The organism is Pantoea sp. ME81 (assembly GCF_903970985.1).
GTDB lineage: Bacteria > Pseudomonadota > Gammaproteobacteria > Enterobacterales > Enterobacteriaceae > Pantoea > Pantoea communis.
The window spans coordinates 1-48,749 of the sequence record NZ_CAJCKS010000017.1 but is presented as its reverse complement, the minus strand read 5'-3'; the positions used below and the strand labels follow the sequence as shown (position 1 = coordinate 48,749).

48 protein-coding genes and 1 tRNA gene are annotated in these 48,749 nt (G+C 53.9%); 17 read left to right on the top strand and 32 right to left on the bottom strand.

The genetic code is table 11. From position 1 onward, the window contains the following. The coding region (locus H7A81_RS05265; protein ID WP_182056935.1) for a transporter substrate-binding domain-containing protein at positions 1–754 on the bottom strand (754 nt) is incomplete at its 3' end. A gap of 7 nt (positions 755–761) precedes the next feature. Beyond that, positions 762–1,385, bottom strand: coding sequence for a response regulator (locus H7A81_RS05260; protein WP_034828290.1), 624 nt, complete (start codon positions 1,383–1,385; stop codon positions 762–764). Between the two features lie 738 nt (positions 1,386–2,123). Here H7A81_RS05260 and H7A81_RS05255 point away from each other — a divergent pair. Continuing rightward, on the top strand, positions 2,124–4,823 hold the full coding sequence (locus H7A81_RS05255) for a cation-transporting P-type ATPase (RefSeq protein WP_182056934.1): 2,700 nt from the start codon (positions 2,124–2,126) through the stop codon (positions 4,821–4,823). A gap of 1 nt (position 4,824) precedes the next feature. Here the strand turns inward: H7A81_RS05255 and H7A81_RS05250 are convergent, their stop codons facing one another. Then, positions 4,825–5,826, bottom strand: coding sequence for an AI-2E family transporter (locus H7A81_RS05250; protein ID WP_182056933.1), 1,002 nt, complete (start codon positions 5,824–5,826; stop codon positions 4,825–4,827). A 63-nt stretch (positions 5,827–5,889) separates the two neighbouring features. Continuing rightward, entirely contained in the window at positions 5,890–6,993 is a 1,104-nt protein-coding gene (locus H7A81_RS05245; protein ID WP_166932997.1) for an AI-2E family transporter, read from the bottom strand. 182 nt (positions 6,994–7,175) lie between these two features. Between H7A81_RS05245 and H7A81_RS05240 the strand changes: the two genes are divergently transcribed. Then, positions 7,176–7,415 (top strand): DUF1272 domain-containing protein, encoded by a 240-nt coding sequence (locus H7A81_RS05240; RefSeq protein ID WP_182056932.1) that lies wholly within the window; start codon positions 7,176–7,178, stop codon positions 7,413–7,415. On the opposite strand, the gene H7A81_RS05235 is transcribed toward H7A81_RS05240, so the two are convergent. Continuing rightward, positions 7,388–7,879 (bottom strand): DUF523 domain-containing protein, encoded by a 492-nt coding sequence (locus tag H7A81_RS05235; protein ID WP_182056931.1) that lies wholly within the window; start codon positions 7,877–7,879, stop codon positions 7,388–7,390. The genes H7A81_RS05240 and H7A81_RS05235 overlap by 28 nt on opposite strands. A 214-nt stretch (positions 7,880–8,093) precedes the next feature. Between H7A81_RS05235 and H7A81_RS05230 the strand changes: the two genes are divergently transcribed. From H7A81_RS05230 to H7A81_RS05220, 3 genes are all read left to right on the top strand, one after another. Beyond that, positions 8,094–8,582, top strand: a complete 489-nt coding sequence (locus tag H7A81_RS05230) for a hypothetical protein (protein ID WP_160867885.1) — start codon at positions 8,094–8,096, stop codon at positions 8,580–8,582. Between the two features lie 102 nt (positions 8,583–8,684). Beyond that, entirely contained in the window at positions 8,685–9,158 is a 474-nt protein-coding gene (locus H7A81_RS05225; RefSeq protein WP_034828301.1) for an RcnB family protein, read from the top strand. 108 nt (positions 9,159–9,266) lie between these two features. Beyond that, positions 9,267–10,094 carry a Cof-type HAD-IIB family hydrolase gene (locus H7A81_RS05220; RefSeq protein WP_097117446.1) on the top strand — a complete coding sequence of 276 codons (828 nt, stop codon included), beginning with the start codon at positions 9,267–9,269 and terminating at the stop codon, positions 10,092–10,094. A gap of 159 nt (positions 10,095–10,253) precedes the next feature. Here the strand turns inward: H7A81_RS05220 and H7A81_RS05215 are convergent, their stop codons facing one another. Beyond that, positions 10,254–11,399: an iron-containing alcohol dehydrogenase gene (locus H7A81_RS05215; protein ID WP_182056930.1), complete on the bottom strand. Its 1,146-nt coding sequence runs from the start codon at positions 11,397–11,399 to the stop codon at positions 10,254–10,256. A 292-nt stretch (positions 11,400–11,691) separates the two neighbouring features. On the opposite strand from H7A81_RS05215, the gene gntT reads away from it, so the two are divergent. Then, a complete protein-coding gene (gene gntT, locus H7A81_RS05210; protein WP_182056929.1) occupies positions 11,692–13,008 on the top strand; it encodes a gluconate transporter in 1,317 nt (438 codons plus the stop codon). A gap of 47 nt (positions 13,009–13,055) precedes the next feature. On the opposite strand, the gene H7A81_RS05205 is transcribed toward gntT, so the two are convergent. Beyond that, positions 13,056–14,138, bottom strand: a complete 1,083-nt coding sequence (locus H7A81_RS05205) for a malate/lactate/ureidoglycolate dehydrogenase (RefSeq protein ID WP_182056928.1) — start codon at positions 14,136–14,138, stop codon at positions 13,056–13,058. A 108-nt stretch (positions 14,139–14,246) separates the two neighbouring features. Then, the gene (locus H7A81_RS05200) at positions 14,247–14,492 is read right to left on the bottom strand and encodes a hypothetical protein (RefSeq protein ID WP_008103719.1); all 246 of its coding nucleotides are present in this window, start codon (positions 14,490–14,492) and stop codon (positions 14,247–14,249) included. Between the two features lie 948 nt (positions 14,493–15,440). On the opposite strand from H7A81_RS05200, the gene pagP reads away from it, so the two are divergent. The 3 genes from pagP to H7A81_RS05185 all read left to right on the top strand — a co-directional run bounded on the left by pagP (position 15,441) and on the right by H7A81_RS05185 (position 17,162). Next, complete coding sequence (gene pagP, locus H7A81_RS05195) at positions 15,441–16,013, top strand: lipid IV(A) palmitoyltransferase PagP (protein WP_370529937.1); 573 nt, start codon at positions 15,441–15,443, stop codon at positions 16,011–16,013. Positions 16,014–16,163: 150 nt separating this feature from the next. Continuing rightward, positions 16,164–16,373, top strand: a complete 210-nt coding sequence (gene cspE, locus H7A81_RS05190; protein WP_034829024.1) for a transcription antiterminator/RNA stability regulator CspE — start codon at positions 16,164–16,166, stop codon at positions 16,371–16,373. 357 nt (positions 16,374–16,730) lie between these two features. Further along, positions 16,731–17,162, top strand: coding sequence for a GNAT family N-acetyltransferase (locus tag H7A81_RS05185; protein ID WP_034829026.1), 432 nt, complete (start codon positions 16,731–16,733; stop codon positions 17,160–17,162). Here the strand turns inward: H7A81_RS05185 and H7A81_RS05180 are convergent. Continuing rightward, complete coding sequence (locus H7A81_RS05180) at positions 17,140–18,495, bottom strand: PLP-dependent aminotransferase family protein (RefSeq protein ID WP_182056927.1); 1,356 nt, start codon at positions 18,493–18,495, stop codon at positions 17,140–17,142. The genes H7A81_RS05185 and H7A81_RS05180 overlap by 23 nt on opposite strands. Positions 18,496–18,630: 135 nt before the next feature. On the opposite strand from H7A81_RS05180, the gene H7A81_RS05175 reads away from it, so the two are divergent. The 6 genes from H7A81_RS05175 to tatE all read left to right on the top strand — a co-directional run bounded on the left by H7A81_RS05175 (position 18,631) and on the right by tatE (position 23,320). Next, a complete protein-coding gene (locus tag H7A81_RS05175; RefSeq protein ID WP_182056926.1) occupies positions 18,631–19,590 on the top strand; it encodes an ABC transporter substrate-binding protein in 960 nt (319 codons plus the stop codon). 2 nt (positions 19,591–19,592) lie between these two features. Further along, complete coding sequence (locus H7A81_RS05170) at positions 19,593–20,387, top strand: deaminated glutathione amidase (RefSeq protein WP_034829032.1); 795 nt, start codon at positions 19,593–19,595, stop codon at positions 20,385–20,387. A gap of 21 nt (positions 20,388–20,408) precedes the next feature. Beyond that, on the top strand, positions 20,409–21,296 hold the full coding sequence (locus tag H7A81_RS05165) for an ABC transporter substrate-binding protein (protein WP_182056925.1): 888 nt from the start codon (positions 20,409–20,411) through the stop codon (positions 21,294–21,296). Beyond that, the gene (locus H7A81_RS05160; RefSeq protein ID WP_182056924.1) at positions 21,293–22,243 is read left to right on the top strand and encodes an amino acid ABC transporter permease; all 951 of its coding nucleotides are present in this window, start codon (positions 21,293–21,295) and stop codon (positions 22,241–22,243) included. The genes H7A81_RS05165 and H7A81_RS05160 overlap by 4 nt, the downstream gene beginning before the upstream one ends. Next, positions 22,240–23,010 (top strand): amino acid ABC transporter ATP-binding protein, encoded by a 771-nt coding sequence (locus tag H7A81_RS05155; protein ID WP_182056923.1) that lies wholly within the window; start codon positions 22,240–22,242, stop codon positions 23,008–23,010. Before H7A81_RS05160 ends, H7A81_RS05155 begins: the two co-directional genes overlap by 4 nt. A 106-nt stretch (positions 23,011–23,116) precedes the next feature. Next, complete coding sequence (gene tatE, locus H7A81_RS05150) at positions 23,117–23,320, top strand: twin-arginine translocase subunit TatE (RefSeq protein WP_034829040.1); 204 nt, start codon at positions 23,117–23,119, stop codon at positions 23,318–23,320. A 133-nt stretch (positions 23,321–23,453) separates the two neighbouring features. Here tatE and lipA read toward each other — a convergent pair whose 3' ends face one another. The 13 genes from lipA to leuS form a co-directional block, all read right to left on the bottom strand. Next, on the bottom strand, positions 23,454–24,419 hold the full coding sequence (lipA, locus tag H7A81_RS05145; protein ID WP_034829042.1) for a lipoyl synthase: 966 nt from the start codon (positions 24,417–24,419) through the stop codon (positions 23,454–23,456). A gap of 176 nt (positions 24,420–24,595) precedes the next feature. Then, positions 24,596–25,246 (bottom strand): lipoyl(octanoyl) transferase LipB, encoded by a 651-nt coding sequence (lipB, locus tag H7A81_RS05140; protein ID WP_160867877.1) that lies wholly within the window; start codon positions 25,244–25,246, stop codon positions 24,596–24,598. Positions 25,247–25,315: 69 nt separating this feature from the next. Then, entirely contained in the window at positions 25,316–25,579 is a 264-nt protein-coding gene (ybeD, locus tag H7A81_RS05135; protein WP_034829045.1) for a DUF493 family protein YbeD, read from the bottom strand. Between the two features lie 159 nt (positions 25,580–25,738). Then, positions 25,739–26,950, bottom strand: coding sequence for a D-alanyl-D-alanine carboxypeptidase DacA (gene dacA / locus H7A81_RS05130; protein ID WP_034829047.1), 1,212 nt, complete (start codon positions 26,948–26,950; stop codon positions 25,739–25,741). Positions 26,951–27,072: 122 nt separating this feature from the next. Continuing rightward, on the bottom strand, positions 27,073–28,173 hold the full coding sequence (rlpA, locus tag H7A81_RS05125) for an endolytic peptidoglycan transglycosylase RlpA (protein WP_182056922.1): 1,101 nt from the start codon (positions 28,171–28,173) through the stop codon (positions 27,073–27,075). Between the two features lie 10 nt (positions 28,174–28,183). Then, positions 28,184–29,296 carry a peptidoglycan glycosyltransferase MrdB gene (gene mrdB / locus H7A81_RS05120; RefSeq protein WP_160868002.1) on the bottom strand — a complete coding sequence of 371 codons (1,113 nt, stop codon included), beginning with the start codon at positions 29,294–29,296 and terminating at the stop codon, positions 28,184–28,186. Between the two features lie 8 nt (positions 29,297–29,304). Continuing rightward, positions 29,305–31,209 carry a peptidoglycan DD-transpeptidase MrdA gene (mrdA, locus tag H7A81_RS05115; protein ID WP_182056921.1) on the bottom strand — a complete coding sequence of 635 codons (1,905 nt, stop codon included), beginning with the start codon at positions 31,207–31,209 and terminating at the stop codon, positions 29,305–29,307. Between the two features lie 34 nt (positions 31,210–31,243). Continuing rightward, entirely contained in the window at positions 31,244–31,714 is a 471-nt protein-coding gene (gene rlmH / locus H7A81_RS05110; protein WP_038648318.1) for a 23S rRNA (pseudouridine(1915)-N(3))-methyltransferase RlmH, read from the bottom strand. A 3-nt stretch (positions 31,715–31,717) separates the two neighbouring features. Further along, positions 31,718–32,035, bottom strand: a complete 318-nt coding sequence (rsfS, locus tag H7A81_RS05105) for a ribosome silencing factor (RefSeq protein ID WP_038648315.1) — start codon at positions 32,033–32,035, stop codon at positions 31,718–31,720. Between the two features lie 91 nt (positions 32,036–32,126). Further along, positions 32,127–32,771, bottom strand: coding sequence for a nicotinate-nucleotide adenylyltransferase (gene nadD / locus H7A81_RS05100; RefSeq protein ID WP_097117437.1), 645 nt, complete (start codon positions 32,769–32,771; stop codon positions 32,127–32,129). Further along, the gene (holA, locus tag H7A81_RS05095) at positions 32,764–33,795 is read right to left on the bottom strand and encodes a DNA polymerase III subunit delta (protein WP_038648309.1); all 1,032 of its coding nucleotides are present in this window, start codon (positions 33,793–33,795) and stop codon (positions 32,764–32,766) included. Before holA ends, nadD begins: the two co-directional genes overlap by 8 nt. After that, entirely contained in the window at positions 33,792–34,391 is a 600-nt protein-coding gene (lptE, locus tag H7A81_RS05090; protein ID WP_058960800.1) for an LPS assembly lipoprotein LptE, read from the bottom strand. Before lptE ends, holA begins: the two co-directional genes overlap by 4 nt. A 14-nt stretch (positions 34,392–34,405) precedes the next feature. Continuing rightward, entirely contained in the window at positions 34,406–36,988 is a 2,583-nt protein-coding gene (gene leuS, locus H7A81_RS05085) for a leucine--tRNA ligase (protein WP_160867874.1), read from the bottom strand. A gap of 343 nt (positions 36,989–37,331) precedes the next feature. Here leuS and H7A81_RS05080 point away from each other — a divergent pair, with 343 nt between their 5' ends. Further along, complete coding sequence (locus H7A81_RS05080; RefSeq protein ID WP_058960798.1) at positions 37,332–37,814, top strand: zinc ribbon-containing protein; 483 nt, start codon at positions 37,332–37,334, stop codon at positions 37,812–37,814. A gap of 74 nt (positions 37,815–37,888) precedes the next feature. On the opposite strand, the gene H7A81_RS05075 is transcribed toward H7A81_RS05080, so the two are convergent. From H7A81_RS05075 to miaB, 9 genes are all read right to left on the bottom strand, one after another. Continuing rightward, on the bottom strand, positions 37,889–38,614 hold the full coding sequence (locus H7A81_RS05075; RefSeq protein ID WP_034829065.1) for an amino acid ABC transporter ATP-binding protein: 726 nt from the start codon (positions 38,612–38,614) through the stop codon (positions 37,889–37,891). Further along, positions 38,615–39,292: a glutamate/aspartate ABC transporter permease GltK gene (gene gltK / locus H7A81_RS05070; RefSeq protein ID WP_058960797.1), complete on the bottom strand. Its 678-nt coding sequence runs from the start codon at positions 39,290–39,292 to the stop codon at positions 38,615–38,617. Next, entirely contained in the window at positions 39,292–40,032 is a 741-nt protein-coding gene (locus H7A81_RS05065; RefSeq protein ID WP_034829069.1) for an amino acid ABC transporter permease, read from the bottom strand. The genes gltK and H7A81_RS05065 overlap by 1 nt, the downstream gene beginning before the upstream one ends. A 161-nt stretch (positions 40,033–40,193) precedes the next feature. Next, the gene (locus H7A81_RS05060; protein ID WP_058960796.1) at positions 40,194–41,087 is read right to left on the bottom strand and encodes a glutamate/aspartate ABC transporter substrate-binding protein; all 894 of its coding nucleotides are present in this window, start codon (positions 41,085–41,087) and stop codon (positions 40,194–40,196) included. 439 nt (positions 41,088–41,526) lie between these two features. Continuing rightward, the gene (lnt, locus tag H7A81_RS05055) at positions 41,527–43,053 is read right to left on the bottom strand and encodes an apolipoprotein N-acyltransferase (protein WP_058960795.1); all 1,527 of its coding nucleotides are present in this window, start codon (positions 43,051–43,053) and stop codon (positions 41,527–41,529) included. A gap of 4 nt (positions 43,054–43,057) precedes the next feature. After that, positions 43,058–43,939 (bottom strand): CNNM family magnesium/cobalt transport protein CorC, encoded by an 882-nt coding sequence (gene corC / locus H7A81_RS05050; protein WP_034829075.1) that lies wholly within the window; start codon positions 43,937–43,939, stop codon positions 43,058–43,060. A gap of 84 nt (positions 43,940–44,023) precedes the next feature. Beyond that, a complete protein-coding gene (ybeY, locus tag H7A81_RS05045) occupies positions 44,024–44,497 on the bottom strand; it encodes an rRNA maturation RNase YbeY (protein WP_034829084.1) in 474 nt (157 codons plus the stop codon). Beyond that, a complete protein-coding gene (locus H7A81_RS05040; RefSeq protein ID WP_058960793.1) occupies positions 44,494–45,567 on the bottom strand; it encodes a PhoH family protein in 1,074 nt (357 codons plus the stop codon). The genes ybeY and H7A81_RS05040 overlap by 4 nt, the downstream gene beginning before the upstream one ends. Positions 45,568–45,772: 205 nt before the next feature. After that, a complete protein-coding gene (gene miaB, locus H7A81_RS05035) occupies positions 45,773–47,197 on the bottom strand; it encodes a tRNA (N6-isopentenyl adenosine(37)-C2)-methylthiotransferase MiaB (RefSeq protein WP_058960792.1) in 1,425 nt (474 codons plus the stop codon). Positions 47,198–47,366: 169 nt separating this feature from the next. On the opposite strand from miaB, the gene ubiF reads away from it, so the two are divergent. Further along, positions 47,367–48,539, top strand: a complete 1,173-nt coding sequence (gene ubiF / locus H7A81_RS05030; protein WP_182056920.1) for a 3-demethoxyubiquinol 3-hydroxylase — start codon at positions 47,367–47,369, stop codon at positions 48,537–48,539. Positions 48,540–48,625: 86 nt separating this feature from the next. Here ubiF and H7A81_RS05025 read toward each other — a convergent pair. After that, positions 48,626–48,700, bottom strand: a tRNA-Gln gene (locus tag H7A81_RS05025). Positions 48,701–48,749 lie beyond the last annotated feature (49 nt).

The window sequence follows — 48,749 nt, the reverse complement described above, 5'->3', positions numbered from 1 at the left end:
GAAACAGTGGCGCATTGCGGATGGGCAACACAAAGCGCGGTCCGGCATCGGTGGGCTCAAAAATGCGTATCACGGAAAGCGTTGAGGCGTAGTTGCGTTCAATCAGGTAGTTGGCGGTGTTGAGATTGCCAATAAAGTAGTCGTTTTCGCCAAAGGCTAATGACGCCAGCGCGCTGAGCGCAGAAGGATAGCGAGTGATTTTTGCTTCAGGATAGCGCGCCTCGATCCAGGCATCGCTCAGGTAGCCTCGCGGCATGGCGATTTGCATCGGCGAATTATCATCACTCATTTCAGACATGATGTTATCGCGTGACACCATCGCAGGGTAATCAGAGGCAAACGCAGTACTCAATAATAGCTCTGCCGCAGTAGGTTCCGGGCTGCCCGCGCTGTCCACCAGCATATCGACCTTGCCTTGCTGCAGGGCGTCAAGCGCCGCACTGCGACTGCTGTAATAGTGCGTGTTGATGTGCAAACCCAGATAATGCAGAACTAAAGCGGTGTAGTCTGCGGAGATCCCTTCCAGCGTGTTGGCATCGATCACCATATCGAACGGCGGATTTTCAGGCGCGTAAATCGCAACGCTGACTTCGCGCTTTTCGCCCAGCCAGCGCCAGTCGTTGTCGGGGAGATCAAAGGTCAGCAGGACATTTTGTTCACGGCTGACCAACTGCATGATGCGGGGATCTTCAGCCCTGACTGGCTGGCTCATCAGGCAGAGCATCAGGCCAATCAGGAGGAGTAATTTAACCATCACTCTGTCAGGCGATATTATTGCGTTTGGCAAACTCGTAAAGGCCGACCATATTTTGAATGTCGAGCTTTTCCATTAATCGGCGTTTGTAAGTACTTACCGTTTTATCACTGATTTTCATCCGCTGTGCCATTTCCACCACTTTCATTCCTTTGGATAAATACACCAGCACCTGCAATTCTTTACTGGAGAGGCCGGCAATTTTATTTTTGTCTTCCTGAATATCATCCGGTAAACCCTGACGTCGGCGATTTAAAGGAAAGAAGCCATATCCGGCATTAATCGCGCGAATGGCATCGTGCAATTCGGTCATGTTATTGCGCTTGCTAATAAAACCATCGGCACCGGCAGTGGCGCTGCGCTTGATGTAGTGATCAACGTCCTTGCCGGTCAGCACCAGAATGCCGCCGTTAAAGCCGTTGTGGCGCAGCCTCTGTACTAGATCGATACCGTTGTAAGAGGGCATGTCGATATCCACGATGATCAAGTCCGGCGACAGTTTTTTGGTTAGCGCTAATGCTTCAAATCCGTCATCCGTTTCGCCCACCACATTCATGTTGTCCGTTTCAAGCAGCAGTCTTAATGCCATCCGAACCACCGGATGGTCATCAACGATAAGAACTTCCTTCATATGGCTGTCCTGTTTATTGCGGTGAATGGAATATTTATAAGGATTGGTTTCATTGGTTAGCAGATTTTAAGAGTAAAGTTTAAATGGCGCAAATAATTATTTTGTAAGGTTTTCCTGATGCAATAAATATCATGACCTGACGTGTTATTTATATATTCACTATGGTTTTTAATCAGCTTTCTAATTATGCAATGAGTCGTTTAAATTCAGTGATGTCGCTGGGCGTTAAGGTGATGAGTTTGACGTGAAAGCAGTATAAAAGTTATCACTGTGGGTAAATGTTAAGGTGTGCAGCTAGTGGTCTTATCGGCCGAAATGAGAAATAAGAACCTCTCGTCGAAAAGACGAAGTGTAACCTTGTTTAGATAGGGTTTAATTTTACCTGAAGGTAAAGTTATTTATGTGTTCCTAAGAGTAACGTCATAAAATGTCACTGAACTAATAGTCATGCCAGTAAGTAAGCTTGCATAGATAAACAACTTTAGCCGGCTCAACATGCTGTTTTAATTGATTAAATCGATGGATTTATTGTGATTTTTTATCGATAAATAAAGCATCATCACCTCTGGTTTCCAGAGTGTGATTAATTCAACACTGAATGGTTATTAGCGATGTTAATTAACGGTCTAATTAACTAAAACATGACCCCGGTCATCTCGGTAAAGATTAATAATATTAAACTGGGCTTTTGTTTTACTCTCCTTTTTTCATTTTATTGTCAACCGCACGGGGTGAAATATGACCGTTGTTCCTTTCCGTCCAGATCGATCGGATTCATCTGATCGACCCTTATATCAGCTCGACAGTGCCAGCGCTTTTATCCGCTTAAACAGTTCGCCCAGTGGCTTGCAGACCGAAGAGGCGAGGGCGCGTCTGACGGCTAACGGGCGCAACGTGCTGCCACAGAAAGCCGAAAAATCACTGCTGATGCGCTTTCTGGCGCACTTTAAAGATGTGCTGATCTACATCCTGCTGGCGGCAGCGCTGATTACCGCGGTGATGGGCCACTGGGTGGATACCTTTGTCATTCTCGGCGTTGCTGTCATCAATGCACTGATTGGATTTATTCAGGAAAGTAACGCCGAGAAGTCATTGAAAAGCATTCAGAACATGCTGTCGAACGAAGCGATGGTATTGCGCGATGGACGGCAGATGACGGTACCGACCGAAGAGCTGGTGGTCGGTGACGTGGTGTTGCTGCGTCCTGGCGACAAGGTACCTGCCGATCTGCGTTTGTTCGACGTGCACAATTTGCGGGTAGAAGAAGCCATCCTCACCGGGGAATCCACGGTGGTGTCCAAATTAAGCGATGCGCTGGAAGGCGAAAAGTCGCTCGGCGATCGGCTGAATCTGGCTTATTCCGGTACTACGGTGAGTTCTGGCACTGCCGCAGGTGTGGTGATCGCCACTGGCGGTGATACCGAGTTGGGGCACATCAACGCGATGATCTCCTCCATCGAAGAAGCAAAAACGCCGTTGCTGGTGCAGATTGAAAAACTCGGTAAGGCGATTTTCTACATCATTTTGCTGATGATGGCCGCGCTGTTCGTGTTCGGTTATCTGCTGCGCGACATCCCGCTGGCGGAACTGCTGCTGGCGGTGATCAGTCTGGCGGTGGCGGCGGTGCCAGAGGGTTTACCGGCGATTATATCGATCATTCTCTCACTTGGCGTGCAGTCGATGGCGCGCAATCACGCCATTATTCGCAAGCTGCCAACGGTCGAAACCCTCGGTGCCATGTCAGTGATCTGCTCCGATAAAACCGGCACGCTGACCATGAACGAAATGACGGTGAAAGCGCTTGTGCTGGCGAACAGTCACTGGCGCATCAGTGGCAACAGCTATGAGCCGAAAGGGGAGTTCCATCTGGAAAGCGGCCAGCGTGATGAGGCGCTGCTCAACGGCTTTTTACAGACGGTAGATATCTGCAACGAAAGCCAACTGCGCCAGGATACTCAGGGCCATTGGGGGATTGTCGGTGGCCCCACCGAGGGCGCGCTCAAAGTATTGGCGGCGAAAGCGGGCATCAACTCGGAATCCGTGCAGGTGCTGAGTAAGCTGCCGTTTGACTCGGCCTACAAATACATGGCCGTGAGTTGCCTGATTGATGGCAAGGCGTGTCTGCTGCTGACTGGCGCACCGGATGTGCTGCTCGCGCTGTGCCAGCAGCAGCAGGGCGCGCAGGGTGCCGAAGCGCTGGATCGCGATTACTGGAACGCCGCAATCACCACTTATGCCAGCGAAGGGCTGCGCACCGTGGCCGCCGCCTGGCGCTGGCTACCGGAAAGCCGACAGCAGATCGATCACGCCGATCTGCGCGAGGGCATGATGATGCTGGGTCTGGCGTGCATGATGGATCCGCCACGTCCGGAAGCGATTACCGCTATACGTGACTGCCAGCAGGCTGGGATTCGCGTCAAGATGATTACCGGCGATCACCCAGAAACGGCGATGGCCATCGGGCAGATGCTGGGAATCGGCAACAGCGACAGCGCCGTTACCGGCTATCAGCTGGAGCACATGGACGATGCAGAGCTGGGCAAAGCGGCACGCGAGTACGACATTTTCGCACGCACCAGCCCGGAACATAAATTGCGTCTGGTGAAAGCGCTGGCAGAGAGCGGGGAGATCGTCGGGATGACCGGCGATGGTGTGAATGATGCCCCTGCGTTGAAACAGGCCAATGTCGGCATCGCCATGGGCATCAAAGGCACCGAGGTGACCAAAGAGTCGGCGGATATGATTCTGGCGGATGATAACTTCGCGACTATCGCGGCGGCGGTGAAAGAGGGGCGTCGCGTTTACGATAACCTGAAGAAAACCATCCTGTTTGTGATGCCGACCAACCTCGCACAGGGGCTGTTGATCATCATCGCCATTCTGATGGGCAATCTATTACCGCTGACGCCGGTGCAGATTCTCTGGATGAACATGGCGACCTCGGCGACCCTGTCATTTGGGCTGGCATTTGAAGCCGCCGAGCGCAATATCATGCGTCGGCCGCCACGTAACGTGCGCAGCCATGTGATGGATGGTTACGCCATCTGGCGAGTGATTTTCGTCGGGCTGCTGATCTCGATTAGCGCCTTTGTGCTGGAAGCCTGGCTGCAGCCGCGCGGTTACTCGCCGGAGTTTATCCGTACGGTGCTGCTGCAGATGCTGGTGACTGCTCAGTGGGCGTACATGCTCAACTGCCGCAACAGCAATGGCTTCTCACTGGATGCTGGCTTGCTGAAAAATCGCGGTATCTGGCTGGTAACGCTGGTGCTGGTGGCGCTGCAGGCGATGATTATCTATCTGCCGCTGATGAATACGCTGTTTGGCACCGAGCCGCTGCCGATTAAATATTGGTTTATTTCGCTGGCAGTCAGCGCCGGGATATTTGTGCTGGTGGAAATTGAGAAGCATCTGACGCGCGGCTGGCGCGTCGCCCGATAACTCACTCTGGCTGGCGCAGTGCCAGCCAGACTTTTTTCAGCAAGAAGGTGAGAGGAATCGCCAGTATCGCACCGGTCATGCCCAGCAGCGCTTGCCAGAACAGGAAGGCCAGCAGCTGCACGGTCAGGGTGAGATTGAGGCGCTTGCCGAGCATCAGCGGTTCCAGCACCGAACTGAGCAGCAGGTTCAGCACCACAAAGAATCCCACCATCATCAGGCTGGTTTGAGTATCGAACAGGATAAAGGTTTGGATCACCGGCGGAATGGCCGCCAGAAAGGAACCGAGCACCGGAATGTAGTTGAAGATAAACATCAGCACGCCCCACAAAAAGGCGAACTTCAATCCCAGCAGATGTGCCATGCCCCAGACAATCACGCCGCCCAGCAGGCCGGTCAGCGTTTTCACCCGCGCATAAACAATCACACTCTGAATCCCTTCTTCCAAAGCGATAAACAGCGCAGTGTGCTGTTTACTGGCGCGCAGGGTGCGTTTCAGCAGCGGCAGCTCAATCAGCATAAACAGCAGCATCAGGAACACCATCAGCCACCACGACAGCAGGCCGGGGATTAACGACAGTTGATAGGTGACAAAGCGCACCACCGCACCGGCATCGACAAAATTCAGCATCTCATCGGCGGTGAGGGCAATGCCCATCTGGCTCAGAGAGAGCGTCAGGTATTGCAGCTTGGCTGCTACCAGATTGGGTGCCTGACGGCTGAGTTTGATCAGGTCGGGCGCGGAGGCGCTGAGTGACATAATGGTGATGACGATCAGCAACAGCAAAATCACAATCACCAGCAGAGAGGAGAGCGTGCGCGGGATGCCGCGTTGCGCCAGGCGGCTAATCAGCGGATCGAGCATCACGGCAAGAAACATCGCCAGCAGTACCTGGTTGATCAGCGGCGCGCCAAGGCGCAGCCCAAATAGCACGAGGGTCAGACATGCGAGCAGAATGAGTGCCTGCGCCAGCGGCGCGAAAGATTTTAACCAACCCTGGTACATCGATGCAGTTCTCCGGTAAACGGGCGGTTGCCGAGTGCAGCAACCGCCTGACAGGGAAAGGCCTTACTCGCGCGATTTCCCCTCTTCAATCACTTCTTCGTCGATTACCTCGACATTGTCGCGGTTGTCGCGCCCGGAGAGCAGGTTCCAGCAGGCGATAAACAGTGCGGCAATCAACGGGCCGATGACAAAGCCATTGATACCGTAAACTTCCATGCCGCCCAGCGTCGAGATCAGGATCAAGTAGTCAGGCATTTTGGTGTCTTTTCCGACCAGCAGCGGACGTAAAATGTTGTCCACCAGACCGACGATCACCACAAAGAAGCCGACCAGGAACAGACCTTTCCATATCGCGCTGGTGGCGAAGAAGAAGATCGCCGCAGGCACCCAAACGATGGCGGAACCGACCGCCGGGATCAGCGACAGGAACGCCATCAACGCACCCCACAGCAAGCTGCCGTCAATGCCGGTGAACCAGAAGGCAAGACCGCCCAACACGCCCTGAACCACCGCGACCACCACCGTGCCTTTGACGGTAGCGCGTGAGACGGCGGCAAATTTCACCATCAGGTGATGCTTCACATAGGTAGAGAGCGGCAGTGCTTCCAGTATCAGATTCACCAGCCATGGGCCATCCTTCAACAGGAAGAACAGCAGATACAGCATCACGCCGAAGCCAACCGTAAAGGTGAACGTTCCTTTACCGATCATGAACACGCTGCCTGCCATGTATTGGCCGCCTTTGAGGGCAAATTCAGACAGTTTCTGCTGAATCTGGCCGGCATTGTTGAGGTTGTGTTCCGCGAGATAACTCTGCGCCCAGTTCGGTAAGTGCTGCATTAATTCGGCAAACACCGTCGGGAACTGTGACGAGCTGTTCTGCAGTTTGGTGTACACAGTATTGACTTCAACTACCATCGACGAGGTGATAATCGCTAATGGCGTGAACACGATCAGGCAGATGATTGCCAGAGTGGCAAAGGCAGCGAGCCCGTTACGATCGCCCATTTTGCGGCGCAGCAATGACTTCAGCGGATGGAAGATCACCGCCAGAATGGCTGCCCAAAAAATGGCAGAGAAGTATGGTGTCAGCACATCAAAAAAGGCGTAGGTGACTATCGCCAAAATAACAACAAAGAAGCCGAAGTTAAGTCCTTTAATACGCATTCAATTGTCTCGTGAGTAAACGTGGCGATTGAACTATAGAACGTGATTAGCGGAATGTAATGCTTTTAGGCCACGCGTGTGGACATCGGATGTCCCGATTTGTCCTGCTGATGTCTGCAAGCGGGCTGGTGCAAGGATTGAATCGCGGTGATGATGGTGAAAAATCTGACTGGAGATGAACCATGCTGGAACTGCGTCCCAACTGCGAATGCTGTGATAAAGACTTACCGCCGGACTCACCCGATGCGCGCATCTGCTCGTTCGAATGTACCTTTTGTGTCGAGTGCGTGGAAACCACGCTGAATCATCGTTGCCCGAACTGTGAGGGTGAGCTGGTGCGCCGTCCGGTGCGTCCGGCGGCGGCGTTAGCACGCCATCCGGCTTCGACCACGCGTCATTTATCGGATTCCGTGACACGCTGAATGAGTTCGTCAAGCTGCGCTTCGTTGAAGACTTCGATGCCGTGCTGGCGCAGCAGGGAGGCGGCCACCCCATTGCCTGCAATTTTTTCGCCGCTGAAGTGGCCATCATAAATCTGCCGACTGCCACAGGTTGGGCTGCCATCGGTGAGCAGGGCAAAACGACACTGCGCCTCCTGCGCGGCGCGCAACGCCAGCCATGCGGCCAGCACATAGTGCTGAGTGACATCATCGCCGTTTGATTCGAGAATTTTCGCCTCACCCTTGAGAACCTGTTCAGCGCTGCCGCCACGAATTTCAGCGGGCAATCGCGGGGTGTTCAGGCCTGCCGCTAACTCGGGGCAGTGGATCACCAGACGATGTTCGGCGCGCCACCGCGCCAGCGTGCGGGAGATGAGCAACTTATCACTGCCATTATAACGAACCGTCAATCCCATCAGGCAGGCACTGACTAATATTCTTTCCATGACTCCATCCTTCGGAAATAAATCGCAGCGGTAACGTAATATTCTAACGCTGATATCGAAGTTGAAATAAAAATCCATTAAGCGAGGTAAAGCCTGCGCTATATTTAGCGCGATATTAATCACGATTGTGAATTAATCGAGGTGCTGCAGGATTCTAACGTATTAATGCCGGGTAAATTGATGAATAACGCTGAAGTCTGGTTAATGAAAGGGTTTGCCGACGCAGGTTGAAGGGAATGGTATTGATTTAGCAGTGTTTTATCGCCTGGTGGTTGTGTGGTTATCGTTGGGGGCAGGTTCGTTTCTATCACCACGACGGTGCGAAATTTATCAAACCGCTATTCTGGTCAGAGCACAGACCTTATTTGTGCATCAGATCCCTCGCACAGCAGATTATTTTTCTGCGCCATTTTATTTTTACGGTTTTTTCCGAAAAGCAGGGGTTTTTAAAAGAATTTTGCATTTTAAAATGGTATTGTTTATCCGCAATGCTAGTGATGTGGCGTTGTGTGCTTCAGTTTTACCCTCAATTTTAGGGTTTACCCGCTTTATGCAATTTATGGAAATAGCATTCTCCACCCGATCCTCGCGATCGGGTTTCTTTCCTCTCCGCTGTAGTATGAATCCGCTGACTTTAAGACCAGATAATGTCAGAAAAGACACAACCGTTAAGAAATCGATAATTTGTAGTAATTTAATGTAAGTATGCGGTTTTTAAGAGTTTTGGAAATCCTCTTTTGCTTTTGATTGGTGAATAGTGTCTCTCGACGGCGCAGTAACTGCCGTTATCATTGGAGGCAACATCATGAAAAAAACAACATTAAGTCTTATTGCGTCACTTATTGCATGCAGCACACTGTTCTCTTCCGTCTCCTGGGCTGATGGCCCGGGCGACCAGCGCTGGCAGCAGCACGGCGGCGACCAGCATCAGGATCATGGGCGTGGCCCTGACCATGGCGGCGATCGCGGCCCCGATCATGGCTACAACCATGGCCCGGACCGTGGCCCGGATCATCATGACCGTTATGCCGACCATCGTGGCCCAGATGGACACCATGACGGCGATCACTTCGCCTGGAACGGCCATGACTTCCGTCGCGGTCACCCAATGCCGCCTGAATTCCGTGGCCCGCACTATCGCGTAGATGACTGGCGTGAACGCCGTTTACCAGAGCCGCCGCGCGGTGAGTACTGGTCTTACATTGACGGCAATTACGTCCTGATTGCTGCCGCCACTGGCGTGATCACCTCGTTGCTGCTGAACGGCGCATTTAACTAATCTCCCCCACGGATGGCTACGGCCATCCGTGTTTCTCTCTGCTTTCTGCCCTCACCAGGTTATTCTCTATGCGACCCTTTTTTCCCTACAACGCGCTAAGGAGTCATGATGACCGTGGTAAAAATGGTGGCAGTAGACAAGGACGGCACCTTTCTCGACGATAAAAAGCAGTACAACCGGGCTCGTTTTCAGGCTTGTTATGAAGAGATGAAACGGCGCGGCATCAAATTTGTGGTCGCCAGTGGCAATCAATATTACCAACTCAAATCCTTCTTCCCCGATATCTCCAGCGAAATTGCCTTCGTCGCCGAAAACGGTGCATGGATCATCGATCGCGATGAAGAGCTGTTCTGCGGCGCATTCAGCCGTGACGATATCGATGCGGTACTCGACACCCTGCACAACGGGCACTACCCGGAACTGCGTTATATCCTCTGCGGACGTGAAAGTGCTTACTACTTCGAAGGTCTCGACGAGAGCTGGCTGGTGAAGATGCGCCACTACTGCCATCGTCTGAAGCCGATTCGCAGCCTCGATGAGGTCGCGGATGACAAACTCTTCAAGTTCGCCCTCAATCTCTCCGATGATTATGTTGAACCGTTAATGGCCGATATCGAACGCTTGCATCAGGGTTCGGCCGCAGCGACCTCCAGCGGCCACGGCTCAGTGGATCTGATTGTGCCAGGCAATCACAAAGGCCATGGGCTCGATCTGCTCGGCAAACGCTGGGGCATCGACCGCAGCGAGATTTTGGTGTTTGGCGATGGCGGTAACGATCTGGAGATGTTGCAGCAATCGGGCTTTAGCTTCGCCATGGCGAATGCACCGCAAAAAGTGAAAGATGCCGCACGCTATGAAGCGCCCAGCAACAATGAAGAGGGCGTGCTGCAGGTGATCGAACAGATGCTGGCGGGCAAACCGCCGTTTAGCCTCTGAGCGTCATCTGACACTTAATTCATTGTTTGCTTTGACGATGCGCGGGGCGTATGCAGGCGCGGCGAGATGAAGCGGCGCAACATTGCGCTGTAAAGTGGCGGGAAAGTCATGTTGTGCGGGTGTGCTTTGGCGCGCCCGCACCGTCTAAATCAACCGATGTTATGCAACGTGCCAGGCCGCAGTAATCATCTCGGTGAGGGTGGGGGCATCGTAACTGACCCAGCCGTTTTTACTGTTGGCGCGCGCGACAATCCAGTCAACGTCGGTGGCGCTCAAGGTCGGCCCATCCTGCCAGAACGGCACAATCGCATGCGCCTGCAACCAGGCTTTGAGCGCCAGCGCGGGCGGCGCCGGATCGTCCGGTAACAATGCTTGCCCCAGCTGTGTCATCAAACGCTTCTGTTCGGCGTGTTCGGTTTCCGCCAGCACATCGAGGAATGGGAACAGCAAACGTCCACACACTTCTCCGTGATGGAAAGGTTTGATGGCGCCCAGTTCACCGGCAATCCCATGAATCACGCCCAATCCCGCACTGCTCAGGCAGACACCGCCCAGCCAGGAAGCCATCATCATCGCTTCTCGTGCTTCATCACCTTGTGCATCGTCACGATTCAGGTTTGGCCATGCCTGAAAGAACAGCCGCAGCCCATTCAGCGCCGTTTGTTGGGTAAACAGATTGCCTTTGCGCGACAGATACGCCTCAAACAGATGGGTAAAGGCATCAATGGCGCAGGTGGCCAGTACGCTATCTGGTGTGCCCTTGAGCAAATCGGCATCCAGAATTGCCACCTGTGGCACAAACACCGGATGGCGCAACGAGGCTTTCACCTGAATATGCTGCTGATCGGTCACCACGGCGTTTTGCGTCGCCTCACTGCCCGTTCCCGCTGTGGTGGGAATGGCGATCAGCGGCAGAGTGATCGCCTGAACCGGCGTATCACCCACTTTCTCCAGGTAGCGTGCGGTATTCAGCGGATGCTGCATCATGGCGCTGAAAGCTTTAGCGGCATCCAGCACGCTGCCGCCGCCGATCGCCACTACGCGATCCACATGGCCGCGCCAGCGATTCACCCAGGCATCAATTTCATCGGGCGAGGCTTCATGGCTGACAATTTCATAGCCCAAAATCTGGTCATTGAGTGCCGCACCCAGTCTTTGCCAGGCGGGACCGTTAAGGAAAGAGCGGCCACAAAACAGCAACGTCGGTTGGGGATGGGCAGCCAGCAGCGGCAATAAACGGTCAATGCTGCCACGTCCAAACAGGGTTTGTTGATTACTGTACAACTCGATCAGATTCTCACTCACCTGCAGATCCTTTTTTTGAAGGGCATAAAGACCTTAGTGTAACCAAAAGCGGTGACGCCCCCGCTGCAAACATTCTGATAACTGCCTGGCAAAAAGTTGATCACCTTCGCAAAACAGAAATTCCCCCCGCACGGCTGATGCTTTGTGCGCAATGTTACCCTTAACATGATACCCGTAACATTGTGCGACAGACCGCGTGCCTCTCAGCGATGTCACCGAATCGACTGTCCTTTGGGATCAACAAAACAAACCGCTGCCGACATGCTGTCGTGCGCAAAAGTGGAGAAAAATTATGCCATTACTCTATGTGGCGATTGGCGTAGCCTTACTGCTGCTGTTAATGATTCGCTTCAAGCTGAACGGATTTATTGCGCTGATCCTGGTCGCGCTGGCGGTGGGCATGATGCAGGGTATGCCCGTCAACAAAGTGATTGGATCGATCAAAACCGGCGTGGGCGGCACACTTGGTAGTCTGGCGCTGATCATGGGCTTTGGCGCGATGTTGGGAAAACTGCTGGCTGACTGCGGCGGTGCCCAGCGTATTGCCACCACGCTGATTGCTAAATTTGGTCAAAAACACATTCAGTGGGCGCTGGTCTTAACCGGCTTCACGGTGGGCTTCGCGCTGTTCTATGAAGTGGGCTTTGTGTTGATGCTGCCGCTGGTGTTCAGCATCGCGGCGTCGGCGCGTGTGCCGCTGTTGTACGTCGGCGTGCCGATGGCTGCGGCATTGTCGGTGACGCACGGTTTCCTGCCTCCGCATCCAGGTCCAACGGCGATTGCGACACTGTTCAACGCCGATATGGGTAAAACGCTGCTGTATGGCACCCTGCTGGGTATTCCGACCGTGATTCTGGCGGGCCCGGTGTATGCGCGCTTCCTGAAAGGCATCGACAAACCGATTCCTGAAGGTTTGTGGAACCCGAAAACCTTTACCGAAGCGGAAATGCCCGGCTTTGGCGTCAGCGTCTGGACGGCGTTAGTGCCGGTAGTGCTGATGGCCTTGCGTGCCGTGGCGGAGATGGTGTTGCCGAAAGGGCATCTGTTGTTGCCGTATGCGGAGTTCTTTGGTGACCCGATTATGGCAACGCTGATTGCGGTACTGATCGCCATCTTCACCTTTGGTCTGAACCGTGGACGTAGCATGGATGAAGTGATGGGCACCATCACCGACTCGATCAAAATCATCGCCATGATGCTGTTGATCATTGGTGGCGGCGGGGCGTTCAAGCAGGTGCTGGTGGACAGCGGTGTCGATAAATACATCGCGAGTATGATGCACGAGACCAATGTATCGCCGATCTTTATGGCGTGGTCCATCGCGGCGGTGTTGCGTATCGCATTGGGTTCAGCCACCGTGGCGGCGATTACCGCCGGCGGGATCGTTGCACCACTGATTGCCACCAGCGGTGCCAGCCCGGAACTGATGGTGATTGCCGTGGGTTCCGGCAGCGTGATCTTCTCTCACGTCAACGATCCGGGCTTCTGGCTGTTCAAGGAATACTTCAACCTGTCCATCGGTGAAACCATCCGCTCCTGGTCCGCGCTGGAAACCATTATTTCGGTGTGTGGTTTGGTCGGCTGTTTGCTGCTGGCTAACGTGATCTGAAGGAAATTAGCTGAGGCGATGTGCCTCAGCTTTCTTATTACTGGGGTCTACTGCGCCAGCGCGCGGAAGGCCGCCAGCTCTTCATCGGACATGCCCGCTTGTAATGCGGCTGCACAAATCTGTTCCCAACTGTTGCTGTCGAGCGGAATCCCCTCGCGATCGCGTTCGATACGATTCTGTTCTTCCCATTCACCTGGCACCTGAATCGGTGCATCGCCGCTTTGTGGCGAGCGTTTTACCCATTCGAGGAACGATTCTGCTTCTTCATGCATCGCCGGGGCATCAAACGCTTCGGGATTAACGATGATGGTGGTCATGCAGTTGAAAATGGCGTCATGGCTGCTGACCAGCGTGGCATCGTGCGTGGTGCGACCACCGGAAAGCGCACCGCCCAGAATTTCGCACATCGTGGCCAGCGCGTAACCTTTGTGCAGACCGAAGGGCATCAGCGAGCCATAAGGTGCCTGATGCATCACGCCGGGTTCGGTGGTGGGTTGCCCCTGATGATCGATCAGATAACCGGGCGCGACCTGTTGCCCTTTGTTCCATGCCACGCGTGTTTTGCCGTAGGCAATCCCGCTGGTAGCGAAATCGAGCAGCAGCGGTTTGGCATTTTGGCGTGGGAAGATGGCACAGAAGGGGTTGGTGCCAAAACGACGGTCGCTACCGTTAAAGGGCGCAACCATCGGATCACCCATCACGTTGACGAAATGGAAAGAGACGAATCCTGCCGCTGCGCACTGTTCCGCCCAATGACCGATACGACCAATATGGTGGGAATGGTGTAAGCCGACTGCAGCGATACCCAGCTTCGCTGCACGCTCAATACCCAACTGCATCGCCTGATGTGCCGCCACCTGACCAAAGCCGTTATGACCGTGCAGGGTGAGCACCGCACCGGCATCCTTTTCAATGGTGGTGTGCTGGTTCAGTTGCAGGAATCCCTGCTTCAGTGAGCTCATATAGCTCGGGATCATTCCTACACCGTGTGAATCGTGACCGGCCAGATTGGCGGCCACCAGATGGTCAGCCACTAAACGTGACTCTTCGGCGCTGCTGCCGGCATGTAACCAAATGGCCTGAACAAATTGATGTAACTGGGAAGGGGGAAGTCGGTAAAGGGCACTCACGCGGTCAATCTCCTTGTCATGTTCGATAATGCATCCTGCGCTTAAAGCTATCATTACCGCAAGTGAGTGTTATCAAAAGCAAAGGGCCACAATCTGTGGCCCAAAAACTCAATGCGGCTGTTCAAAGCCCGCTTTCACCATCTGATCGCGCAACGCGCGGGTAATTTCACGGTTCCCACCCGTGACCGGATAAATGACATTGTTGACGACATCGTCAAGGTAATGCTCTTCAAACTCTTGCATGGTGAGTTGGGTGCCACCTTCATCATTAATAGCAATGCTGCCACTGATGTGGTTGCCGTAATCCTTTGCCTTCAGGCTGTAACGCCCCATGCTGGTATTAATCGTGCTCATAAGATCTCCTTGTTACGTAGGCAGTGATAACAATTGAGGCCTGCTAGAGGCGCTGTAAGTTTAGACAGCACGAGCCGGCGGTGCGCAGCGGGAGAGAGAGATAAAATCGCGACATGCGACCCGTCTCGCAGAAATAAAACTGAACGGAAGGCAACGCTCATCACCATGCGTGACAGTGCTCGCACTGCACAGCGAACGCAGAATGATCATCTATACTGGATAACAGGCGCGTTATTTTTCATCACTGAAGGAGCGAACAATGAAAATAATTCTGTGGATTATTGCCATCATTTTTATCGTGGGATTACTGACGATTACGGGTGTATTCAAACTGATTTTTTAGCATGAACAGGCACCTGAGGTGCCTGAATTCTTTATTCTGCCCGGGACGCGGCAAATTCGCTCAATGTCAGCATTGCCGGAATCAAGTCCCGCCAGTCAATCGGTTTATCACAACCCGCGCAACACGCACCATGGTGTGGGTTATTTCTATCCTCTTCCACTTTCGGCAATGTGAAATAAAATTTAGCGCAGCCGCAGCGTCGACAGCGAATCGTCATTTCAATGTTCCTCCCTCTCCATCCTGGAAAGATGAGATTTATCTTATTCGCCCTCAGAGTTCAATTCATAAATTTAATTAATTTATTTCCGATGTAAATGATTGTCGTTAACTTGCTGAATACTAAGTTATCTCTATGCGTGACAATGACGCACTAAGTGCATTAAATGTGCATTTTCCTTGCCCTCTCGACCTATCCCTTTCAATAGATAAACCCCAACCTAATTTAAATCATCGGTAAATAATCTGGTAACCCAGACAATACCTGGAGTTTTTAGCCGCTTTTTTAAATACCCTTTTAAGTCGTAGCGCTAATAATCGCCCACTTCCCGAATGACATTCTTAGCGGGGTGGGTTGAATTTAAGAGATGATTTAATAGGACAGTTCTGTGAATCGGCACATTTTTTCCGCGCTTTTAGGCGGTATTTTGACGTTAGCAATGACGTTTTCAGCATCAGCAGTCACGACATCGCAAGCCATTGAATCGGGCTGGAATACCTTTAGCAGCAATGTGGAGCAAACCTGGTCCCAGCCACAGCATGATGATTTTTATCTGCCCGCTATCACCTGGCACAACCGCTGGACCTATGACGACGAGCACATCGAAAAGTATAACGAGCGGCCGTGGGGCGCCGGTGGCGGTGTCTCTCGTTGGGATGAGAAAGGCAACTGGCATGGGCTCTATGCCATGGTGTTCAAAGACTCGTTCAACAAATGGGAGCCTATCGCTGGCTATGGCTGGGAAGCGACCTGGCGGCCATTGAACGATCAGAATTTCCACATCGGTGCAGGCTACACCGCGGGCGTTACCGCGAGAGATAACTGGCGCTATATCCCGGTTCCACTGGTTTTGCCATTAGCATCAATAGGATATGGGCCAGCCACTTTCCAAATGACTTATATTCCAGGGACTTATAATAACGGCAACGTCTATTTTGCCTGGCTGAGATTCCAGTTTTAGCGAGTGAAAAGCGTCAAAAAGTGTGAAGGGGATGCAAAAAATCAATATTTATCACTTTTTCATCAATTCTCACTGGACAAATGTCACCGCAATTGCTGTACTAGATGCCGACACAGTTTAGTGTCCATTTTTCATGTAAAGGTAATATAGATGTCCAAGATCAAAGGTAACGTTAAGTGGTTTAATGAGTCGAAAGGCTTCGGTTTCATTACTCCAGAAGATGGCAGCAAAGATGTATTCGTACACTTCTCTGCAATCATGAGCAATGGTTTCAAAACTCTGGCTGAAGGTCAGCGTGTAGAGTTCGAAATCACTGACGGCGCTAAAGGCCCATCTGCTGCTAACGTTATCGCTCTGTAAGTTAACAGTTAGAATTTTGAAAACCCGCCTAATGGCGGGTTTTTTTTGTCCTTTTTACATGTGCCACCAGGTCAGGGAATAGCCCAACACGGCCGCCATGGCGACGAAAAGCGCCATCACTTCATTGTAGCTACGTGGAATCAGGTTTTTCATGTGCGCGCCCCAGAGGTGTATTTCACTCAGCATCGCAAAGCCAGGTTAAGCCAACCTTAAGCCGTGATGACAGTCTGATGACAGGGCACATTCTGCGGCGTATTTCACAGAACCTGGCAGTAACATTCTCATAACAATCCTTACTTGCAGCTTTTTACGCAACAACGCTATATAACTGCATGCAAGGACTCATGAGGAGGCAGGATGAATATACGTCAGGCACTGGCAAAAGACAGTTTTGCCCTGAGTGCGCTGTTAACCGAACTGGGTTACAGCGGCACAGAAAAGTTTATTGATACACGTCTGGCGCAGTTATGCAGCCATCCCGACGAAATTTTATTGGTGGCAGAACACGGTAATCAGGTTCTGGGGTTTCTCTCTTTGCACTTTATCCCCCAACTGGCGCTGCCCGGTGATTTCGCCCGCATCAGCTATTTTTGCATTGCGGAAGGCGAGCGCAGTAAAGGCAGTGGCCAACAGCTGCTCAGCCATGCCGAACAGCTAGCGCGTGAACGGGGCTGCGATCGCATGGAAGTGCATTGTCACGCTTCCCGCCTTAAAGCCAACCAGTTCTACTCGCGTGAAGGCTATGTAGAATCTCCGCGTTATCACATCAAAGATCTGGGCTCGCTTTAAGTTCACGCCCGGTGGCGATGACCAGCGCGTCAGCAATGCTTTCAAGCTGATCGAACGGGAGCAGTGAAGCACTGACGCGAATAAAGGGCTCGCCGTTGAGGCAACAGCGTTCTCCCGGCAGTACAGCGATGCCGCGTGCTGCCAGGGTGATCATGGCGTACTGCTCTGATTCCACCGGGATCTGTACGCTCAACCCATCTCGCTCTTCCAGTACCACTCCGCGTTTTGCCAGTGCCGCCAGTAACTGCTGGCGACGCTGCGCGTATACGGTCTTCGCCTGTTGAATGCTCTGCTGTGTGGCCTCATCGGTGAGCATCCATGCCACCGCATCCTGCAAGATACGGCTGGTCCAGCTGACGCCGAAGTTACGCCACGACTGTAAGCGTTTCACCATGTCTGCCGTCGCGGATAACGCCGCCAGGCGCAGATCGGGACCATAGGCTTTGGAAAAAGAATGAACGTGAATGACCCGCTCCGGGAAGTGAAAACCGAGGCTCCAGGCCGGCCAGCACGACAGATCGCCAATGCCATCATCCTCGACAATCATCGTGGTACTGTTCGCCAGCACCCTTGCTAACTCGGCGCTGCGACGCTGAGTCACGCTGTAGCCGGTGGCCGAATGCGTGCGCGGCTGATAGATAAACATCGCCGGTGATTTTTGCAGATGTGCGGCCAGCGCCGTGGGTATCGGCCCCTGATCATCACAGGGCAGCGGCAAAATTTCTGCGCCGATATTTTCCAGCATATCCAGCAAACGGGTGGCCGTGGGATTTTCAATCACCACCCGATCGCCCGGCGACAACAGCGTCTGCACAATCAGGTTCATGGCATCAAAACCGCCATCAGTGGCTAACCAGGCTTCCGCCGGATAGGGCCAGCGTGGACTGATGGCCGCTTGCAATTGCGGAGAGATCGCTTCGCGCTGATAGCTGTTTAACTCAGGTGAGGCAATCCCCGCGAGGATCGCCCGTTTAAGATCGGGTAGCAACGCCGGATCGGGTGACGCCATCGCCAGCGCCGCCCGGATGTTCTCGCCGTAGTTACCAATCTTCTCAAAGCGGATGGGGCGTGGCAGCACGCTGTTGCCACACACCCACACGCCACTGCGTCCTTTACCCGCCAGCACTTTCTGCTTCTTCAGTTGCGCCCAGGCAGCAGAAACGGTTGCCGGACTGACGCCCAGCCGCTCTGCCAGTTCGCGCACCGCGGGCATTTGCATGCCAACAGCAATTTGGCCGTCCCGAATTAAGGATGAGGCGGTAAGCGTTATTCCCTTTACCGAAGCATCGTCTATTTGATGGCTAAGCCACTCGACATCTACCGTTTGCGTCATAAGAAAATCATTTGTTCAGTAACAAAGAATTGATTGTTCAGATTAGTATTCGCGTTTTAGACTCAAATTCAAGCACTATTTGCTGAATAAATAAACAGCGCCAGAGCTCTGGCTGAAAACGGGGAAAGCACAATTATGGTAACCATCAGACTGGCGGTGCGTGACTGGGATTATTTCACCCCGCTGGCACTCGGCGACATCAAACCAGAAGGCTTCACGCTGGAGATTGACCGCGTGGGCACGCTGGTTGATAACCTCGCGACCAGCGACAAATACGACGCGGGTGAAGTGTCATTCAGCCGCTATGCTCAGGCATGCGCCAGAGGGGATAACGCACTGCTCGGCCTGCCGCACTTCCTGATGCGCGGCTTCCGCCAGCGCTGCATCATCACCACCGCTGACAGCCCGATTACCACGCCCGCTCAGTTGAAAGGCAAGAAAATCGGTGTGACCGGCTGGCAGGATTCTGGCAATACCTGGACGCGCACCGTGCTGCGTGAAGCTGGCGTAGAGATCGATGATGCGTACTGGTTTGCCGGCCGTCTGACCGAAGAGCATCCGATTGTTGATCGCCTCGCAGGCTTCGGCCGTCCGGGCCGCATCGAACCTGCACCAGGTGAGCGCCCACTGATCGAACTGCTGAAGGCCGGTGAGCTGGATGCGGTGTTCACGCCGTTTATGCCAGAAGGTTTCTTCCTGAAAAATTCTGGCCTGCGTCAATTGCAAAACGACTTTGTGACCGCAGAACGTGACTACTTCAACCGTGTCGGTTACGTGCCGGGTATCCATCTGCTGGCGATGAAACCGGCACTGGCGGAAATGCATCCCTGGCTGCCGCAGGCGTTAAGCGAAATCATCGATCGTTCGTACCAGATGTGGATGCAGAAACGCGAGAAATACGCCGACACCACACCGTGGCTGCTGGATGATTTGCGACGTACCGCGCAGGAATTACCGGCGGACTGGAATCAAAACGGATTCTCCGCTAACAGAAAGATGATCGCCGATTTTGCCAACGAGCTGTTCCAGCAAGGCTTAACCAAAACATTACTGACGCCGGAAGCGATTTTCCCGGCTGCAGCGCAAGGGGAGTGATGATGAAAGTTGCAATGGGGCAGTTTGCTGTCAGCCGCGAATGGCAGGAAAACACCGATATCTGCATCGGTTTGATGAACAATGCGCTGGCCGGGGGCGCGGATTTACTGGTCCTGCCTGAAGGCGTGCTGGCACGTGATATTGCCGACCCTGATCTGGTACTGAAAGCCGCGCAGCCGCTGGATGGTCCTTTTATCACACAGTTGCTGGCGGTCAGTAAGGGCAACGATTTAACCACCATGATGAGCGTGCACGTGCCGACAGAGGGTAACAAAGCGCTCAACGTGCTGATTGCCATTCGCAACGGTGAACTCATCGCCGCCTACGAAAAGCTGCATCTTTATGATGCGTTTGCGATGCAGGAGTCACAGCGCGTGAATCCAGGCAACGAAATCCCACCGCTGGTGGAAGTGGCGGGGATGAAGGTGGGCTTGATGACCTGCTACGACGTACGTTTCCCTGAGCTGGCGCGCCGTCTGGTGCTGGACGGTGCGGATGTGCTGGTATTGCCTGCCGCGTGGGTCAAAGGCCCGCTGAAAGAGATGCATTGGGAATTGCTGTGTACGGCAAGAGCACTGGAAAACACCTGTTACATGGTGGCCGTGGGCGAATGTGGCCCGCGTAACATCGGCAACAGTCTGGTCATCGATCCTCTCGGCGTCGCGATTGCCAAAGCGCCAGAGTCGGCGGCACTGGTGTTCGCCGACCTCGATCCACAACGTATTGCCTACGCACGTAGCGTACTGCCGGTGCTGGAAAACCGCCGTTTTGCTCGTCCTGAACTGAAACCACTTTGATAGATTTTGGGGAACTGGCTCATGAATAAACTTACAACAGCAATAACGTTGGCGCTGGGGCTGACAGTCAGCGCAGTGCAGGCAGCGGAAGCTATCCCAACGCAGAAAGTCGATCAGGCGCTGCATGACCGCTTGCCAGCAGAGATTAAAAGCGCTGGAAAAATGATTTCGGTAAACAACGGATCGTTTCCTCCTTATGAGATCGTGAACGGTCCACATTCGATGGACGGCGCCTCAGCCGACCTGACGAATGCTTTGGCTCAATTGCTGGGTGTGAAAATTGAACATGCCACGGTCAGCGGTTTGTCGGGTGTTTTAGCTGGCATTAACTCGGGCCGTTATCAGATGGCGATTGGGCCGATTGGCGACTATCCCGATCGTCAGCAGAAAGTCGACTTCATCGATTTTGTGCAGGAGTTCGTGGTGTTCGGCGTGCAGAAGGGCAACCCAGCGAAAATTAACGGTCTGGAAGACACCTGCGGCAAGCGTATTGCTGTGATGGCAGCCGGTTCAGCTGAGCAGGTGATTCGTAAGCAGTCGGACGCTTGCGTTGCCGCGGGCAAACCTGCGGTGGTGGTGCAATCCTTTACCGATCAGCCTTCATCGATTCTGGCGGTGCGCTCTAAGCGTTCTGATGCATTCTTCTCTTCTCAGGCGCCGCTGACCTACTTTATCGAGCAAGCCAATGGCCAGCTGGAGCTTTCAGGTAAAGGACAGAAAAACGGCTTTGGCGATATTTTCCAGGGCACGGTAGTACCAAAAGGTTCCGAACTGGGCAACGTAGTACTCGACGCCTATAAAGAGTTGTTCGCCAACGGCACCTACGCGGCGATCATGAAGAAGTGGAAACTCGACGGCAATATCTTGCAGCAGCCGGGTCGTAATCTGGCGCAGGGGACAGCAAAATGAATCCGGTCACCCACAATACGCGAGCCAGGGATAAGGCCAACGTGCAGCAGCGCGATGTCGCTTTCGCCCGCAGTGCGCCCACCTATGGACGCTGGATCTCATGGATTGTGGTACTGGTGGTCGCGGCCAACTTTCTCTGGCTGGTGGCGACCAATCCCAATTTTGAATGGAAAGTGGTGTTGCAGTGGTTCACCGAAGGTTCGGTGATGAAAGGGCTGCAGGTGACGCTCGGGCTGACGGTGGTCTCGATGATCCTCGGTACGCTGCTGGGGCTGGGGCTGGCGGTATGGCGTCTTTCGGAAAATAAACTGCTGAGCGGCATCTCGTCGCTTTACATCTGGTTTTTCCGGGGTACGCCATTGCTGGTACAGCTGATCTTTTGGTACAACCTGTCGACGCTGTTTCCGAACATTTCGATTACCGTACCCTGGACGGATATTACCTTCGCCAGTTGGAATACCAACGATCTGATTACGCCGCTGACCGCTGCGTTTGCCGGACTGGCACTGAATGAAGCGGCGTATATGGCCGAGATCATTCGCGCCGGGCTGTTGTCTGTGGATCAGGGACAGGTGGAAACCACTCAGGCGTTTGGCATGAGCCGCAGCCGTGCATTACGCCGCATTATCATTCCGCAGGCGATGCGATCCATTATTCCTCCCACCGGCAATCAGCTAATCAGTATGATCAAAGCGACCTCGCTGGTGAGCGTAATAGCCATGGGCGATCTGCTTTACTCGGTGCAGGCCGTGTATAACCGCACCTTTGAAATTATCCCGATGCTGATGGTGGCCGTGATTTGGTATCTGCTGATCACATCGATCCTGAATATTGGGCAGTCAGCAATTGAACGCTACTACGCACGCGGCACCAAACGTACCGTGGTGAATAAACGCCGGACAGACACGGCTGTCGCAGCGACACATCAGCTGAAGGAGGATGTATGAGTGAGATTCAGCCGCTGGTCTCTGCGCGCAATGTCCAGAAGAGTTATGGCGATAACGAGGTATTGAAAGGGATCGATCTGGATGTGTATCCAGGCGAAGTGGTGGTGATTCTCGGGCCATCGGGATCGGGCAAATCGACCTTCCTGCGCTGTATTAACCATCTGGAAGATATGAACGCCGGCTCCATCATGGTGGGTGAAGAGCAGATTGGCTACGAATTGAAGCGCGGGATTCTGCATCGCCTGTCGGCACGGCGGATTGCTCACCAGCGTCAGAAGATCGGCATGGTGTTTCAGCAATTCAACCTCTATCCACACATGACCGTGCTGCAGAACATTATTGAAGCGCCCATTGGTGTGCATAAGTTTCCCCGCCAGGAAGCATTGCAGCATGCGCGCGAACTGCTGACGACGGTGGGATTGAGTGACAAAGCGGATGCCTGGCCACGTCATCTTTCCGGTGGGCAGCAGCAGCGTGTGGCGATTGCTCGCGCGTTAGCCATCAAACCGGCGTTGATGCTATTTGATGAGCCGACTTCCGCGCTGGACCCCGAACTCGTGGGAGAGGTGCTGGCGACGATGCGCACGCTGGCCGATCGTGGTCTGACCATGATCGTGGTGACACATGAGATTGGCTTTGCACGTGAGGCGGCGGACCGGGTGGTGTTTATGGATGGCGGCGTGGTGGTGGAGCAGGGAACACCGGAGCAGGTGATCGGTAATCCACAGCACCCGCGTACGCAGGCCTTTTTGAGCCGCTTTATTTAATGTTGCGCGGGTGTTGATCGTAATCTGTTACAGATTCCAGTTGTGACAGCTGATAAACTGCGCGTTAATAGTTATGTCTGTTTTCGCTAAGGTTGAAAGGTAAAGTATGGAAGGTTTCAGCATTGCCAAACTGCTGATCATCGGTGCACTTATTGTACTGCTGTTTGGTACCAACAAGTTACGTTCACTGGGTGGTGATCTGGGTTCCGCCATTAAAGGCTTCAAGAAAGCCATGAAAGACGATGAATCCACCGCAACCAAAAGCACCGCTGAAGAAGCGCCGGCTGAACGCGTGAGCCACAAAGAGTAATCCGACTTCAAACGTCAATAAGTGTAAATGTTTATGACGTTGATAAAAAAACCAGACTGCTTCCAGTCTGGTTTTTGTTTTTTTGGCACGGGTGAAAAAAGCCTGGCTGCGGGCGTCACACCCGCAGAACCGATTATTTCACTTCCAGCCCTTTGGCCTGCATATCCGCATGATAAGAAGAACGGACGAATGGGCCACAGGCCGCGTGGGTGAAGCCCATCGCCATGGCTTCCTCTTTCATCTCATCAAACTCTGCCGGGCTCACATAGCGCTGAACCGGCAGGTGATGGCGGCTTGGCTGTAAATACTGGCCGAGTGTGAGCATGGTGACACCATGACGACGCAGGTCACGCATCACTTCCACGATTTCCGCATTGGTTTCACCCAATCCGACCATCAGGCCAGACTTGGTTGGCACATCAGGATGCGCTTCTTTGAAACGCTCCAGCAGCTTCAGCGACCAGTCGTAGTTGGCGCCAGGGCGTACCTGACGGTAAACGCGTGGCACGTTTTCCATGTTGTGGTTGAACACATCTGGCGGCGTGGCGGTGAGGATTTCCAGCGCACGATCCATACGACCACGGAAGTCAGGCACCAGCGTTTCAATTTTGATGTTAGGGCTTTTTTCGCGAATGGCAGTGATGCAATCCGCAAAGTGCTGAGCCCCGCCGTCGCGAAGATCGTCGCGGTCAACCGAGGTGATCACCACGTAACGCAGCGCCATATCGGCAATAGTTTGTGCCAGTTTCAGCGGTTCGTTGGCGTCAGGCATATTTGGACGGCCGTGGGCGACGTCGCAGAATGGGCAACGACGCGTACAAATCGCACCGAGGATCATAAAGGTGGCGGTGCCGTGGTTAAAACATTCAGCGAGGTTAGGGCAGGAGGCCTCTTCACACACCGAGTGCAGACCATTTTTGCGCATGGCGGCTTTGATACCCTGAATGCGGCTGGAATCCGCAGGCAGTTTGATCTTCATCCACTCCGGCTTACGCAGAATCTCTTCACGCTCGACCATCACGGTTTTCACCGGAATCAGCGCCATTTTGTCGGCATCGCGATACTTGACGCCACGTTCCATCTGAATTGGTTTACTCATAAATCTGCAGGTTCCGGTCGGGATTGCGATTTGAAAGCTTCCTCACTCAAACTGAGAACCAGGCTTTCAACTTTATTTGAAAATATGGCAAAAATTATATCATTTCGTCTGCGCATAAGCAGCCGATATGCGAGCGCTAAAGTTACAATTTTGTAAATGAGCACAGACAGTCAAGGTCAGACCCTGGCCTCATTTTGCCATTCAAGCTGGGTGAAACCCGTTAAGCGGGCGAAATGTTGTACCAAACGGGGTTGTACGTCGGCGGTTGTGACGCCCGGCTGCTTTTCACTTAACTGCGTCATGCGCATGCCGGCATAACCGCAGGGATTGATGCGCAGGAAAGGTGCCAGATCCATCGCCACATTTAATGCCAGGCCGTGGAAGGAGCACCCTTTGCGAATGCGAAGGCCTAATGAGCACACTTTGTCATCGCCGATATAAACGCCGGGTGCGTCGGCACGTGCGCGCGCAGCGATACCATAATCCGCCAGGGTGGCGATCACGGTTTCTTCCAGCGCGGTGACCAGCTCTCTGACACCGATTTTGTGACGTTTAATATCAATCAACACGTACATCACCTGTTGCCCAGGCCCGTGATACGTCACCTGGCCGCCACGATCGCTCTGCACTACCGGAATATCGCCCGGCATCAGCAGATGTTCGGCTTTGCCTGCCTGGCCCTGGGTAAACACCGGATGATGTTCCACCAGCCAGATTTCATCGGCAGTGCTGCTGTCACGTTGATCGGTAAACTGATGCATCGCATCGGAGACAGGTTGCCAGTCGCGCTGGCCCAGTTGACGAACAAGAAGCGTGTTAGCTGACAAAGCGGAGATCCGGTAGAGAGTGAAGGGCTGAGTATAACGCTGGCAAAGCCGCCTTTGCCAGCGCGGGTATTACAGGACCATGCGCACGATATCAATGTTACCCAGTTCTTCGTACAGGGTTTCTACCTGTTCGATATGCGTTGCGGTGATGGTGATAGAAACCGAATGGTAGTTACCTTTGCTGCTCGGTTTCACTGCCGGGGTATAGTCGCCGGGGGCGTGGCGCTGCACCACTTCAACCACTTGATCAACCAGCTCCGGTTGCGCCAGACCCATTACTTTATAGGTGAAGGGGGTAGGGAATTCGAGCAGTTCATTCAGTTTGGTTTTCATGTTGGCTCCGGTGCTTAAAATTGAGAAGAGAAGCCCGAAGGCCGCCCCTACAACAGGTGATGCATAAAAATCGATAAGGGAGGCTTTCCAGCCTCCCCTATACGTTTGAAACGGGGGTTTCTAATTATATGGTATCAGACAGACGCTTTTTCAAGCGTCTTAGCCAAACCAGTGATGGAACATCAGTTTGATGTAATCAATGATACGGCTGAAGAAGCCGCCTTCCTGCACTTCGTTCAGGACCACCAGCGGACGCTGTTCAATGGTTTTGCCATCCAGCTGGAAGTTGATGCTGCCCACCACCTGGTTTTTCTGCAGCGGTGCATGCAGTTCGGTATTGGTCAGTACATAGCTGGCTTTCAGGTCTTTCATACGGCCGCGTGGAATGGTCAGGTAGGCATCTTTTTCAACGCCTAACTGGACACGATCGCTGTTACCAAACCAAACCGGCTCAGAGGCGAACTCTTTGCCTGCTTTCAGAGGTGCGACGGTCTCAAAGAAACGGAAGCCCCAGGTCAGCAGCTTTTTACTTTCGGTTTCGCGACCTTTATAAGTGTGACCGCCCATGACGGCAGAGATCAGACGCATCTGGCCTTCAGTGGCAGATGCCACCAGGTTGTAACCTGCCGCATCAGTGTGACCGGTTTTGATGCCGTCAACGTTCAGGCTGGTATCCCACAGTAAACCATTGCGGTTCATCTGTTTGATATTGTTGAAGGTGAACTCTTTTTCACGGTAGACCGAGTATTCGTCCGGCACATCACGAATCAATGCCTGGCCGATCAGCGCCATATCACGCGCCGAGCTGTACTGGCCTTCAGCATCCAGGCCGTGCACGGTCTGGAAGTGGGTGTTTTTCAGACCCAACGCGCCAACGTAATTATTCATCAGGCTAACAAACGCATCCTGGCTGCCGGCAACGTAATCGGCCATCGCTACACAGGCATCATTCCCTGACTGCAACACGATACCGCGCGTCAGTTGAGAAACCGGTACGCGATCGCCTGGCTTCAGGAACATCAGTGACGAGCCTTTGAACACCGGATTACCGGTGGCCCATGCGTCTTTACCGACGGTGACGATATCATCGTTATGGATTTTGCCTGCTTTGACCGCCTGACCAATCACATAGCTGGTCATCATTTTGGTCAGACTGGCGGGATCGCGGCGAGCATCCGCGTTCTTTTCGGCCAGGACTTTACCTGAGTTGGCATCGATCAGCACATAAGCTTCAGCATCGATTTCCGGGACGCCCGGGATCATCGTCTTAAGGTTAACATCGTCCGCAAAGGCGGCATGGCTGAGAGAAAGGGCGACCAGTGATCCCACTGTCAGGCGTTTCAGAAAACGAGAGGGTTTCAGCGTATTCATGTTAAGGACTACAACATCCGTGGGCTAAGAGTGAAAAAAGTGCCTTACTATAGCAAACGCCCGATCGAGCGACATCTTGCTTTGCAAATCAGTTTCAGCAGTAAAGGTAACTGCCCGTGACATTACGGACGGGCAGTTGTAATAAATGAGCTCATCTGTGCTTCAGTGGTCAGACGCTGTTGCAACGCAGCGGCTTCCGCCCGGCTACTGTAACCACCGAGTTGAATACGATAAACGTTGCCATTGGCTTCCACGTTTCCAGGCACGCCAAAACGTTTACCCAGGCTGGTCGCCAGTTGACGGGCGCGCGCCGCATCATTGACCGCACCGACCTGAACGACATAACCACCAGCGGCATGCGTACTATGAGGTGCAGCGCTGGCTGGAGCAGAAACCGGTGCCGCGACAGGCGCAGCGGATGTTGCCTGCACAGGCGTGGCGGCCGGTTCACTGCCTTCCAGTACACCGTTTGCTAAAGGCTGAGGCGCACCGAGGAAACCGCTGCTCTGCACCGGGGCACCGAGTCCACCGTTACTCTGCAGGGTGCTGTTATCGACTGCGCGAACATCCTGTGGCGCAGGTGCAGGCGTGGTATTGGCGCTGCCACCCATCATCACCATGCCGCCGTTAAGATCCGGGCGCGCGGGCAGGGCGTAGCTCTGCTTCGCCACTGTGGTGCCAATGGTGCCGGGGCCGGAAACAGAACCATCCGGTGCGACTTTGATGTAATCCACGCGAACACGGGAATTATTCGAGATATTCAAACGGTCGCCTGCCGCGCGAGACAAGTCAATGATGCGGCCGGGGGTATACGGGCCACGGTCATTAACACGCACCACGATCTGGCGACCATTGGCGAGGTTAGTGACGCGCACATAGCTTGGCAGTGGCAGAGTAGGGTGTGCCGCAGTTAAGGCGTCTGGATCGTAAGCTTCGCCGATCGCTGTGCGATTACCTTGTGCTTCTGCACCGTACCAGGTGGCTAACCCAACTTCGCTGAAGTTCGAAGGATCCTTGATTACGCGATAATTTTTACCATTAACGCTGTAATCCTGGCTGGTAGAAGGATTGATCGGTTCATAGCGCGGTTCAACGCCTGGGATTTCCACCACCGGGCCATTATAGGCCGGCTGCGGTGGCGCAGTATTATTCTGCTGTTCCGGTGCGGAACAGGCAGCCAGTACCAATGATGCCAGTGCAACCCCAAGCCAATCCTTACGCATGTGCAGCCTCTTAAACGCTTTTAGATAACATTTTTCGATGAGTATGGATCGACATCACGATGCCAAATCCGGCCATTAATACAATCAACGCCGACCCGCCGTAGCTCACCAGCGGCAGCGGAACACCGACCACGGGTAAGATACCACTTACCATACCAATGTTAACGAAAACATAGACGAATAAAATCAACATCAAACCACCGGCCATCACGCGACCAAAGGTGGTTTGCGCGCGCGCCGCAATAATCAGGCCGCGCAAAATCAGCAGCAGATACAGTACCAATAGCACTAATACGCCGACCAGGCCGAGTTCTTCTGCCAGTACCGCAAAGATAAAGTCGGTGTGACGTTCAGGCAAAAACTCCAGCTGTGACTGGGTGCCATGCAGCCAGCCTTTGCCACGTAAACCACCGGATCCAATCGCAATCTTGGACTGAATAATGTGATAACCGGCACCGAGCGGGTCACTCTCAGGATCGAGCAGCATCATCACACGGTCGCGCTGATAGTCATGCATCAGGAAGAACCACAGTACCGGAATAAAGGCCGCCACCAGCAGCACCGCCACGGCAATCAGCTTCCAGCTCATCCCCGACAGGAACAGCACAAACAGGCCGGACGCGGCGATCAGAATCGAGGTGCCGAGGTCAGGCTGTGCCGCCACTAACAGCGTCGGCATGAAGATCAACACCAGCGCAATGCCGGTATTTTTCAGCGTTGGTGGGCAGACATCGCGGTTAATAAAGCGTGCCACCATCAGTGGCACCGCTATTTTGGCTATCTCGGAGGGCTGGAAACGCACAAAGCCGAGATCCAGCCAGCGCTGCGCCCCTTTACTGATATGGCCAAAGGCATCCACCGCCACCAGTAATATCACGCAGACAATGTAGAGATAGGGCGCCCAGCTTTCATACACGCGCGGCGGCACCTGCGCCATCACCAGCATGATAATGATACCCATGGCAATCTGACCGAGCTTACGCTCCATCATGCCGGGATCCTGACCGCTGGCGCTCCAGATGACGATGGCGCTGTAAGCCAGTAGCGCAAGGATGATCAGCATAAACAGGGGATCGATATGGATACGCGTCCAGATCGATCTTTTCTGCGGACTATCGTTCATGGACATCTTTATTCACCTTCGTAGCCAGGCGGCGTCGGTGCGGCTTCAGGCAGCACGGTATTGTTGTCACCTAACATTATGTGGTCGAGAATCTGACGCATCACCGTACCCACTGCCGGGCCAGCACCGCCGTTCTCCAGAATCATGGTCACGGCAACGCGCGGTTTATCGTAAGGCGCGAATGCCGTCATTAACTTATGGTCACGCAAGCGTTCAGCAATTTTGTGCGCGTTATAGGTCTCGTTCTCTTTCAGACCGAATACCTGCGCAGTACCGGATTTCGCAGCGATTTTGTAAGGTGCATCAGCAAAACTTTTGTGCGCCGTCCCGTTCGCGCGGTTGGCCACGCCGTACATGCCATCTTTGGCAATTTCCCAGTATCCCGAGTGGATATCGCCAATTGGCGCATCCGGCGGCTGGCGATACGGCACCATGGTTTGGCCTTCACGAGTGGCGCGCAGTAAATGCGGCACTTTGATAATGCCGTCATTGATCAGAATCATCATGGCTTTGTTCATCTGCACCGGGGTTGCGGTCCAGTAACCCTGGCCAATACCCACCGGAATGGTGTCACCCTGATACCACGGCTTCTTAAAGCGCTTCAGCTTCCACTCACGCGTTGGCATGTTGCCGGGACTTTCCTGCGGCAAATCAATACCGGTGCGATGGCCATAGCCAAATTTGGTCATCCACTCTGACAGGCGATCAATGCCCATGTCGTAGGCGACCTGATAGAAGAAGGTATCGGCAGATTCTTCCAGCGACTTGGTGACGTTAAGACGGCCGTGTCCCCATTTTTTCCAGTCGCGATAGCGTTTTTCCGAACCGGGTAACTGCCACCAGCCGGGGTCAAACAGGCTGGTATTGCGATTAATCACCCCTGCACTCAGCGCAGAAACGGCAACATAAGGTTTCACCGTTGAGGCGGGTGGGTAGGATGCCTGTAACGCGCGATTGTACAGTGGACGGTTTTCATCGCTCAGCAGGGCTTTGTAATCCTTGCTGGAGATGCCATCAACAAACAGGTTAGGGTCGTAGCTCGGTGTGGACACCAGCGCCAGAATTTCACCGGTGCGTGGATCGCTGACCACCACGGCGGCACGGCTGCCGGCCAACAGGGTTTCGATATATTGCTGCAGTTTCAGGTCGACGGTCAGATAGATATCGCGACCGGCCTGCGGGGATTGCTCGTGCAACTGGCGGATCACCCGGCCACGGTTGTTCACTTCAACCTCTTCGTAGCCGGTTTTGCCATGCAGCACATCTTCGTAATAGTTCTCGATGCCCAACTTGCCGATATCATGCGTTGCCGCATAGTTAGGCCATTTACCTTCATCATCGAGGCGTTTAACGTCGCGGTCGTTAATTTTAGAGACGTAGCCCACTACATGCGTCAGCGTCTGACCGTAGGGATAATAGCGGCGCTGATAACCTTTCACTTCCACACCGGGGAAGCGGTACTGATTGACGGCGAAACGCGCCACCTGCACTTCGTTGAGCGCGGTTTTCACCGGAATAGAGGTGAAACGACGTGAGCGCTTACGCTCTTTTTCAAAGGCGTCGAGATCGTCGTCCGTCAGATCCAGCACCGGGCGCAGATCCTGCAGCGTCTGCTTCAGGTCATCGACTTTTTCGGGTACCAGTTCAGCCTGGTAAATGGTGCGGTTCAGCGCCAGCGGGACGCCGTTGCGATCAAAGATGATGCCGCGGCTGGGCGCAACGGGCACCAGCTTGATGCGGTTCTCATTGGAACGGGTGCTGTAATCGTCAAAACGCAGAATTTGCAAGTGATAGAGGTTGACCACCAGCACGCTGGAGAGCAGGAAAATGCCAACAAAAGCCACCAAAGCCCGGCGGACAAAAAGTTTCTGTTCGGCAGTGTAATCGCGAAAGGCGTTGCTCTGTAATTTCATCCGCTGCGTTTATTGTCTGGAGGTTGTCAGGCGTTTATTCACGGTGATAAGGATGATTCGTGGTGATGCTCCAGGCACGATACAGGCTTTCGGCTACCAGCACACGCACCAGCGGGTGAGGCAACGTCAACGTGGACAGCGACCAGCTCTGCTCGGCAGCGGCTTTACAGGCCGGCGCCAGTCCTTCCGGGCCGCCAATCAACAAGCTGACATCGCGGCCATCTTGTTTCCAGCGCTCAAGCTGTTGCGCCAGCTGTGGGGTTTCCCACGGCTGCCCTGGAATATCCAGCGTGACGATGCGGTTGCCTTTGCCGACGGCCGCTAACATCGCTTCCCCCTCTTTTTCCAGGATGCGCTTGATGTCCGCGTTCTTGCCGCGTTTACCCGCAGGCACTTCGGTCAGTTCAAACGGCATATCCTTGGGGAAGCGGCGCAGATACTCCATGAAACCGGTCTGAACCCAGTCAGGCATTTTGGTGCCGACGGCCACAAGCTGCAGTTTCAAGGCTTAGCTCCAGAGCTTTTCCAGCTCATACAGCTGGCGGCTCTCTTCCTGCATCACGTGTACGATCACTTCGCCAAGATCCACGACGACCCAATCAGCGGCAGCTTTACCATCGACGCCTAGCGGCTTTAAACCCGCGGCACGGGATTCCTGAACCACGTGATCGGCGATCGAAACCACATGACGCGTCGACGTGCCGGTGCAGATGATCATGCAATCGGTGATGCTCGATTTGCCCTGAACATCAACAGCAATGATGTCCTGGCCTTTAATATCGTCAATCTTATCAATAACGAAATCTTGGAGTGCTTTACCTTGCAAAAGGTTCCCCTTAAAAACAGGTGATTACGAGAAGGCTGAATGCCCGGAAAACATAGCCTAAAATGAAGCGGCGCAGTATAGCACGCAACGATCAACCGCGATATAAGCCAGCGCGATCGATGTAGTCGATAACCGCATCGGGCAGCAGATCGGTGCAGGATTGCCCCAGGTGACGACGCTGGCGTATTTCCGTGGCGGAGATGTCAAACAGCGGCGTATCAGCCAGCCAGATATGGCCTGCCGGTGCTTGATGCAACTGTTCTGCGTGCTGTGCACGATGCGCATCCAGCCACTGCTGCATCTCAGGCGTTTCCATCTGCGTTGCATAGCCCGGTCGCTGGCACACCAACAGATGGCACAGAGAGAGGAGATCCTGCCAGCGATGCCATTTGGCTAACGTTAGCAGAGAATCTTGTCCGATGATAAACCCGAGGGGCTGTTCTGCACCGCGTTCCGCACGGAGTGCTTCAAGGGTTGCGACCGTCCATGACGGCGTATCCCGCTCCAGCTCGCGCGTATCAATATCAAACAGGGGGCGGGTCGCAATCGCGCAGCGCAGCATTTCCACGCGCTGCCGGGCACTGGCTTCAGGCTGTGGCCGATGCGGTGGCACGTTGTTGGGTAGTAGCGTGACCTTTTTCAGCCCTACCTGTTGCGCCAGCGCTTCCACCGGGCGCAGATGGCCAAAGTGGATAGGATCGAAGGTGCCGCCAAACAGCGCGTAAAGTTTAGACATCCGTAAAGCTTAGGGGAAAATCGCGGTGACACAGCAGCAGCGACAAGGTTTCAAGCTGCGGCCAAAGGTTTTGACCGTAATCCTGCTTCATGGTCAGCTCCAGTTCGGCGAGCAGATGGACGGCGCGTTGCAGACGACGTGCATCAAGGCGTTGCAGCGCATCGGTAAACAGTGCGCGACGGTTTTGCCAGATGCGCTGTTGATCCATTAGCGCACGCAAGCCCTGTTTACCCTGATTGCGCTGCAAATGCAGCAGCGTCAGTAAATCACGTTGCAGAGAACGCAGTAAAATCACCCCTTCAGCATCCTCTTTTTCCAGCTGATGCAGGATATGCAGGGCGCGCTTACTTTTGCCCGCCAGCAGGGCATCCACCCAGTGGAAAGGGGTAAAGTGCGCAGCGTCATTTACCGCGTCTTCCACGCGGGGCAGAGTGAGTTTGCCATCCGGCCACAGCAGTGACAGACGTTCCAGCGCCTGCGCCAGCGCCAGCAGATTACCTTCGTAGCAGTAGCACAGCAGTTGAATCGCCGCGTCATCAACACTCAACTTCATGGCTTTGGCACGGCTCGCGACCCAGCGCGGCAACTGCGCTTGTTCGGGCGTCTGGCAGGGAACCAGCACGGCATGAGCGCTGAGCGCTTTAAACCAGGCGCTGTTTTCCTGCGCTTTGGTCAGTTTTGCCATGCGCAGCACCAGTAGGATATCGCTGTGCAGCAGGCTGGCGAGTTTAACCAGTTGCTCGGCCATCGCTGCATTGGCACCGTTTTCTGGCAGTTGCAGCGTTAAGGTCTGGCGTTGCGTGAACAGGCTGAGTGCCTGACAGCTGGCAAAGATCGCATCCCAGTCGGTTTGCGCATCAAGAGTGACACTGAAGTGTTCTTCAAAGCCTTGAGAAGATGAGGCCGCGCGAATGGCATCGGCACTTTCCTGAATCAGCAACGGTTCATTGCCGGTCAGAAAATAACAGGCGCGCAGCCCCTCACGAAGCTGCGCGCTCAGTTGTTCAGGATAAATCCTGATCATTGCAGACTGGTTGCTGACGAAGAGGGCACTTCTGGTGAATTCTCACCTGGTGCGATGATCTCCGGCTGTGGCAACGTGTCTTTGTTGCTTTCCTGCGCGGCATGAACCGTTAACAGTTTACGCACCAGTTGCTCGGCGGCACGCTGGCGCATCTCCTGCACAATCATGTCTTGCTCGGCATCCTTCGCCAGTGCGGCATTCGGGTTGTCGAAGAAAGAACGGTACACGGTGGTGCTGATCGGGTAGATGCCTTTGCCCGGGATCAGAACCTGCGCGGTCACTGTCATCACCAGTGAATACTCAGCAGTGGTGCCGCTGATAAACACTGACGCGGTATCACGCCCCAGCACTTCTGCACCTAAGCGCAGGGTCGGGTATTTGGCACTGGCCTGTTTGCTGTCATTAACAATGGTGACATCATTGATACGCAGTTGTTGGCGCACGGTGCGCGCCATTGGGCCATACGGGTCGCCACTCTGGACGATCAGCGTTTTCATCTCGTTAGGCACCATGGTGGTGCCACGCGGGTGAAAACCACAGCCTGCGGTGATCATCACCGCAAGCAGGACAAACAGCCTGATAATCAGTTGTCGCACAGTTCCTCCTGAACTTAACCTACGACCAGGTTAAGCAGTTTGCCAGGGACATAAATCACTTTACGAAGTGTGACGCCTTCCAGATATTTCGCCACAATGTGCTCCTGCGCAGCACGCGCCTGAACCTGCTCCTGCGTAGCATCCGGCGCAACGGTAATCTTGCCGCGCACTTTGCCATTCACCTGTACAACGACCAGCAGTGAATCTTCCACCATCGCGGATTCATCCGCAACCGGCCAGCTGGCTTCATCGACACTACCTTCTCCGCCCAGCGCCTGCCACAGAACATAGCTGGCGTGCGGCGTGAACGGATAGAGCAGACGAACGACCGCCACCAGCGCTTCCTGCATCAGTGCGCGATCTTGATCGCTCTCCTGAGGGGCACGAGTCAGCTTGTTCATCAACTCCATGATGGCAGCGATAGCGGTGTTGAATGTCTGGCGACGACCCACGTCATCGGCCACCTTGGCGATGGTTTTGTGCAGATCGCGACGCAGCGCTTTCTGATCGTCGTTCAGTGCATTGAGGTCCAGCGCCACGGTGGCACCTTTCGCTACGTGTTCGTAGGCCAGTTTCCACACGCGCTTCAGGAAGCGGTTCGCACCTTCTACACCCGATTCCTGCCATTCCAGCGTCATTTCTGCTGGTGAAGCAAACATCATGAACAGACGCACGGTATCGGCACCGTAACGTTCAACCATCAGCTGTGGATCGATGCCGTTGTTTTTCGACTTGGACATCTTGCTCATGCCGGCATAAACCACTTCGCGGCCTGCGTTGTCGACAGCCTTAACAATACGACCTTTTTCATCGCGCTCAACGCTAACATCAACCGGAGAAACCCAGTTACGCTCGCCGTTCGCGCCGGTGTAATAGAACGCATCGGCCAGAACCATACCCTGACACAGCAGACGTTTGGCTGGCTCATCAGAGTTCACCAGGCCCGCGTCACGCAGCAGCTTGTGGTAGAAGCGGAAATACATCAGGTGCATGATGGCGTGTTCGATACCACCGACATACTGATCCACCGGCAGCCAGTAGTTCGCAGCGGCAGGATCCAGCATGCCTTCGTTGTAATTGGCACAGGTGTAACGCGCGTAATACCAGGATGATTCCATAAAGGTGTCAAAGGTATCGGTTTCGCGCAGCGCTGGCTGGCCGTTAACTGTGGTTTTCGCCCACTCAGGATCGGCTTTGATCGGGCTGGTGATACCGTCCATCACCACATCTTCTGGCAGAATCACTGGCAGCTGATCTTCTGGCGTTGGCATCACGGTGCCGTCTTCCAGTGTCACCATTGGAATTGGCGCGCCCCAATAACGCTGACGGGACACACCCCAGTCACGCAGACGATAGTTGACTTTACGCACACCGACGCCTTTCGCCGCCAATGCATCAGCAATGGCGTTGAAGCCCGCCTGATGATCCAGACCGTTGAACTCACCCGAGTTGAACAGCGCGCCTTTATCGGTCATCGCCGCTTCGCTCAGATCAGGCGTTGAACCATCCAGATTCAGGATTACTGGTTTGATGTTCAGGTTGTATTTAGTCGCGAACTCCCAGTCACGCTGGTCATGGCCTGGAACAGCCATCACTGCGCCGGTGCCGTATTCCATCAGGACAAAGTTAGCGACCCAGACTGGGATCTCTTCGCCCGTCAGCGGATGGATAGCAAACAGGCCGGTGGCCATGCCTTTCTTCTCCATCGTCGCCATATCTGCTTCAGCCACTTTGGTGGTGCTGCATTCTGCGATGAAGTCAGACAGCGCAGGGTTGCTGGCCGCAGCCTGGCGCGCCAGTGGGTGGCCAGCTGCCACAGCAACGTAGGTGGCACCGAGGAAGGTGTCCGGACGTGTGGTGTAAACCGTTAATTTCTCTTCGCTGTACGCCACATCGAAGGTGATTTCCACGCCCTCAGAACGGCCAATCCAGTTACGCTGCATGGTCTTGACCGTTTCAGGCCAGTCTTCCAGCTTATCCAGATCGTTGAGCAGTTCTTCCGCGTAAGCGGTGATTTTCACGAACCACTGAGGAATCTCTTTGCGCTCAACTTTGGTGTCACAGCGCCAGCAGCAGCCGTCGATAACTTGTTCGTTAGCCAGTACGGTTTGGTCATGCGGGCACCAGTTCACCGCTGAGGTCTTTTTATAGACCATGCCTTTTTCATACAGCTTGGTGAAGAACCACTGTTCCCAGCGATAGTACTCTGGCTGGCAGGTCGCCAATTCGCGGCTCCAGTCATAGCCAAAGCCCAGCAGTTTGAGCTGGTTCTTCATGTATTCGATGTTGTCATAAGTCCATGGTGCGGGCGCGGTGTTGTTTTTTACCGCAGCGCCTTCGGCTGGCAGCCCAAACGCATCCCAGCCAATCGGCTGCAGGACATTTTTACCCAGCATACGCTGATAGCGCGCAATCACATCGCCGATGGTGTAGTTACGCACGTGGCCCATGTGTAGGCGGCCAGAAGGATAGGGCAGCATAGAAAGGCAGTAGTATTTCTCTTTGCCTTCCTGCTCGGTCACTTTAAAGGTTTCGTTTTCGTCCCAGTGCTGTTGGACGCGGGATTCTATCTCTTCCGGGCGGTATTGCTCTTGCATGGCTGCCTGTGGTCCTTTATGAAAATCGTTAACCCTGAATAGTTCACGTCACAGGCAGGCGGCAAAGGTGTGAATACGCTCGCGCTTAACGAAGTAAACGACGGCGTGAACACGTGCAGCCAACGCACCTGCGACTTGAAGTATGACGGGTTCGCATACATTTAGATCCGCATAGCATACCCATAAGGCTCTTCCTCAACAACATTTCACGCCCCGGCTGAGCGGATTTCTACTCAATGCGCCGCCGCTTTCACCCTTTTGCGATTTACTCCGCTTTCGTCACGGCAAATATGACAGAACAGCTAAACTTACTATCAGCTATTCCCGCGGAAAGGAGAACAAAATGAATAACGTGGCGCAGGAGTATCGTGCAACGATAGCGGCATTAACCCAGCGGCTGGAACAGGGCGAGCGTGATGTTGATGCCCTGGTCGCTGAGGCACGGCAGGAGTTATTAGCGAAAAAGACGCTGACCTCTTCTGAAGTGAATGAGGTGATGCGGGCGGTCAGGCGTGATTTACATGAGTTCGCGCTCAGTTATCAGGAATCTTCAGATGTGCTCGGTGACTCCGTATTCTTGCGCGTCATTCGCGAGAGCGTATGGAAAGAACTGGCGGATATCACGGACAAAAGCCAGTTAGAGTGGCGCGAGGTGTTTCAGGATCTACGGCATCACGGTGTTTATCAAAGCGGTGAAGTGGTGGGGTTGGGTAACCTGGTGTGTGAGAAGTGCGGTTTTACCCGGGCGATCTATACACCGGAGAGCTTAACGCGCTGCCCGGAGTGTGGGCACGATCATTTCCAGCGTCAGCCTTTTGAGCCTTGATTTGCGGAAAATCGCGCCGCTGCGTGATTAATGGGGAAACCCCATCCATACAGCGGCGCAATTGAGAGCGCTAATTAATGCAGGATCTTCGCGAGGAAGTCTTTTGCGCGGTCGGACTGAGGGTTATTAAAGAAGTCATCTTTGTTAGTGTCTTCGACAATTTTCCCTTCATCCATAAAGATCACGCGATTAGCCACTTTGCGCGCAAAGCCCATCTCGTGCGTCACCACCATCATGGTCATGCCTTCGTTCGCCAACTCCACCATGACGTCCAGCACTTCGTTGATCATCTCTGGGTCGAGCGCAGATGTCGGTTCGTCAAACAGCATCGCGATGGGGTCCATGCACAGCGCGCGGGCAATCGCCACACGCTGTTGCTGTCCGCCCGAGAGCTGTCCAGGGAACTTCTCCGCATGCGCAGCCAGACCAACACGCGTCAGCAGCTTGAGACCCTTCTCACGCGCAGCGGCTTTATCACGCTTTAACACCTTGACCTGCGCCAGCACCAGGTTATCGACAATGCTGAGGTGCGGGAACAGTTCGAAGTGCTGGAACACCATACCGACTTTGCTGCGCAGTTGTGCCAGGTTGGTTTTCTTGTTGTTCACTTCGGTACCGTTAACCTGAATGCTGCCTTCCTGCACCGGTTCCAGACCGTTCACCGTTTTAATCAAGGTTGACTTACCTGAGCCGGACGGTCCACAGACCACCACCACTTCACCTTTTTTTACTTCGGTGGAGCAGTCGGTCAGCACCTGAAAGTGACCATACCACTTAGAAACATTTTTCAGGCTAATCATTTAAACCGTCCTCTTTCTTTTCAGATAGCTAACCAACAGCGAAGCGCTCAGGCTGATCACAAAATAGACCAGACCGGCAAACAGAACCATTTCAACCTGGGTACCGTCACGCTCGCCAATCGTCGAGGCGGTACGGAAGAAGTCAGCCAGGCTTAACACATACACCAGCGAGGTATCCTGGAACAGCACAATGCCCTGCGTCAGCAGCAGTGGCACCATGGCGCGGAACGCCTGCGGCAGGATGATCAATTTCATTGATTGCCAGTGCGTCATACCCAACGCGAGCGCAGCATTCGACTGTCCGCGTGAGATGCTCTGGATACCCGCTCGGATGATTTCCGAATAATAGGCCGCTTCAAACAGTGCAAAAGCAATCATGGCGGAAATCAGGCGAATGTCAGTTTTGGGGGAAAGTCCCAATACCTGTTGCAGTAATGCAGGCACCACCAGATAGAACCACAGCAGCACCATCACCAGCGGGACGGAGCGGAACAGGTTGACGTACAGCTTAGCGAACCAGCGAATCGGCGCGAACGGCGACAGACGCATCACGGCCAGAATCGTGCCCCAGATAATGCCGAACACCACGGCGACGGCGGTAATCTTGAAGGTGATGATCAAGCCATTCCACAAATAGGGCAGGCTGGGAGGAATCGAACTCCAGTCAAACTCGTACATTATTTGCCTCCCAGATTGCCGGGCAGGCGAATTTTACGTTCTACCAAACTCATAATCAGCATGATCACCAGGTTAATACCCACGTAAGCCAGGGTAATGGCGGTGAAAGATTCATAGGCGTGCGCCGAGTAGTCGAGCAACTTACCGGCCTGCGCCGCCATATCCACCAGACCAATGGTCGAAGCGATGGCAGAGTTTTTCACCAGGTTCAGCATTTCCGAAGTCATCGGCGGCACAATCACGCGATAGGCATTCGGCAGCAGCACGTAGCGATAAGTTTGTGGCAGCGTCAGCCCCATCGCCAACCCTGCGTTTTTCTGACCGCGTGGCAATGATTGAATCGCGGCACGTACCTGTTCACAAACGCGCGCAGCAGTGAACAAGCCGAGGCAAATGGTTGAGGAAACGAAGAACTGAATATTGGGGTCCAGTTCTGCTTTAAACCACATCCCCAGTTTTTCGCCAACCAGTTCTGGCGCCACCAGATACCAGAAGAAGAACTGGACGATCAGTGGGATATTACGAAACAGTTCCACGTAGCAGGTACCAATGGTCGACAGCAGTCGATTGGGCACGGTACGCAGAATGCCGAAGAAGGAACCTACCAGGAAGGCGATAATCCAGGCGCAGCAGGAAACCGCAACGGTAACCTGAAATCCGGACCACAGCCAGCCGAGGTAAGTCGTATTGCCGAACGGGGCCTGTTGTAAAAAGATGCCCCAGTTCCAATCGATACCCATAACGAGCTCCGGTAAAAAAAGGGTAGCGAGGCTACCCATAAGATTGTTGAGCGGTGTCTTGCGTCCTGCTTCAGGGGAACGACCTGTTGCAGTCTGTCTGTCCGCACCGCGTGTTCAGCAATCGAGAGGGCAGCCTAACTGCCCTTGTTTTCATTGTTAATTCAGAGTGCTTTATCGTTTGGTGCTTTGAACAGCGCCTGCATGTCAGAAGACAGCTCGAAGTTCATGTTCAGATTCTTCGGTGGGATTGGCTGTTTGAACCAGGTATCGAACCACTTAGCGGCTTCACCCGAGGTCTGCGCTTTCGCGATGGTTTCATCCATCAGCTGTTTGAACTGCGGGTCTTCTTTACGCAGCATACAGCCGTAGGCTTCTTTCGACTGAGGTGTGCCAGTGATCTGCCAGTCGTCTGGTTTCTTCGCTTTAGCACGTTCACCCGCCAGCAGCGCGTCATCCATCATGAAGGCCACGGCACGACCGGTTTCCAGCGTACGGAAAGAATCGCCATGGTCTTTGGCGCTGATGATGCGCATATCCATTTTCTTCTCGTCGTTCAGCTTGTGCAGCAGAACTTCAGAAGTGGTACCAGAGGTCACGACAACGGTTTTGCCTTTCAGGTCCGCGAAATCTTTGATATCGCCACCCTTTTTCACCAGCAGACGCGTACCGATGATGAAGACGGTATCGGAGAAGGCGGCTTGCTGCTGACGTTCCAGGTTGTTGGTGGTAGAACCACATTCAAAATCGTAAGTGCCGTTTTGCAGCAGTGGAATACGGTTCTGAGAGGTGATCGGCAGCATTTTTACTTGCAGATCAGGCTTGTTCAGCTTGGCTTTGATCGCCGCTACGATGGCGTTTGAGTAGTCTTGTGAATAGCCAACCACTTTTTGCTGGTTGTCGTAGTAAGAAAAGGGAACTGATGACTCACGATGCCCAACGACGATCACGCCGCTATCATTAATTTTTTTCAGGGTGCCGGTGAGATCTTCCGCCTGGGCCGCTCCCGCTGCTGCTCCCAACAGCAGAAGAGATAATGCCACTTTGCGTGTCTGCATGTTCCTACTCCTTTGAATGGATGTTGCGCAGAACATAAACTGCGCAGATTGTGATGTTGTGTGTATTTCGTGCTGCTTTTTTAGTTATCCCTTAGCGCAACTGCGCGCAGGATAGTGATTAACATAGCGAATTGTTAACGCAATGAAACAAAAAAGTTTGTTTTTTGCGAGCCGCTCCGCACCATTAAGAGGCAATAAAAAGCCATTGCGCCGTTTCGGTGCGTGTCAGTGCCAAATAATAGTGCGTGAACATGGCATTACGCTGACAAAACGCTGATGTTGAGAAAATCACTGAAATAAATAGCAATGATCGTGCCAGCACGGTGAGATGCGTGAAAAAGCCAGCAGAGAATCTGGTAAAGCGTAGCCGATGGGAGCGGAAAACAGCGCAAAAAAAAGGCGAAGTGAGCACTTCGCCTGTCAGAATGTGATCGGAGTGTCAGTGGCGGCGACGAATAATCGCCAGAACGATGCCGATTAACGTCAGAATCCATACCGGCCAGATGCCTGCTTTGGCATAAGGGGTCTCACCAGTGGTGGGTGTTACCCTGGCTTCCAGCACGTCACGCGTGAACTGCGGGATCTCTTTTTCAACCTCGCCGTTGGCATTCACCACCGCCGTGACACCGTTATTGGTGGATCGCAACAGCGGACGGCCCAATTCCAGTGCACGCATACGCGCCATCTGGAAATGCTGCCAGGGGCCGATGGAGTGACCAAACCAGGCGTCGTTAGATACGGTCAGCAGGAAGTTGGTATTAGGACGGAAGTTGGCTCGTACCTGCTCGCCCAACACAATCTCGTAGCAGATGGCGCTGGTAAGATCATAACCCGCCACCTTCAACTGCGGCTGCACATAGGCACCACGGCTGAACGACGACATTGGCAGATCGAAGAACGGCGCCAGCGGACGCAGCAGATCTTCCAGCGGCACAAATTCCCCGAACGGCACCAGATGGTTTTTCTGATAACGGTTATGGCTTTGATAGCTGTAAGGCTGCTCGCCGCCCAGCACAATTACGGAGTTGTAATCGTGGTAGCGGTTATCCCCTTCAACGCGTGAATCGACAATCCCGGTAATTAGCGAGCTGCCGCGCTCGCGCAGTTCGGCATCCAGCGCTTTGAGGAACGGCTGCTGATTGCTTTCAAGGTCAGTAATCGCCGATTCCGGCCAGATAATGATGGGCGCTTTGCCCATATAAGGCTGGCTGTAAGAGGTGTACACACGCAACGTATTCAGCAACTGCTGTGGGTCCCACTTCATCGACTGGGGAATGTTGCCTTGCACCATCGCCACGTCCACGCTGCGTTCCGGCAGCGGCTGATACCACTGCAACATGCGCAGTGGCCATGGCAGCAGCAGCAATACCGCGGCCGCCACCAGGCTCTTCACCGTACGATGATAAAGCGCATGCACCAGCAGACCGGCGATCACCATCAACAGGAAAGTGATGGTTTCAACGCCCGCCAGCGGCGCAAGGCCTTTGAGTGGACCGTCGATCTGGCTGTAGCCGAACTGCAGCCACGGGAATCCGGTCAGGATCCAGCCACGCAGAAATTCGCTGATTTGCCACAGTGCCGGTGCCGCCAGCACCAGACGCCACAAGGTCGCACGTGGCCACAGGCGATTAAGCACCGCCGCAAACAGCATCGGATAAATCGCCAGGTAAGCGGCCAGCAATATCACCAGGAAGACGTTAACCGGGCCAGGCATACCACCAAAGGTGGCGATGCTGACGTAAACCCAGTTAATGCCACTGCCGAACAGACCAAAGCCCCAGACGAAGCCAATCGCGGCGGCTTGAGGGCTGCGGCGATCCAGTAGCAACAGTTGCAGTCCCGCCAGGGAAACTAATGCGGCAGGCCAAAAATCATAGGGAGAAAAGGAAAGGGTGCCAACGGCACCCGCAATCAAAGCCAGCAGCAGGCGAACCCGCTGCTGCGAGTAGAGAGAGGCTAAAGCCATAAAATTATTCGTCTTCCAGTTGCGGTTGTGGAGAGTCTTCCGGAATTTTCACATGCACCTGGATGATACGGCGGCTGTCGGCCATCGCGACTTTGAATTGGTAACCATCAATGTCGATGCTCTCACCGCGCGCGGGAAGGTGGCCGAATCCCTGCATCACCAGACCGCCAATGGTATCCACTTCATCATCACTGAAGCTGGTACCAAATACCTCGTTAAAATCCTCGATAGGCGCAAGCGCACGTACGGTATAGGTATGGCGGTTTAACTGACGGATATCACGATCTTCTTCATCGTCATATTCATCTTCAATTTCACCGACAATCAATTCGAGGATATCTTCAATCGTGACTAGCCCGGAAACGCCACCGAATTCGTCAATGACAATCGCCATATGATAGCGCTGGGAACGGAACTCTTTCAGCATGCGGTCAACACGCTTACTTTCAGGCACGACAACGGCGGTGCGCAGCACTTTCTCAATGCTGAAAGGTTCAGACGCGCTGCTCATAAACGGCAGCAGGTCTTTGGCCATCAAAATGCCTTCGACGTGGTCTTTATCTTCGCTGATCACCGGGAAGCGTGAGTGGGCGGAATCAATAATGACCGCAAGGCACTCTTCAAGGCTTTGGTTGCGTTTAAGGGTGATCATCTGGGAGCGCGGGATCATGATGTCACGCACGCGCTGCTCGGCAATATCCAGCACCCCTTCGAGCATGTCGCGGGTGTCCTGGTCGATCAGCTCTTTTTGCTCAGAATCGCGGATCAGTCCCAGTAGCTCATCACGGTTTTTGGGTTCACCGTGAAAAAGTTGGTTAATTAACAGGGAGAAAAATCCCTTTTTACTACTGGGTGCGTCGCTGTTTTGAGAATGGTCGTCGCTCATGGCGTTTTTATTTCGTTCTCTCTGGTGAGGGAAAGGAACTGCTGGCATCCGCGCCAGCAGCGCAATAACCTGAACCTAAGGGGGTCAGGCGTCTTCTTTCTCCGAAATGTACGGGTCAGGATAACCAAGAGCAAGCATTATCTCGGTCTCCAGCGCCTCCATTTCTTCGGCTTCTTCATCTTCAATATGGTCATAGCCCAGCAGGTGTAGCGTGCCGTGGACAACCATATGCGCCCAGTGGGCTTCAACGGTTTTGCCTTGTTCTTCCGCTTCTTGCTCAACAACCTGACGACAAATAATCAGATCGCCCAGCAGTGGCAGCTCAATCCCTGGTGGCGCTTCAAACGGGAAAGAGAGCACGTTGGTCGGCTTATCCTTACCGCGATAAGTCAGATTAAGCTCATGACTCTCCGCTTCATCCACCAGACGGATGGTGACTTCACTTTCCGGCTGGAAAGGCGTCACGGCGGCTTCGAGCCAGCGCTGGAAAGCAGGTTCGGCTGGCAGGCCATTTTCATCGGCACAGGCCAACTGTAAATCTAAAATCACCGCGCTCATGAAGGCTCCTGCGGGCTGGATGGGGCGGCAAGTTGAGACGCTAGCGTTTCACGCTTGCGCTCTTCTGCCAGTTTGTCACGGCGCTTCTGATCGGCTTCTTCCCACGCTTCATAAGCATTCACGATGCGTGCGACAACCGGATGACGCACCACGTCTTCGCTGTGGAAAAAGTTAAAACTGATTTCATCGACTTCCGCCAAAACCTCAATGGCATGACGCAGGCCGGATTTGGTGCTGCGCGGCAGGTCAATCTGTGTGACGTCACCGGTGATCACCGCTTTGGAGTTGAAACCGATACGTGTCAGAAACATCTTCATCTGCTCGATGGTGGTGTTCTGACTTTCATCGAGAATCACAAAGGCGTCATTGAGTGTGCGGCCGCGCATGTAAGCGAGCGGAGCCACTTCAATCACATTGCGCTCCATCAGCTTTTCCACGCGCTCAAAGCCGAGCATTTCAAACAAGGCATCGTAGAGCGGACGCAGGTAAGGATCGACTTTCTGGCTCAGGTCACCCGGCAGGAAGCCCAGTTTTTCGCCGGCCTCTACCGCAGGGCGCGTCAGCAAAATACGGCGGATTTCCTGACGTTCCAGGGCATCAACGGCAGCGGCCACCGCCAGATAGGTTTTACCGGTACCAGCTGGACCCACACCGAAGGTGATGTCATGGTCGAGGATATTAGCCACATACTGCGCCTGATTGGGCGTACGAGGTTTAATCACACCGCGCTTGGTTTTGATGTGAATCGCCTTACCAAACTCCGGCACGCTTTCGGCGGTTTGCTCCAGTACACGGCTCTCTTTGATCGCCAGATGCACCTGGTCCGGTTCAATATCCGGGATTTGGCCACGCACTGGCGCAGTACTCACGTACAGGTCACGCAGAATGTTGATGGCTGCGTCAACGCTGAGCGATCGGCCCACCAGTTTGAAATGGTTGTCCCGGCGGTTGATTTCGACACCGAGGCGTTTTTCCAGCTGCTTCACATTGTCATCAAACGGACCGCACAGGCTCATCAGTCGGCGGTTATCAGCCGGTTCAAGGGCGATTTCACGAGTTTCGATATTCAAATGAATCCTTTGGGTCACTCAGGGCCAGTTGAAGAAGGTGTATCCAATGCTCCATCACAGATTGAGCATCTATACGGAATTATTTATGGGGCAAGGCCCGGCTGCAAGTTACAGAGACGATATTTGGGCGTTGCAGGTGGAATGCAAGGGGCACGGGATGAAACAGGCGGCAGCACCTTGTGCACTGCCGCGCAAAGTTGGAGTATCAAGGCTGGTAAAGACCGACACCGATGTCATTTTCACGGCGCGTGCGGGCTATCACCGCATCGGGGCTGAGGCTGACACGCAATGCCATTTCATCTTCAGTGCGGATCAGTTTGCCACGCAGCGAGTTGGCATGGACATCGACAATTTCCACGTCAACAAACTTACCGATCATCTCAACAGGCGCTTCGAAGTTCACCACGCGGTTGTTGTCGGTGCGTCCGGTCAGTTCCATGACATTTTTACGTGAGATGCCTTCTACCAGCACACGCTGTGTGGTGCCGAGCATGCGGCGGCTCCACGCCATCGCCTGCTGATTGAGGCGATCCTGCAGAATATACAGGCGCTGCTTTTTCTCTTCTTCCGACACATCGTCAGGCAAATCAGCGGCAGGCGTACCCGGACGGGCCGAGTAGATAAAGCTGAAGCTGACATCGAAATTCACGTCGCCCACCAGTTTCATGGTCTGCTCAAAATCCTGCTGCGTTTCGCCAGGGAAACCAATGATGAAATCTGAACTCATCTGAATATCAGGACGTGCTTTCTGCAGTTTGCGGACGATGGCTTTATATTCCAGCGCGGTGTGCGCACGCTTCATCAGCGTCAGGATACGATCGGCACCGCTCTGAACGGGCAAGTGCAGGAAGCTCGCCAGCTCTGGCGTGTCACGGTAGACATCAATAATGTCATCAGTGAATTCAATCGGATGGCTGGTGGTAAAGCGGATGCGGTCGATGCCATCAATGGCCGCCACCAGACGCAACAGTTCCGCGAAGCTGCAGAGCTGGTCATCAAAGGTCGTGCCGCGATAGGCGTTGACGTTTTGGCCCAGTAAATTCACTTCTCGCACGCCCTGCGCAGCCAGTTGCGCGATTTCCAACAGAATATCGTCACATGGACGGCTCACTTCCTCGCCTCGGGTGTAAGGCACCACGCAGAAAGTACAGTATTTGTTACAGCCTTCCATAATGGAGACAAAGGCCGTCGGGCCTTCTGCACGCGGTTCTGGCAGACGGTCAAATTTCTCGATTTCCGGGAAGCTGATGTCAATCACCGGGCTTTTCGTCCCGCGCACCTGATTCAGCATCTCTGGCAAGCGATGCAGCGTCTGTGGACCAAATACAATATCCACGCAATTGGCGCGTTCACGCAGGCGTTCACCTTCCTGCGAAGCGACACAGCCGCCGACGCCAATAATCACGTCAGGATTTATCGCTTTCAATTTCTTCCAGCGTCCTAACAGCGCGAAAACCTTCTCCTGCGCCTTCTCACGGATCGAGCAGGTGTTGAGCAGCAGGACATCCGCCTCTTCAGCGTCCTCGGTCAGGGTGTAACCGTGCGTGCTGTTCAGCAGATCGGCCATCTTTGATGAATCGTACTCATTCATCTGACAGCCCCAGGTTTTAATATGCAGTTTTTTGGTCATCGAACTAGCCATTGATTCAGAGCAGGGAAGTGCAGGGCGCGTATTGTAATGCTTTGCTGCTGTTGTGACCAGCACAGCAGGGTCTGAGATTGTGCAGCAAATTTCCGGTACACTTTATCTATCAACGTGATGACGTGAGCTATCACGACAAGCAGAAGGATTAGAGTCAATGCAGGATTCACATTTTGATGTGGTGGTGGTGGGCGGCGGTATGGTCGGTGCCGCGCTGGCTTGTGGACTGGCACAGCAGCAATTTCGTGTGGCGGTGATTGAACGTGCCGAACCCGCTGCGTTTGATGCAGAAAGCCCGCCCGATGTCCGCATTTCCGCGATTGGAGCCTCGTCGGTAGCACTACTGCGTCAGTTGAATGTGTGGGAACGCGTGCTGGCGATGCGCTGTGCGCCTTATCGCAAGCTCGAAACCTGGGAGTGGCAAAGTGCACATGTGACCTTTGATGCTGCCTCGCTGGGCTTGCCAGAGCTGGGATATATGGTGGAAAACAGCGTGCTGCAACGTGCGCTGTGGGAAAAGATGCAGGAAGAGGGGATCACGCTGATTTGTCCCGCCAGCCTGCAGCAGCTTCATTCGCATCGTGGCGGCTGGCAGGTCCAGCTGGATAATGGTACCACGCTGGATACGCGGCTGGTGGTTGGCGCGGATGGCGCCAACTCGCGCGTTCGCCAGTTGGCGGGAATTGGCGTGCGTGGCTGGCAATACGCGCAGTCCTGCATGCTGATAAGCGTCGAATGTGAGCATGATGCCGGGGATTCGACCTGGCAGCAATTTACGCCAGAGGGGCCACGTGCTTTTCTGCCGCTGTTTGATCGCCACGCTTCTCTGGTGTGGTATGACGCACCGGCGCGTATTCGCCAGCTACAGGCGTTGCCATTGTCACAGCTTGAAAAAGAGATTCACGCCCATTTCCCGGCACGCGTTGGGCGGGTTCAGGTCAAGAAAGCAGCCTCATTCCCGTTGGTTCGTCGCCACGCTACGCGCTACGTTTTGCCGGGATTGGCGCTGGTGGGTGATGCAGCACACACCATCAATCCCCTTGCCGGACAGGGCGTAAATCTCGGGTATCGCGATGTTGATGCGTTGATCAATACGTTGGTGGAGGCGCGCAGCCAGGCTCAGTTATGGTCATCGGATGCGGTGTTAAAGCGTTATCATCGTCAACGCTATAACGATAATTTGCTAATGCAGGGTGGGATGGATCTGTTCTATTTTGCCTTTAGCAACACGCTGGCCCCATTGCGTTTTGTGCGTAATCTGGGATTGATTGCAGCGGAGAATGCTGGAGCGCTGAAACGTAAGGCGCTGAAGTACGCGTTGGGCTTATAGATGGCAGAGCGTCGCAGGGCGCTCCTGGCAGTTTCCCTGATGCAGAAAACAATAAAGCCCGCAAGAGCGGGCTTTATTGTGCAATTTGGCTGGGGTGCAGGGATTCGAACCCCGGAATGCTGGTATCAGAAACCAGAGCCTTACCGCTTGGCGACACCCCAATAATGCGTTTTCAAATTGTCTTTAATTGGCTGGGGTGCAGGGATTCGA

Bases quoted from the DNA above. Each gene is read 5' to 3' on its own strand.
- H7A81_RS05260 (WP_034828290.1), bottom strand. From the start codon at position 1,385: ATGAAGGAAGTTCTTATCGTTGATGACCATCCGGTGGTTCGGATGGCA.
- H7A81_RS05255 (WP_182056934.1), top strand. From the start codon at position 2,124: ATGACCGTTGTTCCTTTCCGTCCAGATCGATCGGATTCATCTGATCGA.
- H7A81_RS05250 (WP_182056933.1), bottom strand. From the start codon at position 5,826: ATGTACCAGGGTTGGTTAAAATCTTTCGCGCCGCTGGCGCAGGCACTC.
- H7A81_RS05245 (WP_166932997.1), bottom strand. From the start codon at position 6,993: ATGCGTATTAAAGGACTTAACTTCGGCTTCTTTGTTGTTATTTTGGCG.
- H7A81_RS05240 (WP_182056932.1), top strand. From the start codon at position 7,176: ATGCTGGAACTGCGTCCCAACTGCGAATGCTGTGATAAAGACTTACCG.
- H7A81_RS05235 (WP_182056931.1), bottom strand. From the start codon at position 7,879: ATGGAAAGAATATTAGTCAGTGCCTGCCTGATGGGATTGACGGTTCGT.
- H7A81_RS05225 (WP_034828301.1), top strand. From the start codon at position 8,685: ATGAAAAAAACAACATTAAGTCTTATTGCGTCACTTATTGCATGCAGC.
- H7A81_RS05220 (WP_097117446.1), top strand. From the start codon at position 9,267: ATGACCGTGGTAAAAATGGTGGCAGTAGACAAGGACGGCACCTTTCTC.
- gntT (WP_182056929.1), top strand. From the start codon at position 11,692: ATGCCATTACTCTATGTGGCGATTGGCGTAGCCTTACTGCTGCTGTTA.
- H7A81_RS05200 (WP_008103719.1), bottom strand. From the start codon at position 14,492: ATGAGCACGATTAATACCAGCATGGGGCGTTACAGCCTGAAGGCAAAG.
- cspE (WP_034829024.1), top strand. From the start codon at position 16,164: ATGTCCAAGATCAAAGGTAACGTTAAGTGGTTTAATGAGTCGAAAGGC.
- H7A81_RS05185 (WP_034829026.1), top strand. From the start codon at position 16,731: ATGAATATACGTCAGGCACTGGCAAAAGACAGTTTTGCCCTGAGTGCG.
- H7A81_RS05180 (WP_182056927.1), bottom strand. From the start codon at position 18,495: ATGACGCAAACGGTAGATGTCGAGTGGCTTAGCCATCAAATAGACGAT.
- H7A81_RS05175 (WP_182056926.1), top strand. From the start codon at position 18,631: ATGGTAACCATCAGACTGGCGGTGCGTGACTGGGATTATTTCACCCCG.
- H7A81_RS05170 (WP_034829032.1), top strand. From the start codon at position 19,593: ATGAAAGTTGCAATGGGGCAGTTTGCTGTCAGCCGCGAATGGCAGGAA.
- H7A81_RS05165 (WP_182056925.1), top strand. From the start codon at position 20,409: ATGAATAAACTTACAACAGCAATAACGTTGGCGCTGGGGCTGACAGTC.
- H7A81_RS05160 (WP_182056924.1), top strand. From the start codon at position 21,293: ATGAATCCGGTCACCCACAATACGCGAGCCAGGGATAAGGCCAACGTG.
- H7A81_RS05155 (WP_182056923.1), top strand. From the start codon at position 22,240: ATGAGTGAGATTCAGCCGCTGGTCTCTGCGCGCAATGTCCAGAAGAGT.
- tatE (WP_034829040.1), top strand. From the start codon at position 23,117: ATGGAAGGTTTCAGCATTGCCAAACTGCTGATCATCGGTGCACTTATT.
- lipA (WP_034829042.1), bottom strand. From the start codon at position 24,419: ATGAGTAAACCAATTCAGATGGAACGTGGCGTCAAGTATCGCGATGCC.
- ybeD (WP_034829045.1), bottom strand. From the start codon at position 25,579: ATGAAAACCAAACTGAATGAACTGCTCGAATTCCCTACCCCCTTCACC.
- dacA (WP_034829047.1), bottom strand. From the start codon at position 26,950: ATGAATACGCTGAAACCCTCTCGTTTTCTGAAACGCCTGACAGTGGGA.
- rlpA (WP_182056922.1), bottom strand. From the start codon at position 28,173: ATGCGTAAGGATTGGCTTGGGGTTGCACTGGCATCATTGGTACTGGCT.
- mrdB (WP_160868002.1), bottom strand. From the start codon at position 29,296: ATGAACGATAGTCCGCAGAAAAGATCGATCTGGACGCGTATCCATATC.
- mrdA (WP_182056921.1), bottom strand. From the start codon at position 31,209: ATGAAATTACAGAGCAACGCCTTTCGCGATTACACTGCCGAACAGAAA.
- nadD (WP_097117437.1), bottom strand. From the start codon at position 32,771: ATGTCTAAACTTTACGCGCTGTTTGGCGGCACCTTCGATCCTATCCAC.
- holA (WP_038648309.1), bottom strand. From the start codon at position 33,795: ATGATCAGGATTTATCCTGAACAACTGAGCGCGCAGCTTCGTGAGGGG.
- leuS (WP_160867874.1), bottom strand. From the start codon at position 36,988: ATGCAAGAGCAATACCGCCCGGAAGAGATAGAATCCCGCGTCCAACAG.
- H7A81_RS05080 (WP_058960798.1), top strand. From the start codon at position 37,332: ATGAATAACGTGGCGCAGGAGTATCGTGCAACGATAGCGGCATTAACC.
- H7A81_RS05075 (WP_034829065.1), bottom strand. From the start codon at position 38,614: ATGATTAGCCTGAAAAATGTTTCTAAGTGGTATGGTCACTTTCAGGTG.
- gltK (WP_058960797.1), bottom strand. From the start codon at position 39,292: ATGTACGAGTTTGACTGGAGTTCGATTCCTCCCAGCCTGCCCTATTTG.
- H7A81_RS05065 (WP_034829069.1), bottom strand. From the start codon at position 40,032: ATGGGTATCGATTGGAACTGGGGCATCTTTTTACAACAGGCCCCGTTC.
- H7A81_RS05060 (WP_058960796.1), bottom strand. From the start codon at position 41,087: ATGCAGACACGCAAAGTGGCATTATCTCTTCTGCTGTTGGGAGCAGCA.
- lnt (WP_058960795.1), bottom strand. From the start codon at position 43,053: ATGGCTTTAGCCTCTCTCTACTCGCAGCAGCGGGTTCGCCTGCTGCTG.
- corC (WP_034829075.1), bottom strand. From the start codon at position 43,939: ATGAGCGACGACCATTCTCAAAACAGCGACGCACCCAGTAGTAAAAAG.
- ybeY (WP_034829084.1), bottom strand. From the start codon at position 44,497: ATGAGCGCGGTGATTTTAGATTTACAGTTGGCCTGTGCCGATGAAAAT.
- miaB (WP_058960792.1), bottom strand. From the start codon at position 47,197: ATGACCAAAAAACTGCATATTAAAACCTGGGGCTGTCAGATGAATGAG.
- ubiF (WP_182056920.1), top strand. From the start codon at position 47,367: ATGCAGGATTCACATTTTGATGTGGTGGTGGTGGGCGGCGGTATGGTC.